This window comes from Undibacterium sp. Jales W-56 (assembly GCF_025548535.1).
Taxonomy (GTDB): domain Bacteria; phylum Pseudomonadota; class Gammaproteobacteria; order Burkholderiales; family Burkholderiaceae_D; genus Undibacterium.
The window spans coordinates 1-56,865 of the sequence record NZ_JAJLQW010000002.1 but is presented as its reverse complement, the minus strand read 5'-3'; the positions used below and the strand labels follow the sequence as shown (position 1 = coordinate 56,865).

General features: G+C 55.0%; 55 protein-coding genes and 1 pseudogene (1 of these 56 only partly in view). 26 read left to right on the top strand and 30 right to left on the bottom strand.

The features are described 5' to 3' along the window. Positions 1-1,811: the 5' portion of a ferrous iron transporter B gene (gene feoB / locus LPB67_RS06210; protein ID WP_262836207.1), read on the bottom strand. 76 nt of this gene lie to the left of the window's left edge; 1,811 of the gene's 1,887 nt are visible here — the first part of the coding sequence; it begins with the start codon at positions 1,809-1,811; its stop codon lies off the left edge, out of view. Then, positions 1,811-2,101, bottom strand: a complete 291-nt coding sequence (locus LPB67_RS06205) for a ferrous iron transport protein A (RefSeq protein ID WP_262836206.1) — start codon at positions 2,099-2,101, stop codon at positions 1,811-1,813. The genes feoB and LPB67_RS06205 overlap by 1 nt, the downstream gene beginning before the upstream one ends. A 770-nt stretch (positions 2,102-2,871) precedes the next feature. Between LPB67_RS06205 and LPB67_RS06200 the strand changes: the two genes are divergently transcribed. Continuing rightward, positions 2,872-4,629, top strand: a complete 1,758-nt coding sequence (locus tag LPB67_RS06200; RefSeq protein ID WP_262836205.1) for an ABC transporter permease — start codon at positions 2,872-2,874, stop codon at positions 4,627-4,629. Between the two features lie 43 nt (positions 4,630-4,672). Then, entirely contained in the window at positions 4,673-5,974 is a 1,302-nt protein-coding gene (locus LPB67_RS06195) for an AAA-associated domain-containing protein (protein ID WP_262836204.1), read from the top strand. Between the two features lie 94 nt (positions 5,975-6,068). Here LPB67_RS06195 and LPB67_RS06190 read toward each other — a convergent pair whose 3' ends face one another. Continuing rightward, positions 6,069-6,413, bottom strand: a complete 345-nt coding sequence (locus LPB67_RS06190) for a hypothetical protein (protein WP_262836203.1) — start codon at positions 6,411-6,413, stop codon at positions 6,069-6,071. A 307-nt stretch (positions 6,414-6,720) separates the two neighbouring features. Here LPB67_RS06190 and LPB67_RS06185 point away from each other — a divergent pair, with 307 nt between their 5' ends. Both LPB67_RS06185 and dmeF read left to right on the top strand, forming a co-directional pair. Continuing rightward, positions 6,721-6,993, top strand: a complete 273-nt coding sequence (locus LPB67_RS06185) for a metal/formaldehyde-sensitive transcriptional repressor (RefSeq protein WP_262836202.1) — start codon at positions 6,721-6,723, stop codon at positions 6,991-6,993. A 7-nt stretch (positions 6,994-7,000) separates the two neighbouring features. Beyond that, a complete protein-coding gene (gene dmeF, locus LPB67_RS06180) occupies positions 7,001-8,290 on the top strand; it encodes a CDF family Co(II)/Ni(II) efflux transporter DmeF (protein WP_262836201.1) in 1,290 nt (429 codons plus the stop codon). Between the two features lie 51 nt (positions 8,291-8,341). Here the strand turns inward: dmeF and LPB67_RS06175 are convergent, their stop codons facing one another. The 7 genes from LPB67_RS06175 to LPB67_RS06145 all read right to left on the bottom strand — a co-directional run bounded on the left by LPB67_RS06175 (position 8,342) and on the right by LPB67_RS06145 (position 18,753). Continuing rightward, positions 8,342-10,414 (bottom strand): EAL domain-containing protein, encoded by a 2,073-nt coding sequence (locus LPB67_RS06175; protein ID WP_262836200.1) that lies wholly within the window; start codon positions 10,412-10,414, stop codon positions 8,342-8,344. Positions 10,415-10,421: 7 nt separating this feature from the next. Next, complete coding sequence (locus LPB67_RS06170) at positions 10,422-10,862, bottom strand: response regulator (RefSeq protein ID WP_262836199.1); 441 nt, start codon at positions 10,860-10,862, stop codon at positions 10,422-10,424. Continuing rightward, positions 10,859-12,382: a sensor histidine kinase gene (locus tag LPB67_RS06165; RefSeq protein ID WP_262836198.1), complete on the bottom strand. Its 1,524-nt coding sequence runs from the start codon at positions 12,380-12,382 to the stop codon at positions 10,859-10,861. Before LPB67_RS06165 ends, LPB67_RS06170 begins: the two co-directional genes overlap by 4 nt. A gap of 6 nt (positions 12,383-12,388) precedes the next feature. Beyond that, positions 12,389-13,411: an ABC transporter substrate-binding protein gene (locus LPB67_RS06160; protein ID WP_262836197.1), complete on the bottom strand. Its 1,023-nt coding sequence runs from the start codon at positions 13,409-13,411 to the stop codon at positions 12,389-12,391. A 583-nt stretch (positions 13,412-13,994) separates the two neighbouring features. Then, a complete protein-coding gene (gene cydB / locus LPB67_RS06155; RefSeq protein WP_262836196.1) occupies positions 13,995-14,975 on the bottom strand; it encodes a cytochrome d ubiquinol oxidase subunit II in 981 nt (326 codons plus the stop codon). Between the two features lie 52 nt (positions 14,976-15,027). Continuing rightward, a complete protein-coding gene (locus LPB67_RS06150) occupies positions 15,028-16,428 on the bottom strand; it encodes a cytochrome ubiquinol oxidase subunit I (RefSeq protein ID WP_262836195.1) in 1,401 nt (466 codons plus the stop codon). Positions 16,429-16,440: 12 nt separating this feature from the next. Further along, positions 16,441-18,753 carry an FdhF/YdeP family oxidoreductase gene (locus tag LPB67_RS06145; protein ID WP_262836194.1) on the bottom strand — a complete coding sequence of 771 codons (2,313 nt, stop codon included), beginning with the start codon at positions 18,751-18,753 and terminating at the stop codon, positions 16,441-16,443. Between the two features lie 484 nt (positions 18,754-19,237). On the opposite strand from LPB67_RS06145, the gene LPB67_RS06140 reads away from it, so the two are divergent. Further along, a complete protein-coding gene (locus tag LPB67_RS06140) occupies positions 19,238-19,552 on the top strand; it encodes an ArsR family transcriptional regulator (RefSeq protein WP_262836193.1) in 315 nt (104 codons plus the stop codon). 139 nt (positions 19,553-19,691) lie between these two features. On the opposite strand, the gene fdhD is transcribed toward LPB67_RS06140, so the two are convergent. From fdhD to LPB67_RS06120, 4 genes are all read right to left on the bottom strand, one after another. Continuing rightward, positions 19,692-20,597, bottom strand: coding sequence for a formate dehydrogenase accessory sulfurtransferase FdhD (fdhD, locus tag LPB67_RS06135; protein WP_262836192.1), 906 nt, complete (start codon positions 20,595-20,597; stop codon positions 19,692-19,694). Between the two features lie 121 nt (positions 20,598-20,718). Next, positions 20,719-20,976: a MoaD/ThiS family protein gene (locus LPB67_RS06130; protein ID WP_262836191.1), complete on the bottom strand. Its 258-nt coding sequence runs from the start codon at positions 20,974-20,976 to the stop codon at positions 20,719-20,721. Positions 20,977-21,048: 72 nt separating this feature from the next. Further along, the gene (gene moaA / locus LPB67_RS06125) at positions 21,049-22,164 is read right to left on the bottom strand and encodes a GTP 3',8-cyclase MoaA (RefSeq protein ID WP_262836190.1); all 1,116 of its coding nucleotides are present in this window, start codon (positions 22,162-22,164) and stop codon (positions 21,049-21,051) included. Positions 22,165-22,348: 184 nt separating this feature from the next. After that, complete coding sequence (locus LPB67_RS06120) at positions 22,349-23,269, bottom strand: bestrophin family protein (protein ID WP_262836189.1); 921 nt, start codon at positions 23,267-23,269, stop codon at positions 22,349-22,351. A 267-nt stretch (positions 23,270-23,536) separates the two neighbouring features. On the opposite strand from LPB67_RS06120, the gene LPB67_RS06115 reads away from it, so the two are divergent. Both LPB67_RS06115 and LPB67_RS06110 read left to right on the top strand, forming a co-directional pair. Next, positions 23,537-24,952: a PLP-dependent aminotransferase family protein gene (locus LPB67_RS06115; RefSeq protein ID WP_262836188.1), complete on the top strand. Its 1,416-nt coding sequence runs from the start codon at positions 23,537-23,539 to the stop codon at positions 24,950-24,952. 180 nt (positions 24,953-25,132) lie between these two features. Beyond that, positions 25,133-25,708: a hypothetical protein gene (locus LPB67_RS06110; protein ID WP_262836187.1), complete on the top strand. Its 576-nt coding sequence runs from the start codon at positions 25,133-25,135 to the stop codon at positions 25,706-25,708. A 377-nt stretch (positions 25,709-26,085) separates the two neighbouring features. On the opposite strand, the gene LPB67_RS06105 is transcribed toward LPB67_RS06110, so the two are convergent. From LPB67_RS06105 to LPB67_RS06095, 4 genes are all read right to left on the bottom strand, one after another. Beyond that, entirely contained in the window at positions 26,086-26,679 is a 594-nt protein-coding gene (locus LPB67_RS06105; protein ID WP_262836186.1) for a hypothetical protein, read from the bottom strand. After that, the gene (locus tag LPB67_RS06100; RefSeq protein ID WP_262836185.1) at positions 26,676-26,924 is read right to left on the bottom strand and encodes a hypothetical protein; all 249 of its coding nucleotides are present in this window, start codon (positions 26,922-26,924) and stop codon (positions 26,676-26,678) included. The genes LPB67_RS06105 and LPB67_RS06100 overlap by 4 nt, the downstream gene beginning before the upstream one ends. A 377-nt stretch (positions 26,925-27,301) precedes the next feature. Further along, on the bottom strand, positions 27,302-27,478 hold the full coding sequence (locus LPB67_RS19170; RefSeq protein ID WP_373419990.1) for a Tn3 family transposase: 177 nt from the start codon (positions 27,476-27,478) through the stop codon (positions 27,302-27,304). A 158-nt stretch (positions 27,479-27,636) separates the two neighbouring features. Beyond that, positions 27,637-28,653: a YeiH family protein gene (locus LPB67_RS06095; RefSeq protein WP_034303916.1), complete on the bottom strand. Its 1,017-nt coding sequence runs from the start codon at positions 28,651-28,653 to the stop codon at positions 27,637-27,639. Positions 28,654-28,741: 88 nt separating this feature from the next. Between LPB67_RS06095 and LPB67_RS06090 the strand changes: the two genes are divergently transcribed. Next, positions 28,742-28,921: a LysR family transcriptional regulator gene (locus LPB67_RS06090; protein ID WP_262836184.1), complete on the top strand. Its 180-nt coding sequence runs from the start codon at positions 28,742-28,744 to the stop codon at positions 28,919-28,921. A gap of 135 nt (positions 28,922-29,056) precedes the next feature. Here LPB67_RS06090 and LPB67_RS06085 read toward each other — a convergent pair whose 3' ends face one another. Genes LPB67_RS06085 through LPB67_RS06070 form a run of 4 tightly spaced genes read right to left on the bottom strand, consistent with a single transcriptional unit; the run spans position 29,057 to position 32,945 of the window. After that, positions 29,057-29,761, bottom strand: a complete 705-nt coding sequence (locus tag LPB67_RS06085; protein ID WP_134222395.1) for a hypothetical protein — start codon at positions 29,759-29,761, stop codon at positions 29,057-29,059. Positions 29,762-29,769: 8 nt separating this feature from the next. After that, positions 29,770-30,741, bottom strand: a complete 972-nt coding sequence (locus LPB67_RS06080) for an ExeA family protein (RefSeq protein ID WP_134222394.1) — start codon at positions 30,739-30,741, stop codon at positions 29,770-29,772. Then, positions 30,731-32,365, bottom strand: a complete 1,635-nt coding sequence (locus LPB67_RS06075; protein WP_134224091.1) for a DDE-type integrase/transposase/recombinase — start codon at positions 32,363-32,365, stop codon at positions 30,731-30,733. Before LPB67_RS06075 ends, LPB67_RS06080 begins: the two co-directional genes overlap by 11 nt. Before the next feature lie 4 nt (positions 32,366-32,369). Continuing rightward, positions 32,370-32,945, bottom strand: a complete 576-nt coding sequence (locus tag LPB67_RS06070) for a recombinase family protein (RefSeq protein WP_134222393.1) — start codon at positions 32,943-32,945, stop codon at positions 32,370-32,372. A gap of 246 nt (positions 32,946-33,191) precedes the next feature. On the opposite strand from LPB67_RS06070, the gene LPB67_RS06065 reads away from it, so the two are divergent. The 8 genes from LPB67_RS06065 to LPB67_RS06030 all read left to right on the top strand — a co-directional run bounded on the left by LPB67_RS06065 (position 33,192) and on the right by LPB67_RS06030 (position 38,756). After that, the gene (locus tag LPB67_RS06065; protein ID WP_005797945.1) at positions 33,192-33,527 is read left to right on the top strand and encodes a PepSY domain-containing protein; all 336 of its coding nucleotides are present in this window, start codon (positions 33,192-33,194) and stop codon (positions 33,525-33,527) included. 56 nt (positions 33,528-33,583) lie between these two features. Further along, positions 33,584-34,180, top strand: coding sequence for an undecaprenyl-diphosphatase (locus tag LPB67_RS06060; RefSeq protein WP_040329257.1), 597 nt, complete (start codon positions 33,584-33,586; stop codon positions 34,178-34,180). Positions 34,181-34,250: 70 nt separating this feature from the next. After that, positions 34,251-35,033 (top strand): membrane protein, encoded by a 783-nt coding sequence (locus LPB67_RS06055; protein WP_005797951.1) that lies wholly within the window; start codon positions 34,251-34,253, stop codon positions 35,031-35,033. A 29-nt stretch (positions 35,034-35,062) separates the two neighbouring features. After that, positions 35,063-35,512, top strand: coding sequence for a hypothetical protein (locus LPB67_RS06050; protein WP_005797953.1), 450 nt, complete (start codon positions 35,063-35,065; stop codon positions 35,510-35,512). Positions 35,513-35,521: 9 nt separating this feature from the next. Then, the gene (locus tag LPB67_RS06045; protein ID WP_005797954.1) at positions 35,522-36,280 is read left to right on the top strand and encodes a membrane protein; all 759 of its coding nucleotides are present in this window, start codon (positions 35,522-35,524) and stop codon (positions 36,278-36,280) included. 22 nt (positions 36,281-36,302) lie between these two features. Continuing rightward, on the top strand, positions 36,303-36,968 hold the full coding sequence (locus LPB67_RS06040) for a response regulator transcription factor (RefSeq protein WP_005797956.1): 666 nt from the start codon (positions 36,303-36,305) through the stop codon (positions 36,966-36,968). After that, a complete protein-coding gene (locus LPB67_RS06035) occupies positions 36,944-38,296 on the top strand; it encodes an ATP-binding protein (protein WP_062739164.1) in 1,353 nt (450 codons plus the stop codon). Before LPB67_RS06040 ends, LPB67_RS06035 begins: the two co-directional genes overlap by 25 nt. 28 nt (positions 38,297-38,324) lie before the next feature. Then, the gene (locus LPB67_RS06030) at positions 38,325-38,756 is read left to right on the top strand and encodes an EamA family transporter (protein WP_005797960.1); all 432 of its coding nucleotides are present in this window, start codon (positions 38,325-38,327) and stop codon (positions 38,754-38,756) included. Between the two features lie 66 nt (positions 38,757-38,822). Here the strand turns inward: LPB67_RS06030 and LPB67_RS06025 are convergent, their stop codons facing one another. From LPB67_RS06025 to LPB67_RS06010, 4 genes are read right to left on the bottom strand one after another with little or no spacing between them, the layout of a single operon-like run. Beyond that, positions 38,823-39,437, bottom strand: coding sequence for a recombinase family protein (locus LPB67_RS06025; protein WP_062739166.1), 615 nt, complete (start codon positions 39,435-39,437; stop codon positions 38,823-38,825). Positions 39,438-39,497: 60 nt separating this feature from the next. Then, positions 39,498-40,715, bottom strand: a complete 1,218-nt coding sequence (locus LPB67_RS06020) for a TniQ family protein (RefSeq protein ID WP_070221479.1) — start codon at positions 40,713-40,715, stop codon at positions 39,498-39,500. Beyond that, positions 40,712-41,620 carry a TniB family NTP-binding protein gene (locus LPB67_RS06015; protein ID WP_009687862.1) on the bottom strand — a complete coding sequence of 303 codons (909 nt, stop codon included), beginning with the start codon at positions 41,618-41,620 and terminating at the stop codon, positions 40,712-40,714. The genes LPB67_RS06020 and LPB67_RS06015 overlap by 4 nt, the downstream gene beginning before the upstream one ends. Before the next feature lie 2 nt (positions 41,621-41,622). Continuing rightward, positions 41,623-43,305 carry a Mu transposase C-terminal domain-containing protein gene (locus LPB67_RS06010; RefSeq protein WP_011875634.1) on the bottom strand — a complete coding sequence of 561 codons (1,683 nt, stop codon included), beginning with the start codon at positions 43,303-43,305 and terminating at the stop codon, positions 41,623-41,625. Positions 43,306-43,763: 458 nt separating this feature from the next. Between LPB67_RS06010 and LPB67_RS06005 the strand changes: the two genes are divergently transcribed. After that, entirely contained in the window at positions 43,764-44,069 is a 306-nt protein-coding gene (locus LPB67_RS06005; protein ID WP_195875757.1) for a hypothetical protein, read from the top strand. A 185-nt stretch (positions 44,070-44,254) separates the two neighbouring features. On the opposite strand, the gene LPB67_RS06000 is transcribed toward LPB67_RS06005, so the two are convergent. Together LPB67_RS06000 and LPB67_RS05995 are read right to left on the bottom strand one after the other, a co-directional pair. Further along, complete coding sequence (locus tag LPB67_RS06000; protein WP_262836826.1) at positions 44,255-44,860, bottom strand: copper resistance protein B; 606 nt, start codon at positions 44,858-44,860, stop codon at positions 44,255-44,257. 296 nt (positions 44,861-45,156) lie between these two features. Continuing rightward, complete coding sequence (locus LPB67_RS05995) at positions 45,157-47,094, bottom strand: copper resistance system multicopper oxidase (protein ID WP_195875817.1); 1,938 nt, start codon at positions 47,092-47,094, stop codon at positions 45,157-45,159. 359 nt (positions 47,095-47,453) lie between these two features. On the opposite strand from LPB67_RS05995, the gene LPB67_RS05990 reads away from it, so the two are divergent. Further along, a complete protein-coding gene (locus tag LPB67_RS05990) occupies positions 47,454-48,005 on the top strand; it encodes a cytochrome b (protein ID WP_195875759.1) in 552 nt (183 codons plus the stop codon). Between the two features lie 5 nt (positions 48,006-48,010). Here the strand turns inward: LPB67_RS05990 and LPB67_RS05985 are convergent, their stop codons facing one another. Further along, on the bottom strand, positions 48,011-48,706 hold the full coding sequence (locus LPB67_RS05985) for a VIT family protein (protein ID WP_195875760.1): 696 nt from the start codon (positions 48,704-48,706) through the stop codon (positions 48,011-48,013). Positions 48,707-49,054: 348 nt separating this feature from the next. Next, positions 49,055-49,804, bottom strand: a pseudogene (locus LPB67_RS05980) (IS5 family transposase); the annotation flags it as partial. A 331-nt stretch (positions 49,805-50,135) separates the two neighbouring features. Here LPB67_RS05980 and LPB67_RS05975 point away from each other — a divergent pair. From LPB67_RS05975 to LPB67_RS05940, 8 genes are all read left to right on the top strand, one after another. Then, positions 50,136-50,960 carry a LysR family transcriptional regulator gene (locus LPB67_RS05975; protein ID WP_262836183.1) on the top strand — a complete coding sequence of 275 codons (825 nt, stop codon included), beginning with the start codon at positions 50,136-50,138 and terminating at the stop codon, positions 50,958-50,960. A gap of 80 nt (positions 50,961-51,040) precedes the next feature. After that, positions 51,041-51,469, top strand: a complete 429-nt coding sequence (locus tag LPB67_RS05970; RefSeq protein WP_034303915.1) for a nuclear transport factor 2 family protein — start codon at positions 51,041-51,043, stop codon at positions 51,467-51,469. Positions 51,470-51,497: 28 nt separating this feature from the next. Next, complete coding sequence (locus LPB67_RS05965) at positions 51,498-52,004, top strand: RNA polymerase sigma factor (protein WP_034303913.1); 507 nt, start codon at positions 51,498-51,500, stop codon at positions 52,002-52,004. Further along, positions 52,001-52,798 carry an anti-sigma factor family protein gene (locus LPB67_RS05960; protein WP_034303912.1) on the top strand — a complete coding sequence of 266 codons (798 nt, stop codon included), beginning with the start codon at positions 52,001-52,003 and terminating at the stop codon, positions 52,796-52,798. The genes LPB67_RS05965 and LPB67_RS05960 overlap by 4 nt, the downstream gene beginning before the upstream one ends. Continuing rightward, positions 52,795-53,247: a DUF305 domain-containing protein gene (locus LPB67_RS05955; protein WP_136223449.1), complete on the top strand. Its 453-nt coding sequence runs from the start codon at positions 52,795-52,797 to the stop codon at positions 53,245-53,247. Before LPB67_RS05960 ends, LPB67_RS05955 begins: the two co-directional genes overlap by 4 nt. A 2-nt stretch (positions 53,248-53,249) precedes the next feature. Continuing rightward, on the top strand, positions 53,250-54,644 hold the full coding sequence (locus LPB67_RS05950) for a hypothetical protein (protein ID WP_262836182.1): 1,395 nt from the start codon (positions 53,250-53,252) through the stop codon (positions 54,642-54,644). Positions 54,645-54,709: 65 nt separating this feature from the next. Next, the gene (locus LPB67_RS05945) at positions 54,710-55,963 is read left to right on the top strand and encodes a molybdopterin-dependent oxidoreductase (protein WP_262836181.1); all 1,254 of its coding nucleotides are present in this window, start codon (positions 54,710-54,712) and stop codon (positions 55,961-55,963) included. 11 nt (positions 55,964-55,974) lie between these two features. Continuing rightward, positions 55,975-56,613: a c-type cytochrome gene (locus LPB67_RS05940; RefSeq protein WP_262836180.1), complete on the top strand. Its 639-nt coding sequence runs from the start codon at positions 55,975-55,977 to the stop codon at positions 56,611-56,613. Positions 56,614-56,865: the final 252 nt, after the last annotated feature.

The window sequence follows — 56,865 nt, the reverse complement described above, 5'->3', positions numbered from 1 at the left end:
GCCATCAGCAGAGGATAGTGTAGCGTATTCGTTTCACGCCTGACGACGCTAAGAGTCGCAATACATTGCGGGGCAAAAACATACCAGGCTAGTAGCGATAGGGCAGTGGGTAGCGACCAGGAGTGGGCGATCAGCGGTTCAAGGCTACTCGCTAATTCTTCACCTGATTGAGACAGGGCGTATACCGTACCCAAAGCGGCAACGGCAACTTCTCTGGCGGCCAGACCTGGTACCAGTGCGATGCAGATCTGCCAGTTAAACCCAATCGGAGCAAATATAACTTCCAGGCCCCGGCCCAGTATGCCGGCGATGCTGTAATAAATGGCCGGATGACTGGCATGCTCCGGCGCACCGGGAAAGCTGCTTAAGAACCACAGCAATATCATTAAAGCGAGAATAATCGTACCGACCCTGGCGGTGAAAATTTTGATGCGCTCCCACAAACCGAGTAACAGGTTTCGTGAGTTTGGAAAACGATAGTCTGGCAATTCCAGCATTAAGGCTTGTTGCTCGCTGGAGCCCCATTTTTTCTTGAGTACAAACGCAACTGCCATAGCAGAAACAATGCCGGCAAGGTAAAGCGAGAACAAGACTAAGCCCTGTAAATTCAACCAGCCACCGATCATCTTGGGGGGAATAAATGCGGCAATAATCAAGGCATACACTGGCAATCTGGCTGAACATGTCATCAACGGCGCAATCATGATCGTAACCAGGCGATCGCGTTGATTTTGTATGGTACGGGTTGCCATAATGCCCGGTATGGCACAGGCGAAACTCGATAGCAAAGGAATGAAAGCACGGCCAGACAAGCCCACTTTGCCCATCACTCTATCCAGTAAAAATGCGGCTCTGGGCAAATAGCCCGAATCTTCCATTACTAAAATAAAGAAGAACAAAATCACGATCTGAGGCAAAAATACCAACACACTGCCAGCCCCGCCAATCACGCCCTTGACCAGCAAACCTTGCAGCATTCCCTCCTGCATATGGGTTTCAACAAAAGCCCCCGTCGCATCCACTGCAGATTTGATGAAGTCCATAGGCAACTGCGCCCAGGCGAAGACTGCCTGAAAAACCAGAAACATCAATACGGCAAAAATGACCGGCCCGACTACCGGATGCAATATGAAACTATCTATTTTGTAGCTGAAATGATGATCGGTACTGGCCGCATATGAGACGCAACGCTCCAAAATAGCGTTTGCCTCACTTTGGATAGTTTCGGGAGAAATTGGAGTGAAGTCGTGCTGCGCATTTGAACTTGCTGCAGATTGCTGAAGATGCTGAGCAAATATCTCCAGTTTATCGAGCAACAGATCGATACCCTTATGATCCACCGCGATAGTCTCAACGACAGGGATACCCAAAGAGTGTTGCAATAATCCGATATCGATAGCGATATGCCGTTTCTTCGCAACGTCCATCATATTGACCGCCAAAATCATCGGGATGCCAATATTTTTTAATTCCAGGGCAACTCTCAGTCCGCGTTTTAAATTGGTCGCATCAACCACGCAGACGACAACATCAGGAACAAACTCGTCAGCGTGTTGCCCCGTGATGACGTCCTGGGTGATTTTTTCATCAGGAGTGATGGCATTAAGGCTATATGTGCCAGGCAGATCCAGGACATTCCAGAATCGGCCGGCAGGGGAGCGAAATTTACCTTCTTTACGCTCAATCGTGACACCGGCGTAATTCGCAACTTTTTGTCGAGCGCCCGTCAAGCGATTAAATAAAGCGGTTTTCCCACAGTTTGGATTACCAACTAAAGCAATACGGGGCGCTACCAGTTCAGCATGACTCATTAAGTAATTCCAGCCTTGGCAACACCGATAAAGGCCGCTTCAAATCGACGCAAGGCAAAAGTAGATTCACCAATCCGTACTGCTAGCGGCTCGCCGCCAAAATAGCCTCTATGCAGGATTTTGACTGATTCGCCTTTAACGAAACCAAGTTCCTTCAAACGACGGATGACATCAAAGCTATTTTTAGACTGATCAGTTTCGGATTTGGCAACTTCAGTAACAACGGCGAAATCTCCGACTTTGAGACTATCTAAGGTAAGAGAACCGGTTTTCGCTGAAAAACTGCTCATGATGTGTTTCCTTGCTACATAAAGCTAAATGATAATGAGAATATATATCAATATGAATTAGCATTCAAGCGCTAACGCCAAGAACCGGGTGGAGGACTTCCCCAAAACCAAAACCACTCACCACGAGACACGGAGAAAAGTAAGAGGAACTGGTTTCATGGGATGTGGATATCAAACGAATCCGCAAGCTGGGTGCGGCTATTGACGCGAAATGTCCCTGAAAGCCGCATGTAGCCTGCGGGTTCAATCTGAATGGTAGTAACCAGCTTACTGTTTTGCGCAAGTCCTAATTACTGACGATTTGATTGAGAGTAAGATTTATTGGCATGGGGAAACTAGGAATTGACGCTTAATTTCGCTTATTGTTTTTAGCAGTTCAAACAAATTCCTTTGCAAATTTACCTGCAGTCTCAATGAAAACAAGGTTGCCAATGTCATCTTTGCTATGTTAAAGTTCGCGCTTCGTCTTTATGGAGTTTTACCTGTGGATAGTTATAGTAGTCGATCTTATATCGACCACACCTTGGCACTGTAACTGCAGAACTCCTGTCGCTACTTTGCCAAACACATGGCAAGTAGTGATGTTAAGAGTCTCGAATTTATTCCAAATTCAGGCTGATCCTCTCTACTTATCCCCTAAATTGTTGCGTGTCATCACGCTGAAATTTCAGTTCTGTAATACAGAATATTGAAGTTCCGTCTGCTTACTTAAAATTTAGTCCGATTTAAGTGAGTCAGATTCGATGATACGTGTTTATTCTTGATGACTGATGTTGATCGGTCCGGGAGGTAGTTTGTTCGAATTGTTTAATCCTCAAAAGCGGCCGTCGCTGGTCCAGGGTAAGGGGCCAAATCGCTGGGATTGGGCTTTGTTGCCGCTAGTGCTGGCGCTGCTGATGGCATTTGGCTTTGCCGCAATGCAGATGAGTCGTCCCTTCGTCGTAGGTGAGGTGCTGCAGGTATCTCTCGACCCAAGTTATTTACCCTACTATCTGTTGCGTACGATTTTGCGTATGTTCACTGCGCTGGCTTTTTCGCTGTTGTTCAGTTTTGCGTTTGCCGCGATCGCGGTGAAATACGCTGCGGCAGAAAAATTGATGATCCCCATGCTGGATATATTGCAGTCGTTGCCTATCCTTGGGTTTCAGGCGATTGCAATTGCGCCGTTTATTGCCTTGTTTTCGGGTGATTTGTTGGGCGTTGAATGCGCGGCTATTTTCGCGATTTTTACGTCGCAAGCCTGGAATATGGCATTCAGTCTGTATCAATCCATGCGCACTGTTCCACCCGAATTAAGCGAGGCTGCAAGGATTTTCAGGTTGTCTGGCTGGCAGCGATTCTGGCGGCTGGAATTGCCCTTCGCGATGCCGGGTTTGTTATGGAACATGATGATGTCAATGTCCGGCGGCTGGTTTTTACTGGTAGCAGCGGAGGCGATTTCCGTTGCCGGACAAGATATTAAGTTACCCGGTATTGGATCTTACATTGCGGTTGCGATTGAGTCTAAAAACGGCATGGCGATTGCATGGGCAATTGCTGCCATGTTGATCGGCATCCTGCTGTATGACCAATTATTCTTCAGACCCTTGTTGGCCTGGGCTGACAAATTCCGTTTTGAAGAAAGTCAGGGAGAATCTGCGCAGCAATCATGGTTGTTGGATTGGATGCGCAATAGCCACTGGTTCCGAGCCTGGACCGATAGTTTGTGGCATTGGTTAAGCCATGCTCTGAGCTGGTTTAGCGTGCGCTACGATGGCACCTCGGCACAGTCACGGGTGCGCGTTGCTAACCCGTTCTGGTCGCGAGCGTGGGATATTGCATTGATATTGGCGTCATTGAGCGCCGCGATTAGTTTGCTGGTATACATTCACACGGAAGTCGGCTGGGGCGAAGTGGTGCATGTCGTCTTTCTTGGTTTGATCACTTTATTACGCGTCATGTTGTTGATCGCTCTGGCCTCGCTGGTCTGGGTGCCGATTGCGGTCTGGATAGGCTTGCGTCCGCAATACTCCCAGCGAGTCCAGGCGCTGGCGCAGTTTTTGGCGGCCTTTCCGGTTAATCTTCTGTATCCGATTATCGTTTTTACGATCGTATATTTTCATCTGACCCCGAATATCTGGCTCAGTCCGTTGATGGTCTTTGGTACCCAGTGGTACATCTTGTTTAATGTCGTCGCAGGGGCATCTGCGATTCCCAATGAGCTGCGTTTGGCCGCCGATAATCTTGGCTTAAAAGGCTGGTTGAAATGGCGGCGCGTTTATCTGCCTGCGATATTTCCAAGTTATATTACCGGCGCGATCACCGCCAGTGGCGGCTCCTGGAATGCGAGTATCGTGGCCGAATATGTCACCTGGGGTAAAACCACCTTGATTGCCGATGGTCTCGGCAGTTACATCAAACAGATGACGGAAGCCGGCGATTTTCATAGGAATGCACTAGCAATTGGCGTGATGTGTATATTTGTCATGTTATTAAATCGATTTTTTTGGCGCAAACTATATTTGCTAGCCGAAGATCGTAGCCATTAATTGAGTATTTGTAGCCGGCTACAAATACTAATAAGGAAGACTAATGTCCCCCAAATTATTGATTGATTTAAACGCCGTTGCCAAATCCTTCCGTGCTGCGGACGGGACGGCACGCCTGATCCTAGATAAAGTCGATTTTCAACTGAAAGAGGGCGAGATTGTCGCCTTGCTCGGTAAATCCGGCTCCGGTAAATCGACCTTGCTGCGTATCATTGCAGGCCTGATACCTGCCGACAAAGGTAAGGTTGCCTATCGCGACAAACCGATTTACGGTCCCGTCGCCGGCGTCGCCATGGTGTTCCAGTCTTTTGCATTATTCCCCTGGTTGACGGTACAACAAAACGTAGAGTTGGGGCTGGAGGCGCAAGGGGTGCCCGCCGATGAGCGCGAGGCCAGAGCGGATGCGGTATTAGAAATGATCGGTCTGGCCGGTTTCGGCGGGGCGTTGCCACGCGAATTATCCGGCGGGATGAAGCAGCGTGTCGGTATTGCGCGTGCGCTGGTAACCAATCCCGATATCTTGCTGATGGATGAAGCGTTCTCGGCCCTGGATGTATTGACCGGCGAGACCTTGCGCAATGACATGCTGGAATTATGGGAAGAAAGTCGCATTCCGACCAAAGGCATCCTGATTGTGTCGCACAATATTGAAGAAGCCGTCATGATGGCGGATCGCATCATTATCTTGTCCAGCGATCCGGGCAGCATACGCTGTGAAGTCAAGATCGATCTGCCGCGTCCGCGCAATGTCGAGTCAGCCGAGGTAAGGGCATTGATTGATGAAGTGTATGGCCTGATGACCATGCGTCATGCACAAGAAATTGTCACCGGAGTACCGCTCTCCGAACATCTCGGCTACCGCTTGCCAGAGACCGACGTCAGTCGTATCGAAGGTGTACTCGACCTGCTGGCCGATGCCCCATTCAACGGTCGCGCCGACTTGCCGCAACTTGCAGAAGAGGCAGAAATCTCCGACGAAGAATTATTCCCGACCTATGAAGCTCTTGGTTTGCTAGGTCTGGCCGTAATCGAGAAGGGCGACATCAGCCTGACACCGTTAGGCCATCGTTATGTCGAAGCCGATCAGGCTCAGAAACAAGAACTGTTCGGTCAACAATTGCTGACGCACGTACCGCTGGCAGCGCACATACGGCGTAATCTTGAACAGGAAACGAACGGCAGTTTGCCGGAAGAACCTTTCCTCGAACTGCTGGCAGAATTTTTAAAAGCCGACGAAGCCAAACGCGTATTAGAAATCGCCATCGAGTGGGGACGCTATGGCGAAGTGTATGAGTACAACTACCATACAGGACGCTTGACCTTACCTGAATTGGAAGAAAGTTGATCTGGTGCTGGTCTGGAATAAATCGATCGCCGCACGATCTACTCTTGGGTAGATAAAGAGTCAATCGTGCGGCGGTGAAAATTTAGTGTCGCTCTTACGAGCCAATTTTTTTACTGATGGCATTCTCTTGCTGGTTCAAGGTTTTTTGTTCCTGCTTGGTGATGTGCCCGCCATTTTGCGCTGCCATGTCGCGTTCTTCTTGTCGAATCTGTCTGTCGGCTTTGCGTAATTTGGCTGCCTTCGCTTTACTCATATCGCCTTCCTTGACTTCATTTTTGATGCGGTCATTTTGGTTTTCCAGGCGATTATTCACTTGCTCACGGCGCGGATGATTCTTCTGCCAGGTGGTGTCAGCGTAGCTGCTTGAAGCGGTCGTAGCGAACGCGCCAAGAATAGCGATCAAGGCAGCGGCTTTTGTCAGAGTCTTCTTATTCAACATGATGGTTCCCCTAGAGTGTAATTGAGATGGTTGTCGTTTCATGACCCGGTTGCTCCGTATCATAGTGCTATAAGCGCTTGAGTCATGCGAACGGTTTACCCAATAGATGTATCTGCTGTATCTAATTGTTGCAAAGTTCATTCTGAGCAAAGTTCAACTATCGGTAATTGCGCGTCACAAGTATCGCAATTCAGATAAGTTCATTTTTCATTCCTTAAAATTTTTATTGGTATGCTTAAGTGAAGTGCGGCCCACGGCGATTGGACAAATTATGGTATAGTCCCCCTCCCTATATTTGAGGTCAAGCATGGGTCACACTATCCGCGATAAACAAAAACTGCTGAACCGGGTTCGTCGCATCCGCGGACAAGTTGATGCTATTGAGCGCGTTCTTAGCGAAGAGGGAGACTGTATCCAGGTACTCCAGCAAATCACTAGCTGTCGAGGCGCGATGACGGGTTTGTTGGCCGTTGTGTTGGAAGATCATATCCGAACACATCTGGTCGATGCTGACGCCCATGATGGGCAAGGGGATGCCAAAGAACAACTGATCGACGTTATCCATAGTTATTTCAAGTGAGTCTGCGATGAATGAATCTTATGAAGCTCCGTTTGAGCTCGACCATGATCACGTTTTTCTGGGTGAGGGTCACGATAAGAACGAGCGTAAAACCTGGGCCGTAATTGCCCTCTGTAGCGCAATGATGATTGCCGAGATTATCGGCGGCAGCCTGTTCGGTTCACTGGCGTTGGTAGCCGATGGCCTGCACATGTCGACTCACGCCGGTGCGATGCTGATTGCTGCACTGGCCTATACCTATGCGCGCAAGCATGCCAACGACCCGCGCTTTGTTTTCGGCACGGGTAAGCTGGGTGATCTGGCCGGATTTACCAGCGCCATTATTCTGGCGATGATCGCTTTGTTGATTGGCTATGAAGCAGTGGCGCGCCTTCTCGCCCCCGTGCCTATCCATTTCACCGAAGCGATTCCGATCGCCGTGATTGGTCTGCTGGTCAATATTGCCAGCGTATGGCTATTGAGCGGTGATCATCATGGGCATAGCCACGGACATGATCACCGCCATGGAAGGCATCACGATGAGGAGGCAGGGCATGATCATGACGAAGAAGTACAACACATCGCAACAAAGTTCGGCGTGTTGGCTCTGTCTATATTCGAAGAGAGATCTCCACCAGTGTTTCGCCTCCGTTCTGAGGCGAAAGGGGACGATTTATCAGCACAAAACCTGACCGTAACGACCACTCGTCCAGACGGCGCAAAGCAGGTTTTTGAATTCGCGCAAAAATCCGGTTTTCTGGAGTCGACAACGGACATCCCCGAACCGCATACCTTTAAGGTAGCGCTTCTACTTGATCATGTTATTTACACTGCGGATTTCGCAGAACATGGGCATGGACACGGCGACCACGGCGTCGATAGCCGCGATCATAATATGCGTGCCGCTTACATCCACGTGATTGCCGATGCGGCCGTCTCTGTATTGGCGATTATTGGCCTACTCTTGGCAAAGACGTTCGGCTGGCTGTGGATGGATCCGCTGGCGGGTATTGTGGGAGCGCTGGTGATCGCTAACTGGTCATACGGTCTGATGAGAGATACCGGCAAGATTCTGATGGATATTAGTCCCGATGACGCGATTGCTGACAAAGTGCGAACCGTGGTCGATAAAGCAGGCGACAAATTAGTCGATTTACATGTTTGGCGTCTAGGCCCTGGTCATTTCGGTGCGGTGATCTCGGTCGTAACACCTGAGCCACAGCGTGGCCCCGCTTATTACCACTCGATATTGCAACGATTTAAAGGGCTTTCCCACATCACTGTAGAAGTCCATGCCCAGCGCCGCCTTGACCTTTGAACACTCGGTTCCCTTACATCCAAAGGGGTAAATAGGCGCAATTTGAAATTGTTATTTCAACGATCTTGTCAGCAGCATCGACAGTTCATCCGGGCCAACCGGCCGACTAAAAAGATAGCCTTGAATTTCTTGGCAACCAATTTTGTGTAGATAATCAAGCTGATCGTTAGTCTCGACGCCTTCAACAATAACTTTGATCCCCAAACTTTGAGCTAGCGCAATGGATGCATTGACGATTGCTGCGCTTCTGGAATCTGTCGTAATGTTACGTACGAAGCTTTGATCTATTTTTAATTTATCTATCGTGAAGCGGCTGAGATAACCTAGCGAAGAATAGCCCGTTCCAAAATCATCAAGAGAAACTGATACGCCAATCTCTCGCAGTTGAGTGATTTGGCGGAGCGAGGATTCCGTATCCCGCATCATTACGCTCTCTGTTAACTCTACCTCAAGATATTGCGGTTCCAATCCTGTTTCTATCAGTATGTCGCGAACCAATGTTGCTAGCGTTCCTGTTGCGAATTGATGGGCAGAAACATTGACTGCGATACGCACCTTTGGAAATCCTGCGTCTTGCCAGGCTTTATTCTGTTGGCAAGCGGTGCGCATGACCCATTCGCCGATGGCTAAAATGAGGCCGGCTTCTTCCGCCAATGGAATGAAAACAGCCGGAGAAATGATTCCTAACTCAGGATTATGCCAGCGAGCTAATGCTTCCACGCCCAAAATAGAGCCATCCACTAGCGTTACCTGCGGTTGGTAATGCAATAGCAATTCTTTGCGCTCAAGTGCATGTCTCAGGTGATTTTCCAAGATCATCTGGCGCAGGGCCCGGGCATTCATTTCTGCCGTGAGAAAGCGTATCCCATTACGCCCTTCGCTTTTCACCAGAGAGAGCGCCATATCGGCCCCCTTTAGCAGGTCACTTACTAAGTTGCCATCGACCGGATAGATGCTGATACCAATGCTGGCAGTAACGGATACATCTTCGTTTTGGATCTGAATTGGCTCGGCAATGGTTTGAGCCAAGCGTTGTGCAATCAGTGTAATTTCATCTGTGTCCGTAAAATGCGTTACGACCATCACGAACTCATCGCTACCTAAGTGCGCCAGGGTATCGCCGGATGCGAGCGTTGCTTGCAGTCGGCTGGCTAATTCCTTGAGAAACCCGTCGCCGGCATCGTGGCCAAAACGGTCATTTACATGTTGCAACCGGTCGATATTGAGTAGTAATAAAGCGACTTGACGGCCATCTAATTTGGCACTATCGATTGCTTGTTGCAGTCGGTCGCGCAGTAGAACGCGATTCGGCAAACCAGTCAAAATATCATGCTGCCAAAGAAAATCGGCGCGTTCCCTTTCTGCAAAAATGGCGCTGCGATCACTGAAAACACCTACGTAATGCGTCGGTTTGTCCGCAGTATCTTTGACAGCGCTCATTGTCAGCCATGCGGGATAAACCTCACCGTTTTTACGTTTGTCCCATATTTCGCCAGACCAATGGCCAGCAGATTGCAGCGTGTTCCACAATTGCCGGTAGAAGGCGGCATCTTGCCTGTCTGCTTTGAGTATGCTCGGATTTTTACCCAATACCTCGGCTTCGCTATAGCCGGTAATAAGTCGGAAAGCCGGATTAATCGCAACAATATTCCATTCGGCATCGGTGACCATGATACTTTCATCGGCACTCTCAAAAACACAAGCCGACAAGCGCAGACGCTGTTCTGCCATACGGTGTGCGGCACGTTGGCTAGCCTCGCGTAATTCTCGCTCAACTGCCGGAGCCAGCCGCTCCATATTGTCTTTCATTAAATAATCTTGCGCACCAGTTCTGACTAGCTCGATTGCCACTTCATCTCCGATCGATCCAGACACGATAATGAATGGAATATCCAGACCCGTATCCTGTAAGGTTCTCAGTGCCAGTCTGGCGTCAAAGCCGGGTAAGGCAAAATCGCACAGGATGATGTCCCAGGATTGAGAAAGCAGGGCGCTACGCATCTGTTCTGCGGTTTCAACACGTGCATGGGTAAGTTTGAACCCTGCTTTTTGCAAGTACCTGAGCATCAAGGCAGCGTCGCTAGTGGAATCCTCTACAATCAAGACTGAAAGTAATGCATCCATACTTACCTCAGCATTGTGGGGGCGCTTCGTTAATGACCAGCCAATACATTCCCAGTTGCTTAATTACCTCGGCAAATTGATGAAAATCAACTGGTTTCCGAATGTAGCTATTGGTACCCAGATCGTAGCCAGTGGCAAGGTCTTGCTCTTCGTTTGAGGAGGTCAGTATCACTACAGGAATACGTCGGGTGAGGTTACTCGCACGAATCTGGCGTAGGACCTGCAATCCATCAACGCGTGGTAATTTAAGATCCAATAAAATTAACATGGGCAAATCACTCGTGTCACGAGCGCTATACGCACCCGTGCCGAACAGATAATCCAATGCGTCTTGCCCATCCTCGGCTACGACCAGTTCATTGCGGATAGCCGCTTTCTGAAAGGCGCGTTTGGTTAGTCCGATGTCGCTAGGATTATCTTCCACCAGTAATATCACTTTTGTTGTCATGATGATTCCTTTGTCTCTATGTCGAGAGATGTTGGTCTTACTGATAAAGGTATATTTGTTTGAGATAGCGTGAAATAAAATGTTGCGCCCTGATCTAGTTGAGCGTCGGCCCAAACCTTACCGCCGTGACGATGGACTATGCGTTGTACTGTCGCAAGGCCGATCCCGGTGCCCGGGAAGGAGCTGGCCCGATGCATTCGCTGGAATGCACCAAATAGCCTTTTTGCATGTGCCATATCGAAGCCAACGCCATTGTCACGTACGAAGTAGGTGCTAATGTCTAACTTAGATTCCGGATCTTCTACTCTTGTTGATCCAAACTCGATGCAGGCTAAGGGGCGCGGGCTGGTGAATTTGCAGGCATTGTCGAGCAGATTGGTCATGAGAATTTCTAGCAACCGGATGTCACCCTGCATTGTCATGCCCGGTTGAATGATAAATTTAATTTGTCGCTGGTTGTGGGTTTGTTTCAGTTCTTCGCTAAGCTTGTTGGCAAGCCCGCTAAGATCAACTACCTCACGCTTGATTTCGCTACGTGTTACACGTGCCAATTGCAGTAAGTCATCGATCAGTTGCCCCATATGCTGGGTTTCTTTACGAATTCGATCCACATATTCGTGCGCCGTTTCATCCAGTGTATTGCCATAATCCTCGATCAGTGCCAAACCCCAGCCGTCAATACCTCGCAGGGGCGAGCGCAGGTCATGCGATACTGAATAGCTAAAACTTTCAAGCTCTTTATTCGTTTCTTGCAGCAATGCCGACTTATCTTCCAGTGCCTTCCTGCTCTCGAGCAAACGTGCGGCCATCTGGTCGAATGCCCGAGATAAATCTCCGAGCTCATTATTAACTGAAAGCCTGGTACGAAAATTGAAATCGCCCTTGGCAAAAGCATCGGTGCCCAGTTTAAGTTTATTAATTGGTCCAAGTATCTGAGTCAAAGCAGTGACATAATTGACTAAGATAACCAGACCTATCAAGATGAGTAACAGTACTATCAGCCAGGTTGTACGACGCTGCGCTTCGATCGTCCTGGCGTTGGTAATTTGGGCTAAATGCGTTGCATCGGAGATGGAATCCTGAGAAATAATCATAAGACGCGTAACAAGTCTTTTTCTGACTTCATCAGACAGCATCCGTTCTCGTTCATTGCCAGCAGTTTGACTATCTAACTCCACCAACTCCTTAAATGTCTGCTGCATATACTGATGTTGCAGCCGAAGTTCTTGCATAATTAACTGCTCATTTTGCTGGTCGAAAATATTTTGAGTCAGATATTTAGTTAGCGAAGTATGTTTTTGCTGCCATTGCAGTTTGGCACGCTCAGGCTTGGAAATGATGTATTCGACCGCAACAAAGCGGAGTTCGTTGATACCTTTGGCTACAACATCCGTCGCATAATTACTGCGCGCATTAGCTTCATTCGCTTGCTGAATAGAATTGAATAAAGTTAACGCGATAATACTAAGCGCAATAGAGGAGACCAGAGTGCCGAGAGTGTGCTGGGTTCTAATTTGCATGGCGGGCTAATGAATTATTTTGACTGCATCGGGTTGAATCGCGTTGAGCGCCCGTATGTCGATAGCAGTTAAAAAATTGGGCATCGACGTTTGATTGCTAAACTTATTCTGGACCGCCCATCGGGCCTGATCCTCCAGCATGATCAACAGGTTCTGGTCGAGTTGAACGACAAACCTATAGTTGGGGCCAACCGAGTTTAAAACAGCAGGATCGATTTTTATTGCCTTTGCTATTACTGCATGCGCTTCCAATGGATTGTCGTCGACAAATCGCTTGGCTTGAAGCAGTGCTTTTAAAACGCGCTGTATTTTCTCTTGATTGGCAGATACCCAGTCTGATCGACCTGCCAAATTATATTCAAGTACGAAACCGCCATCAGTACGGAATTCAATGCCGTTGGCGCCCATTGCTTGAGTGGCAGCGCTCAACCATGGTTCCCAGGTAGCAATGGCGTCAACTTTTCCACTTTGCAGCGCCGTTGCCATTTCTTCAGGTGAAATATCCTGGATATGTACCTGATCCAATAAAAGTCGATGTCGAGCCAACATCGTACTGAAAACATAATGACCGTCAGTCCGAGATGTTACTCCGACGATTTTTCCCTTGATGTCGGCCAAAGTCTCAATGCCGCGATCCCTGCGAGCAACAACGCCATAAGATTTTCCTGCTGTAAAAATGGTGGTTACGATAGAAATAAGCTGCCCATTCATCGTTGCGTACACGACAGGCATATTGGCAACAGTTCCAAGATCTGCATTTTTTTCGATTGTCGCTGCCAGCGCATCGCGACCGCTTGTATACGTTTGCAGAGTTACATCAAGACCTTCTTCGAGAAAATATCCTTTAGCTGCGGCTAAATAGACTAATCCTGAACCCGGATAAGTCGCGACAGCAAGAATAATTTTTTGTTTTGGAATTGGGGTGGGTATTAGCCAGGTAATAATTGGTTGCCAATAAAGAACTACGAATAAACCCGCAATCAGAGCGATCGCCGGAAGTAAGACTCTACTATTTTTTGCGGAATCCATACCCATGCCCCAAGATGATTGCTAATTGAGAATCATATTTTTGTCTGCATATTCACGCTAACGAATCCAAAAACATGAATAAATAAATTTATTCATAGAAACAGACTGCACTTAAGTAACTTAAATATAGAACAAAATATTTTTTTAACAATAGTTCTTATGCGTAAAACTTCATGATGTTCGTCCAGGGAAACAAAACTGCCCGACCATGGGAGTCGTAAGTCTTTTATCTAGGACTTACGCAAAAACCAAAACCTCGCACCATAGAGACACAGAAATACAGAGGTACAAGAAAAGACAAGAAAGAGAATTGGCTTCATGGTGTTTTGATATTCGAATGAACCCGCAAGCCGGGTGCGCCTGTTGGCACGAAATGTGTCTGAAAGCCGCATCCAGCATGCGGTTTTAATTTGAATTGTGGTAAGCAGTTGGTCGTTTTGCGTGAGTCCTATTATTTGCAAGTGTTGTGTTTTTGTTTATTATGATTATGGATCTTATTGCGCCCTGGTTATCATCGATATGCTCAAAACTGGATATCAGCGCAAGTCGCTTGTCCAAAACGAGTTCCGGATTTTCTCGGCGCCTAGTGCGGAACAACCGCGACTTTGCCGCGAAAGACGTAATATTGATGTAAGTTGTATCCGATCATCACCGGCAAGATGGTGCCTATGCCTAGCAGCATGAAGATCAATGTGGAACTGTCGGACGCCGCCTCTGCGATACTCAGCTTGCCCGGCACGAAATCGGGGAACAAGCTGACGGCCAGGCCGGCAAACGATGACAGGAACAGCAGGATGGTGGCGCGAAACGGACCGCGCACGCTGTTCACGCGGATGGCATATAGCACGTAAAGGAAGGCAAGGGCGGCGACGGCTGCCAAGGACAGCAGGATATTGAACACGCCCGGCTGCGCCCAGCGGTCATGCCCTATCGAACTGAATATCATGGTGCCGGCCGACAGCACGATAGCCGAGGCGACCGTCGTGAGCACGCTGGCAACCGAGTAACGGCGCGCGGCCTGTTCCAGCTGGCCGGTGGTTTTCTTGACCAGGTAGGTGGCGCCCAGCAAGGCATAGCCGGAGACAACGCCCAGCGCCGTGACGGCGGTGAAGACTGCGGGCAGCATGCCCGGCGCCAGGCCGGTAATGATCTTGCCTAGCACGATGCCTTGTGCCAGCGCGGCCAGCAGGCTGCCGAGGCCGAAGATGATATCCCAGATGCGCTTGTTGCCGGCGGCATGGCGAAACTCAATCGAGGCACCGCGCAGGATCAGGCTGGCGATCAGCAGCATGATGGGAATGTACAGATCCTGCAGCAGCATGGCATAGGCCGCAGGGAAGGCACCGAACAGCGCGCCGCCGACCACGACCAGCCAGGTTTCGTTAGCGTCCCATACGTGGCTGATGGATTGGAACATCTGGTCGCGATCCGATTCCTTGCGGGTGATCAGGCTGAGGATGCCGACACCCAGGTCGAAGCCGTCAGTGACGACGTAAAACACCAGCATCAGGCCTGTCAGGCAGAACCAGGCGGTTGTGAGCATGTCGTGTGGTGAAGCGTTCATGATGATATCTTTCTCAGTGTGTGGCTTGTTAGTATGTTTATTGGCTCATTGCTCAGTGACTTGCTTGCGGTACAGGCATGCTCAGGTACGGCGATTGCGCCGGCGGCATGATGCTCAGATCCGGACCCTGCTTCAGCCATTTGCGGGCAAAGATGAAAAATGAGATGAACAGTGCGACATAAAACAAGGCGAACATTGCCATACTGCCGGCCACGGCATGCGCCGGTATGTTTGAAACGGCATCCTTGGTGCGCAGCAAACCGTACACGATCCAGGGCTGACGTCCCACTTCACGCACGATCCATCCGGCTTCGACTGCGATATACGGCAGCGGTATAGTCAGCACCCAGGCCAGCAGCAATTTGCGATTCGCCAGAAAGCCGTCCAGCCGTGCGCCGGTCTTGCGCCATGCATAGGCGGTCCAGAACGACAGCAGCACGAACCACATGCCTATCCCGGCCATCACGCGGAAAGCGTAATACAGCAGCGGCACCATCGGCGGCTGATCGGCGCGAGGGATGTCGGCCAGACCGGTGATTTTGCCGGTGGCGCTGTGCGTGGCGATCACGCTAAGCATGCCTGGCACTTCAATCGACCAGTCGTTTTCCTGCTTGTCCTGATTCGGCCATGCGAGCAGAGACCAGGCCGCACCTTTGCCAGGTGCATTGGTGTGCCAGTGTCCTTCGATTGCAGCGCCTTTCGCGGGCTGGGTCTCAAATACATCGACGCCGCTGGAATCGCCCAGCCAGACCTGCAGGGGCGCGACAAAAACCAGCGTGAGCAGCGCCAGCTTGAATGAGCGCATGAAAAATTCGGTATTGCGACGCTTGAGCAAATGATAGGCCGAGATACCGGCGATCACAAACAAGCCGGTTTCTACCGCGGCTACCCACATATGCCCGACCGCCCAAACCATGTCCGGATTGAAGATGGCAGCGAAATAGTCCGTGACGACGATCTTGCCATCCACCACGGCAACCCCGGCGGGGGTCTGCATCCACGAGTTGGCCACCATGATCCAGAACGAGGAAATGGTCGAGCCCAGCGCCACCATGCCGGTTGCGAACAGATGAGTACCTTTCGATACGCGCCCCCAGCCGAACATCATCACGCCGATGAAGCCTGCCTCTAGCATGAAGGCCATCGCGCCCTCAAACCCCAGGATATTGCCGATGAACTGACCGGCGCTGTGCGAAAAAGGCGCCCAGTTGGTGCCGAACTGGAACTCCATCGGAATTCCGCTGACCACGCCGACCGCAAAATTGAGCACCAGTAATTTTCCCCAGTAACGCGCCTGGCGGTAGTACATGGGATCGCTGGTGCGTACCCAGAGCCCCTCAACGATCAGTAGGAACAGCGACATGCTGATCGTCAGGATGGGCCATAGAATATGAAAGATAGCTGTCATCGCGAACTGGGCGCGCGACAGGTCGAGGACATCGAAACCGGACATGTTGTTCTCCCTTTAATTGGTAACGACAGATTTTTGCAGCAATACCGGGACCGACTTGAAGGTCGGCGTGCGCGATCCGTGCCCGACGCTGTCCAGCGGCACCAGCGGATTGGTTTCCGGATAATAGGCGCCCAGGCAGCCGCGCGGAATGTCATACTCAACCAGCAGGAAGCGGTCTGCGCGGCGCTCCACGCCATCATCCCAGACGCTGACCAGGTCAACCCATTCGCCGGCCGCGAAACCGAGCATCGCCAGATCTTCCTTGTTGATGAATACCACGCGGCGCTGCCCAAATACGCCGCGGTAGCGGTCGTCCATTGCATAGATCGTGGTGTTGTACTGGTCATGGGACCGGGTGGTCATCAGCACCATCAAACGTTCGCCGTATTTTTCACGGGCGCGATGGATAGGCGTATCGAGTTCCACCCCATTGATCAGGAACTGCGCCTTGCCGGATTCGGTTTTCCAGACCCGCTCGCGCGATGCAATCTCGAGGTGGAATCCGCCGGGCTTGGCGACCCGCGCATTGAAGTCGTAGAAATCGTCGAATACCATTTCGATGGCGTCGCGGATCTTGGAATAATCGCGCGCATAGCCCAGCCAATCGATGTACTTGCTTCCGAGCGTCCAGTGCGCCATGTTCGCAACGATAGCGGTCTCCGACATCAGGTTGGGCGAGGCAGGCTGGTTCATGCCGTAGGAGATGTGCACCATGCTCATGGAATCTTCCACGGTGACGCCTTGCGCCACGCCGTCCTGCGCGTCGATTTCGGTACGGCCCAATGTCGGCAGGATCAGCGCGTCACGGCCGTGCACCAGGTGGCTCCGGTTCAATTTGGTGGAAATGTTGACCGTCAGGTTACAGGAGCGCAGTGCATCCCAGGTGCGCGGAGTGTCCGGCGTAGCCATTGAGAAGTTGCCTCCCAGGCCGACAAATACCTTCACGCGCTTGTCCAGCATGGCTTCTATCGTCGCTACTGCATCGTAGCCGTGATGGCGCGGAGGTTCAAAGCCGAACACCTGTTTCATGCGGTCGAGGAAGGCTTCGGTCGGCTGTTCTTCAATGCCCATGGTCCGATCGCCCTGTACATTGGAATGGCCGCGCACGGGGCACAAACCGGCGCCGCGCCGACCTATGTTCCCGCGCATCATCATCAAATTCGACAGCATTTGAATCGTCGGCACCGAATTCTTGTGTTGGGTCAGGCCCATGCCCCAGGTGGCAATGACGGCTTTGCCGTTGACGTAGACCTTGGTAAGCGCTTCGATCTGTTCGCGCGGAACACCTGACTCTGCTATCAACAAGTCCCAGCTTTCATTGCGCAGATCTTCCGCAAAGGCGGAAAATCCTGAAGTATGCTCGTTGATGAAGTCGATATCGAGCACACGCTCGCTGTTGCCCGCCAGCGCCAGGTCATCCAGTTCTACTACTCTTTTCGCCATGGCTTTCAACAGCGCAAAGTCGCCACTCAATGTCGGGCAAACAAACATCGAGCTGATTTTGGTGCTGGAGCCGGTCAGCATTTCAATCGGATGCTGCGGGCTGGTGAAGCGTTCCAGGCCGCGCTCGCGCAACGGGTTGATGGAGACGATGGTAGCGCCCCGTTTTGCCGCCTCACGCAGTTCGCCCAGCATGCGAGGATGGTTCGTGGCCGGATTCTGGCCAAAAATCAGCAAAGTATCGGCGTGCTCAAAGTCGTCCAGCGTCACGGTGCCCTTGCCGATACCGACGGTGTGCGGCAATCCGCGGCTGGTCGCCTCGTGGCACAAATTCGAACAGTCAGGGAAATTGTTGGTGCCGAAGGCGCGCACAAACAACTGGTACATGAAGGCCGCTTCATTGCTGGCGCGGCCGGAAGTATAGAACGTCGCTTCGTTGGGGCTATCGAGTGCATTCAGGTGCCGCGCGATCAGCTCAAAGGCGCCGTCCCATGTAATGGGGCGATATTTATCGGTTTTTGCGTCGTATACCAGCGGGTCGGTCAGGCGGCCGTGCTGCTCAAGCTCATAGTCGGACTGCGTCATCAATTCGGCCACGGTATACTTGTCGAATAAATCAGGACGGGCGCGTTTACTGGTGGATTCGGCTGCTACGGCCTTGACCCCGTTCTCGCAGAACTCGAAGGTCGATGAATGTACGCGGTCAGGCCACGCGCAACCGGGGCAGTCGAAACCGTCAGGCTGGTTTTGCTCGAATAAGATGCGGTAGTTGCCTGCGCTGACTTTCTCTTTGAACAAATTAATCGCGACGTATTTCAACGCCCCCCAACCCGCCGCTGCATGGTGGTACGGTTCTATGCGCCCTTCGGATTTGGCTTTACTCATGATCTTCGCTCCTGTTCAGGTGGTGAATTCGTGAGACAAATGATAAGCGCCCGAAAGCAAGAGCAAGACACACAATCCCGGCGATAAAAAAGGAGCACAGTGCGCCGGCTGTCACTTCGCTTGATGTCACAATCTTTTCCTTGCTTCCAATAAAACTCAAAGGCGAACATGTTGCAAATATGTCCAGAGTGTCGAAGATGGATTGAAGGGCTCCGTAGCAGCCGAAGATGTATCTGTAACCCTGTACTGCGTGCTGGACTGTATCTCTTGCGCCCCTGTCAGCTTGTTACTATCGATTCAACCGAAAACTGATCCGAGGAGGCACCATATGCTTTGCGACGCGACTATTCAACACGCCGGCTTTCTAGAACATTCCATATTGCGCCACAGGGGAGAGCGGATCACGTCCGACTAAAGCAACAGCCCAATTGGAAAGAAGCACACGCCGGCTCGGTGTGCGGCATGCCCGGCATTTGGAGAAATCATGAAATTGCACGAAGATCAATCGGGGCAACAATCCCAGGTAGACCAGATCCTGGCAACAGTGCTGACTTTATTGTGGGAGGCGGCGTCTACTGCGCCGGACAAACCGTGGTCCCTGGCCAAGCTCAGTAAACGCTCAGGCTTGCTGATGAGCACATTGCTACGCTACCTGAACGCATTGACCAGCGCTGGCTTAGTCGCGGTGACAACGCAGGAAGACGGCACCGGCAACGTGGCGCTGACTTCTACCGGACGCGATCTTTGCGCTGCTTCGTTTTCTGTCGCTTTAGCCGACGGCACTCGTGCCGGGAAGTGAGCCTGGCGAAGCCGGTTTCGACCTGGTAAACGGTCCTTCCTTTAATAATCCGCAAGAAACTGAGTGGCGAAATGATTACGCAAGTAAGGGAGATATATTTTCTGTTTTCATGGCATTTTCCTCTCGGGAGTTCATTTCATTATTGGCCGCCAGTACGAACAGCCTCAACATTCGGGAGGGCACAGCTGTCCTTACCACGATGGGAGCAGGCAACACCGGGAGAGCCCGGCTCTGCTTGGCTTGTATATTGGACGAAGGTGTCTCTCCTGCAGAAGCTCATCAGCCTCATGCCTGCCTGTTGAGCAATCTCGATCGCGAGGGAAGTCGGCGCGGAAATGGTGGCGAGCATCGGGATATTCATCCGTGCCGCTTTTCGGACCAGCTCATAACTGGCCCTGCTGGACAGAAAAACAAAGCCCTGCCGCATGTCGATATCCTGCATGGCGAGGTAGCCGATCAGTTTGTCGAGCCCGTTATGCCGTCCGACATCTTCGAATACCTTAAGGATTGTTCCTTCCTTGTCACACCACGCGGCAGCATGAACGCCGCCTGTGGATTTCATGAGCACCTGATGACTGGGAAGTTCTTGCGTTACCCGTTCGATGACGGCAGCCCCGACGTGAAACAACGAGGGCGACGGGACGATCTTTTCCGGCACCAGATCCAGGAGTTCTATGCTTTCTATGCCGCATACACCGCAGCCGGTTCTCCCCGCAAGGGCGCGGCGTTTTCCTTTGAGCTTCAGGAACTCCGGCTGCGCAATGCTCAAGCGTACTTCGGCGCTGGTCCTGTGCATGACAACATCGAGATCATGGATGTCTGCTGCGCTTGCAACGATACCTTCCGTCAGGGAAAACCCGACTGCGAATTCTTCAAGATCCCGCGGCGTAGTCATCATCACGGCATGGGAAATTCCATTGTAAACAAGGGCGACAGGGAATTCCTCTGCGACCTCGTCGGCCTCCGGTGTCTGCGCATTACCATAATGACGAATGACAGGAAGCTCCACGTATCCTGTGCGTGCCGTATCTTCACTGAATAACATATGCTCACCTTTGAAATAAGCGAAAACGACTTCAGGTTTCTGATCGGGAAGAGGGTGGGCGCTTTGCTAATTCCCATCACGCTCTTTACCAAAGACCGTATCTCGACGTCGGCTGGCAGGTTTAGCCGCCGGTCACCGGCGGAAAAAAAGCGACTTCACAACCGTCCCTCAATCGAAATTCACCATCCTGCATCAGAAAATCGACAGAACTCCGCACAAGCCTTCCCCCGCATAGCGCCTGAAAGTGGTCTGTACTGAGTGCAGCGAGTTTTTTCTTTAGCGTATTGACCGTGACCTCATCTTCATCCAGATCCAATGTTTCCTCCGTATGCCCGACGGTCTCGCGGATGCTGGCGAAATATTTGATATGGATTTTCATACTGACTCCTCAGCAGACATAAAACTCGAATAAGATTGGATTACTGATAGCGTCACGGACGCCGGTTCGTCGTCATCCGCCAACTAGCGACATGCGTACTGTGCGGTATATCTTTTTGCTGCCCGTCGTCCGTTTTTCAATATGCAGTTCGGAATACCGGTCATCCCGTAGTTGCCAATGCCCTCGTATGACGCTCGCTATTTGTTCATGCGAAGCGGACGATTGAAGCAGGGACCGCAGGTCAATCGATTTCGTCGCAAACAGGCACATGAACAATTTTCCATCGGCAGAAACACGGGCCCGGGTGCAGGAACTGCAAAACGGCTCCGTCATGCTTGAAATAAAACCGATTTCACCTGCACCGTCCGCATACTTGAAGTTGCGGGATGTGTCATTCGCTTTTCCGATGCTGGGCAGTAGCGGAAACTCCTGCTCCACCAGGCGTCTGGCGCTGCCGGAACTCAACATGCTCTCCTTGTTCCAGAACTCTGCGCCGCCGACATCCATGAATTCGATGAATCTGACAATGACGCCGGTGTTTCTGAAATACCTGGCAAGAGGCACAATCTGGTTGTCATTGATTCCTTTTTGGATCACGGTATTGACTTTGATCGGCTGGAGCCCCACGGCTTGCGCTGCCTCAATACCGCCCAGTACCTTCTGCACGGGAAATCCGACGTCATTCATTTTCATGAAAATATCGTTATCCAGGCTGTCGAGGCTTACCGTTACCCGTTGCAGTCCGGCGTCTCTCAGTGATTGTGCTTTTGCAGCGAGCAAGGCACCATTCGTGGTCAATGCGATTTCCACGTTCTTTCCAGTGTGGGTGGTCAGCTTTGCTATGGTCTCAATAAATTTTTCAAGGCCTTTTCTCAACAACGGTTCGCCGCCGGTTATCCGAATTTTTTCCACCCCAAGCTGGACAAAGGCTTTTGCCAGCGTCAGCATCTGGTCGAAAGAGAGCCTGGACTCCGAATGCAGGAAGGAATAATCCTTGGTGTAAATCTCCTTCGGCATGCAATAGGTGCAGCGGAAATTGCATTGGTCAATGACCGACAAACGCAGATCCCTGACAGGCCGCTGAAGGAGATCCAGGCAGTCGGCGCCTGAAACATGATTGACCGTTGCGATGCTTGCCAAACTCGCGTCCTTATATCGGTTGTGCGTGGCTAAGAGTTCAGTGTGCATGTTGTCTCCAATATTCGCCGAATACGATTTTGTGACGCCGTGAAAGGGAAAAGCTATTTACGCCTAGCTTAGACTTCAATGCCGGCTCCGGGCGCATACAGTGTGTCTCCCAGCAGGGGAGTACAGTTCTGGTAAATGACGTTAAACTGCACTCCCATTTGATGTGAATGAGCTGCATCCAGGCTTAGGTCAATTGATAGTCCGAATCGACTACCATTTCCTCAGGAATGGCTTGCTCGCACAATTCCAGCAAAGAGCGTTCGATATTTCGGGTTATCGCGTCGAGAGCCAGATTATTCGGCGCTTTCCCGAACGGTTCCGAGATATCGCTGGCAATCGCTTCAAGGGCAATTAAGGTATAGGATACGAAAACCGATATAAAAGGTGTCGCTATCCCTATCGAGTCCACAAGGCCGAACGGTAGCAACACGCAATACGCGTACACGGTGCGGTGTAGCAAGACCCCGTAAGCAAGCGGTATGGGTGTCGACGCTATGCGTTCGCACCCCGCCACCATTGCACCAAGCTCGTTAAGCTGGGCGTCCATCATCCAGAGGCGGGTGTCCGATATGTGCCCCGCTTTTTGCATTTCGGCCAAGGTACTGCGCATGCCGTGCAGGATCGCCACTGGCTGGAAGTGCTTGCCGCTCAAGGACTTGGCATCTTCGGGAGGCAGATAGGAGGACAAGGGCCCCGACGAATCTGTTTTCCTCAACTGATGATTCAATGCATGCGCAAACGCAATCAAGCGACGTATAAACTGTAGCCTGTCGAATTCCGACGCATCGGCCGGCAGGTAGCAAATTACCTGGGACGCAAGGGAGCGCAAGGACACCACGATGTTTCCCCACATTTTGCGGGATTCCCAATAGCGGTCATAACTTGCGTTGTTCCTGAATGCGAGGAAGATGGTCAGCGCCACTCCGACCAGCGTGAACGGTATCGTATTGAGCGGTACCTTTTCCCCGAATACTTTTCCGTCCGTGCGCAAGGCCAGCAAGCCAACCAGGAACATGAATACGAGTTGAGGAACGATGGTTTGCAGCACCGAGCCCTTCCATACGAATAGCAATCGAAACCAGTTTTGTTGAGGGCGAACGATCATTTTGGGGCGCTTATATTAAATTGAATGAAATTGCCTAAATGTTGTTACTAATTGCATCGTGATGCATGCCTCTAGCATAGTTTGATGAATATGGAGTTCGCATATACAATGCGGCTAAAATAAAAAGAGTACAGTCGAGCCTGCCAGTTGAGCAATAAAACCTAAATCGCTGTGCCGCCATAAAATCTCAATCATCAATAAAATTGATATTGGCTGCGTGCGTACCTGTATCAATTCTGGTCGCGTGACTATCGGCAGGAACTGGCAATGAAGCTTTTCGAAAAACTTGTTAGCGAGATAGAAAGCCAGATACTAAGAGGGGTACTTCTGGAGGGGGAGAAAATTCCTTCCGTCCGGCAAATGAGCCAGCATCACCAACTCAGCATTACCACGGTCTTGCGCGCCTACCTGCTGCTGGAGAGTAAAGGGATCATTGAGAGCCGTCCGCAATCTGGCTACTTCGTCCGTACTAAGCCGGCGGGACTATTAACGAGAGAGTTACAGGTATCGCAGCCTATAGCGGTTTCATCCGAAGTTGATGTCAGCAGGCTGGTGCTGTCGACTTTGCGCTCCATACGGATTCACGACGCCGTTCCGCTGGGTTCTCCTTACCCGGATCCCTCTCTTTTTCCGCTGCAAAGGATCAACCAATATGCGACTGCGATTACGCGACGCTACCCTAATTGGACCATCATGGATGACCTTCCTCCCGGGCATCCCCAACTGATCAGGCAGATTGCACGCCGGTACATGGAAACCGGGCTGTCAGTCGATCCAAATGAAATTCTCATTACAGTGGGTGCCACCGAAGCGATCAATCTCTGTCTGCAGGCCGTTGCCAAGCCCGGAGATACGATCGCAGTCGAGTCGCCGACTTTTTATGCGATGCTGCACGCTATCGAAAGAATGGGCATGCGCGCTATCGAAGTAGCGACACATCCCCGGGAAGGAATAGACATTGGCGCCTTGGCGCAGATTATCCGGCACCAGCCCATCGCCGCCTGCATGGTCATGCCGAACTTTCAGAATCCGCTGGGCTTTCAAATGCCGGACCAAAAGAAGCGCGAACTGGTGGAGTTACTGGCGAAGCACGAAATTCCGGTCATCGAAAATAATGTCTACGACGAGTTGCACTTTGGCGAAATACACCCTGGCTCCCTGAAGGCATACGATACAAAAGGCCTGGTACTGCATTGTTCATCATTCTCGAAAAGCCTGACGGCAGCATACCGGATAGGTTGGACAATGCCGGGAAAATACCGCGATCAGGTCGAAAAGCTTAAGTTCCTCAATACGCTGACTACTTCTTCCATTCCCCAGATGGCGATTGCAGAGTATCTCAAGTATGACGGCTACGATCACCATCTCAGAAAGGTCCGCAAGGCGTACGAACAGCAGGCCAGCATCATGATATCCATGGTGAAAAGGTTCTTTCCGGTTGGGACAAAGACATCAATCCCCATGGGCGGATATGTATTATGGGTCGAGCTGCCGGAAGGAGTTGATTCCATGCGCTTATATCGTGATGCACTGGAAAGCAAGATCACGGTAGGGCCGGGGTATATGTTTTCTGTCACCAACGGCTACAAGAATTTCATCAGGCTAAATTACAGCTATGCCTGGACCCCAGAGATCGAGGCAGCCGTCATCACACTGGGAAAATTGATTTCAAGTTATTTATAGTCGGTTTCAATAAGACCTAGCGAATTTTGCCTTGTTGCGAGAAATGCATAATTCATGATTTTCGAATTTGAAGACATCAGCAGCTATAGCTGAAAAAGAACGCATGGTAATACAAATTTAATATTTAACATAATATAAATTATGCGTAAAACTATCTGGCGAAACGAATCATAAAAGATTTTGTTGCTTGCAAGCTATTTAATAATATCTATTGTCATAGGATATTTGATAATGAGTAGCTATCAAGGCATGTCCCCCAAAATTCCCGCAGGCTTTCTTACCCCACGTCACGCACACGGTCACGCGACGTTTATGACGACCCTTGATGACCTGACCGCCATGAGTCCGGCCAAGATTAAGGCGCTTTGCCTTTGGCTTGGTATTTGCGCCAAAACTATGAGCCGCTATATCTCCGGCGCTTCGCCCGTGCCACATGCTATTTGCTACGCGATGTTTTTTGAATCCCAATGGGGTCGCGATGCGATCAACGCCAAAGCCGTGAATGATCATGATGTGGTCGTTTTGCAGTTGCGTACATTTCAGGCGCGCTGTCGCGCCTTGGAAGCTGAGAATGCGCGATTGTCAAAGCAGATTCTTGATACCTCGCCAGCCGCTAATGCACCGACGTATCAATCCGGTGAACGCGTTATTAGCACCGGAAAAGATATTCATATCCGTTCTGAGACGGTTCACGATGATTTGCCGTTGCATGCTTTTTCTTCATTCAAGATTGCGCATTCACGGCACCGCAGATAAATAAAAAGCCTTCGTTATGAAGGCTTTTTATTTACTATTTCTTTTTCTCAAACCACCGCCAATACCCAAATGAGATTATTAACGCCGGTATCATCAGTGTTATCTCGAACGCATACTTACCAGACAAACCTAACACCATAACCAAACAAAACTCCAAAGCAAACATTGCGATATAGAGGACAACTATCATCATCAAATGATTCCACAGCCTATTCGTGATATAAAAAAATGCTTCTACACTATTCATATCCGACCTAGGCTTACCTTCTATTTTCTTATCCAGCCAATCATTCACACTTTGAATGCTGCGTTTAACGTCCATCGTATAAGCCCTCCGTTGATAGTCACATAGCGTTTTTATTTATCATTGGTTGACATCATACCCAAACTTTTTCATGCGTCCTCTCAAATCGCTTTTGATAAATCCGCTGCATTAATTTTCTATGGGCTTTTTTCAGTGTGGTTTTTTGTTGCTTTTCGAATTTCTCTCTGTAGATAATCCCGCCCGTGGTTACTTTTGCTTTTGCCCTGGACAGTACCGATACCGCTCCCGATTCTATTTGCTGCACCGCCATGCTGACGATCTGTTCTTGCATTTGTTCTTTGTCCACCAGCGTTGTAAAGGTCGTGCCTGCGGCAACGTTTACCAGCTTGCATATGTGTTTATCTACGTCCGATAAAATTGCATCTTTGCTTGTGATGTCGGTCAATGTAATGCCTGCCTTGCGCCCGAGTTCCCTTGACAGCACTTCTTTATTCAATTGTTCGCCGTCTGCAATTTGAATGTCATGTCTGCGCAGTGCTGCATAAATGTGTTTTTCAAAATTCAAGCTGATCACATCTTTTATCAAATCGAACAATTCGCTATAAGATACCTCCCGCTTGGAGCGTAAATTTTCACCGATATTTTCGGATACTTTGGCGGCTGACTGTGCAACGGCATCTTTTACATTTACTTTGATCATTGTCATGGTTTTAGTCTCCACTCTCTTTTGTGTTTGTCACGATATTTTTTTTGCCGTTGTCGGTTGCTGATGTCGTAATCACTGGTTCCCAGCGGCGGTTTTTCTTGCGGTATGTATTGCTCATACTTGCCGACTTTGGCGATCGCCGCTGCCTTTATTTTTGCGATGCCTGCGGCATTGATGGTGAATGGCATTTGATTTCCCTTTCTGATTTGTGTCGCAATTAGTCTTGCGATGACATCGACTTCCACGTCCCTAACCGTGACGCTATTCTGAATCAATCGCCTTTTCTATTTGCAGGGCGACGAACGCACGTAAATCACCGCGCAATTTTTCTTTGTCGCGCAGGCTACTAATCACGGGCGAGCCGAAGTTGTCATTGATGCGATCTAAGCCTAATTTTTCTAAATCTGATTTGATGGCGTCCTTGTCAAAGATGTTGGTAAAGCTCGTCCCGAATTTGAGATTGACGCCTCTTGTAATGGACTCTTCGCTGATGTTGCCGTCCTCATCTATCTCTATTTGGGGAGAATAGGGAAAACGGAAAAAATCGGGCGCTAAGCCCTGTTACCGATTCTTGAAGTCCGCAGCGGCCGATATTTTTCTCATCAACCTTCTTGCTCTTCCTTCAAATGTAATATCCGGTCCCGTAGATGTGCTCCCAGACCAACGAGGACACGAAACTGCAGCATACTGGCGTCGGGGAGCTGCCAGGACCGCGCGCAACCTGTGTCGCCCGCTCCAGAAACACCGCATGCCAAAGAACGATGGCGCCCGTCACCAGGTTTAAGCCGCGGTCGCACATATCACCTAAGCGATGAATCAAGACCGCTCTGGCAAGCGCATTGCGCGACTGCTTGCCAAGCGTATCAGACTGTAACTTTCTGCAATACCACCAAGTTTCTCGTATTAAAAAAATACAGATCCTCGATTTCTAACGGTAGCCGCTAATCGGGCAGTGCTTCAAACGATGCCGAGCATTTTTATCAGGAAAAAACTGATGACTGCCAACGCCAGCAGCGACAACACGACAACTGCGGCGACCCGGCAACCGGCCCGCATGACTGAGCGCGCATCGACGCCGAGTCCGAGTGCGGCCATCGACATAATGGTGAGGAAATTCGCCGTCACGTGCATCGGCGCAATTGCCGCCTCTGGAATGGCGCCGAACGAGCGCAAGGTCAGCAGTAGCAAAAAGCCGACGATGAACCACGGGACCATATGCGACAGCGCAGGACGACGACCACCTTCGCGCCGACCAATCAGCGACAGTACCAGCACGACTGGGCCCAGCATCAGCACCCGCACCAGTTTCACCAAGGTGCCGATGTGGACGCTGCTAAGCGATATCGATGAGGTCGCGGCCAGCACCTGGGGCACCGCGTAGACGGTCAGCCCGGCAAAGACACCGAACTGCGTTGGTGAAAACGACAACAGTGACACCATTAGCGGCAGCACCAGCACCACGACAACGCCAAGCACGGCAGTGAAGGCGATCGCCGCAGCGACGTCCTTTCCATCCGCATCGATAACCGGGGCCACCGCGGCAATGGCAGAGTTACCGCAAATCGAATTGCCGCAGGCAATCAAGATGGCCATCTTGCGCGGCAGACCAAAAGCACGGCCAAGGGCAAAGCTGAGCGCAATCGCGATGGCGACCACTGCCGCGATGCCGCTCATCAGACCGATGCCGTTTTCGAGCAGTGCACCGGCGCTGACCGAAGCGCCCAGCAGCACGACCGCGATTTCCAGCAATAATTTCGCACCGACTTGGATGCCGTCTTCGAAGCGAGTATCGAGCCGATGCACCGTCCGCACGGCGGTGCCTAGAAGAATGGCCAGCACCAGGCTTTCGAGCCATGCGTGGCCAAATAAAGCGCTTTCGATGCTTTCCATTGTGTAAGCTGCCGCAGTCACCACAGCGCAAAGTGCCAAGCCTGGCAGCGCGTTGCGAACGAGTTTTAGTGGTTGCTTGATCATTTGCCGCTCCTGATTCTCGAATTCAATAAAACGATTATCAAGTCGACAGATTGTTATGTCTATCTTATAATATCTGACAGATCGTTAAATGGAATCGAACAATCAGATGACGCTAGAACAATTGCGGATTTTTGTTGAAGTCGCGGAGCGACAACATTTGACCCAGGCCGCAGCGGTGTTGGCCCTTACCCCTTCAGCAGTAAGTGCTTCGATTAAAGTCCTGGAAGAACGCTTTGGCACGGCCCTATTTGTAGCGACCTGCATTTGAAACAGGCCCGACCAGCATTCCAGCCGATTCTCGGCCAGGAATAACTGCAGCTGATGCCCCCTTCAAACCAGCATTAGCTGTAAATGAACCTGCATTTATCCGCGCCAACCAGCATTCCATCGCCGCGAACCAGAATTATCTGCAACTGACCAGGATGTTCAACACGGCCTTGGTATCGGCCTCGATTTCAGCCAGCACGCCCAGCCAATGACCTATGACCCGCTTGACGCTCGATGCCGGCTGGGTGTCGCGCCAAACCGTCAGGATGCGCTGGTAGCCGACCAGATCGGCCCGCTGGACGCAATACGCGATCGTCATTTGGGTTGCCTCGATGTCGGTAAATGCTCCGGGGGTACTGCGGGCCTGCTCCTGTAGGCCAACCTGGGCGGCCGTGTCGCTCTGGATGCGCCGCAGATGCTCGATGATGAGCGGCAATCCGGTTGGATTCGGCCAGGCAAGGATTTCGATTTCCTCGGTCGTGCCGGTGCCGGTGGCGATCCTCAATACATCGTGGACGCCCGCTCCGATCAAGTCTGCCGTCGGGATGTTCGTATGCGTCCACGGAAACAGCTCCTGTTTCTGTGCCACCAGCATGCGCAGGTCCTGCTTGAATCCCTGTTCCAATCCCGGAGGTGGTGCGTCCCGATTGTCGGCCTCGACCATTTTCCAAATTCGCTCGATGTGGTCCTCCTGCTCAGCTTCAGGAAACAGACTGATATTCCAGGCAAGACAGCAGCTCATGGCAGCCTTCTTTCGCGCCTCCTGTTCTTCAACGAAGAGGACGTGCGGCAGCATGAAGGACGAAAAGCAGGATGCGACTGTAAATTGTTTGAATTTCATGAGCAGAATTAGATGGGCAGGCCAGCGGCAAGCATCCGGTCGCGCAGCTCCGCTGTGCGCGCCGGTTCCAGTTTGTTGTTGAACAGCGCGCGGATTTCCGCTGGCTTGGCGTCGAACTGTTCGACCATATCCTTCAGTCTGTACCCGTGGCGGGTCAGGGTCGGCTCCAGATCGTCAAGCTGGCGCGACAGCACAGTTTCCACCAGCGCGGCCGTGACAGGCTTCTCGCCGGTCTGGTAGCCCGCTTCCAGCGACAAGGTCAGGTGCAGTTGGACTTGCAGCGGCGTGCGCAGCTTGGTGGACAGGATATCGATTGCCTCGCTGTTCAGGATCGATTCTGGATCAGTGTTCGGAGCCGCGCTGGCGCCAAGCAGCCACAGGATGTACTCGCGCTGGCTGCCGGCGACGCCATCGAGCGTGAAGATATCGGTCCGGTAGCCGATTTCTTCCATGGTCGGGCGGCGCAGGTCGTTGCGCAGCTTCGGATGGCCGGCCAGGATCACCGACAACCGGCCGCCTGCGTCCTCGACCACTTCCATCAGACGTTTGAGGCCGATGAGGGTGTGTCCGTTCAAGTCGTGCGCCTCGTCGACGAACAGTGCCACCGGCCGCTTCCCCTTTTTGACGATTTCCTGCAATTCGCGCTCGCGCTTTTCGCTCTGCTTGGGAATTTGCACCTGTTTGTCCTGCGTAAGGTCGTAGAAGAGCGTGGAGATCAAGGTGGCCAACTTGATGCTGTGCTTTTCCACGGACAGCGACTTAGCGACGGCAACGCGGTTCTCGTCTTTCAAAATCTGCTGAAGGCGGCGCAACGTGACTGTTTTGCCGCTGCCGACAACACCGCACAAGGCGATCAGCCGCCCCTCAAGGGTGGCCCCTTTGATGTCCTTGATCAGCTGCTTGTGGTGGTCAGTTTCGTAGTAGCCGGCCTGGCTCAGTGGTTGCGTCAGCCCGTAGTACTGCATCACTTCAACTCGCATGGTCCTCTCCAGTCTTCTTGTTTCGGAAATAATCTCGTATGCGCGCAAGCACGACGCTGCGCGTCAGCGTCTCGCTCAGTACCTGGTCGATGACGGCGCGATCTGCTGGCGACAGCTTGGCCAGCGGCTTGGCCAGCTCGCCCGCTATCGCCAGCTTGGCGGCGATGACGTTTGCAAAATGGAATTCGTGCGCCTCGGCGTCGAAGGGCTGGATTGGTAATTCGCCTGGTAGATTCAGCGGGGCCAAGTGCAGGTCCTTGCCGGCCAGCGCCTCGATGGGCAGCTTGAGCTGGTCGGCCAGGGTGCGTATACGGTCGGCGCGCGCGTCGGCCGCGCCGCGCTTGAAGGCGCGATAGCGGTTCAATGGAATCGGCCCGGCGACCGGGTAGTACGGGCCGGTGCGCACGCTTTCGTACTCCACGTACAGTTCGTTGTCGAACAGCCCCCACAGCAGCAACACATATTCACCGGCCATGTCCAGCTCGACTTCGTAGCTGGTACCCTCCACCGACACGCGCGCGTCCACGCCAACGCGGCGCCGCTCCGGCTCGCGGGCAAAGCGACAGTACTGCTCCCAGGCGCACATCTGCCGGATGCCGCCGCTCGGGAAATTGGCAAGCCAGTCCTCGATGCGCGAATGCTGCTCGGAGCGATGATCCTGGCGAATGTAACGCATCAGATAGCGCAACAGCCATTCGTTGGCCTGTTGCTCGGTCTCCGGCTTGTGGAAGTGGTACAGCGTCTCGTGGGCTTCCTTCACTGTGCGAAACGGCCGCTCGACCTTTCCCTTGGAGCGCGCTGTAACCCGCTCGCCGTCTTTGCCGGCCGGGATGTGTGTCATCCACTCGATACCAAGCGCGTGCATCACATTCTGGAATACGCGACTCTTGGCGACAGGGCCGTTGTCCAGGTAGATCATCAACGGCCGCCCCTGGAACGGATATTCGGGGTCCGCCTTCGCTGCCATCGCGTTGAACAGGAAGCGCAGCGCCGATTCGGCATCTTCGCCATAGACGCAGCGGTACTCCTGATAGGCCACACCGCTACGATCGTCCACGACGCTGTACAGCATCAGCGTCGGCTCGCCCTTTCCCGGTTCGATCCAGTCCGGCTTGTCGATCCGTTTGAGGTCGGACGGCGACATGTCGAACTGCCAGCAGTCGTTGCTGTGCTCGGCCTGGAAGCGCACGGCTGGCGGCTGCCGGCGCAGGCGCGGCTGGTCGAGGTGCCAAAGTGTGAGGTACTGGTTGACCGTGCTGCGCGTCAGCACCCCTTGCGGTGCGCGCACAAGTCCCTGTACCGTCTCGACGCCATATTCCTCCAGCAGCTCGATGGAGCGCTTCGTGGACAGGTGGCGGCCCTGCTTGTTGGTCGTGCGTAGCTTGAGGGCAGCGACCAGCTCGCAGTAGCGCTCCAGTTCCGATTTCGGCAGGACGCGCGGCTTGCCGTGATCGGTGCGGTGGACTACGCGCGGCTTCAGAAAGTCCTTCAGGGCGCGATACACCGACGTGGTGGACATGCCGTACAGCTCGGACATGGCGCGCACTTGGGCGGCACGCTCCGGACTTTTGTGAGGCAGACGGTCGAGCCGCTGCCGCAATTGCAGCAGCGATTCGGCCGGGATCTGCTTACGCCACCCGGCAGCCATCGCTCTCAGCCTTGTCTAGGTAGTTGTAGAGCGTGGATTTGGAAATCCCCATCATCTTGCAGATTTCCTCAACAGTGTGGTTGCGCTCCCGGTGCAATTTCACGGCGAGCGCGAGCTTGACAGGATCAAGGCGCCTCGGCCGACCGCCCATGCGGCCGCGCGCGCGCGCCGCGACCAGTCCGGCCTGCGTCCGTTCGCGGATCAGGTTGCGCTCGAACTCGGCCAGTGCGCCGAACAGGTGAAAGACCAGCTTGCCGCCGCTCGACGTGGTGTCGATGTTTTCTTGCAGGCTGCGCAGCCCGACCTTGGCTGATTCGAGCCGCTCGACCAGCTCGATCAGGTTCTTGAGCGACCGGCCCAGCCGATCCAACCGCCAGATGACTACGGTGTCGCCGGCGCGTAGCATGCTCATTAAGGTAACCAGCCCGGTGCGGTCCGCTCTGGCTCCGCTCACCATGTCCTCGAAGACACGCTCGCAACCGACCGCCTGCAACGCATCGCGCTGCAAGTCCAAGTTCTGGTCGTCGGTCGATACACGGGCGTAGCCGATCAGCATGGCGACTTGTCCAATAAATCACGAAAATTCAGTATAGCTGGACTTTGAATATTGGAAAGGGATTGTGGATTGTCGCTGTGCTTGAGCAAGCTGCCGCTTGTCATTTTCAGAAGACGACTGCACCAATTGTCAGGAGTCGATAACACTACATCGGCGAGAGCGAAAACTTCCCGGCTCAGTGCGAGCTAAGTCTGCCTGCGTACCTTCTCCACTGTGCAAATCCCTGCACTCTTCTGGAGAAGCATCATGTACCGCTATACCAAACTTTCCCTTCTGGCCGTCGCCATCGCTGCAACCGGCGCGGTCGCCTACGCCGCCAATGGCGGTATGGAAAACGACGCACTGGCAATCAGCAAGGCCAAGATTCCCCTCACACAGGCGGTCACCGTCGCCGAGCAGCACGCCAATGGCAAGGCGTCACGCGCCGAGTACGAGAACTCGAAGCAAGGCTGGGTCTACGACGTGGAAGTCGTCAGCGGGGCCAAGGTCTTCGATGTCCGGGTCGATGCCGACAAGGGCACGGTCATCTCGTCTGCCGAGGACAAGGCGGATCACGATGATGACCACGACAAGCGGGACTGACTCCCGACAGTATGGCCGGATCGTTTCCCTCGGAGGCGATCCGGCCCGGAGACCTCATGGAATCACTCAACCATACATTTTTTCTCTGGCTCAACGCACCGGAGCATCCCAGTGCTTTGGCTCTGACGTTGGCCACCTTCTTGGCCGAACAGCTCATCTGGGCGGTTCCACTCCTGATCGGCATCGGCTGGCTTCGCGGCGGCGAGCCTACCCGCAAGACGATGCTCGTTGCTAGCGCATCGGGATTGCTGGGCCTGCTCATCAACCAGATCATCGGCCTGGCTTGGTTGCATCCCCGACCTTTCATGATCGGCCTGGGTCACACCCTCATCCCTCATGTTGCCGATTCGTCTTTCCCAAGCGATCACCTGACGCTGTGGTGGGCGGTTGCCTTCAGCCTCGCGCTGCAACGAGGCCCACGAATTGCAGGCGTGACTTTGGCTTTGCTGGGCGTTCCCATTGCCTGGGCGCGCATCTACCTTGGAGTGCACTTCCCATTCGACATGCTCGGGGCCATCGCCGTTGCTGCAATCTGTGCCTGGCTGACGTTACGTGAAGCACACTGGTATCTATTGCCAAGTTATCAACTTGCCACCGGAATCCATCGGCGGCTTTTCAGCGGGTTGATCGCGCTTGGATGGGTGCGCGAGTGAGCCTATGGGCGGGCTAAGTCAGCATGTTCAAACTGCTGGCAAACCATTTCACCCCCGGCAGGAGAACACCATGAACAAATTGCCCACGAGCAGCACCACTGGCTGGCTCAATAAAGTCCCGGAAGTCGCGCTGTCGTTCTGGATCATCAAGATCATGTCCACCACGGTGGGCGAGACGGGAGCCGATTTCCTGGCGGTCAACGCAGGGTGGGGGCAAGGCGTGACTCGAACCGTCATGGCTGCCCTGTTGGCGGCCGCCTTGTTCATGCAGTTGCGCACCCGACGCTATACCCCTTGGATTTACTGGCTGACGGTGGTACTGGTCAGCGTGGTCGGCACCCAGATCACCGATCTGCTGACCGATGGCCTTGGCGTCAGCCTGTACATCAGCACCTCGGCGTTCGCCGTTGCGCTCGCCGCGATCTTCTTCGTCTGGTATCGGATCGAGCGCACCCTGTCCATTCACGACATTGTGACGCGCAGCCGGGAGCTGTTCTATTGGGCTGCCATCCTCTGCACGTTCGCGCTGGGCACGGCTGCTGGCGATTTGGCGACCGAGGCATTGGGCTTGGGCTTTACCTGGGGCGCGGTGGCGTTCGGTGTGCTGATTGGCATCACCTATACCGCCTGGCGCATGGGCGGCAACGCCGTTCTGACCTTCTGGATCGCCTACATATTGACCCGCCCCTTCGGGGCCGCACTCGGCGACTTGCTGACTCAGGCCAAGACCTATGGCGGCCTTGGCATGGGTGCCATGTGGACAAGCGCCTTGTTCCTCACGGTGATCGTCATGCTGGTGGCCGTCGCGCAGATCGGCATGAATGGACGCCGCTCGGCCCAGCTCGTCGAATAACCATCTTCGCTCTACACAAGGAGAAAAACATGCTCATAAAGCACTCAATCGCTCGCCCTGTTGCCGCCATTTCGGCCGCCGTGCTCGTGGTCCTCGCGGCTGGTTGTTCCAAATCTGCCGATCAGAACAACGCAAGCTCGGCATCAACTACACCGGCCCAGACTGTCTCGGCCTTGCAAGTCAAAACTGCATCCAAGCTGGGCGACCTGTCGGCCTTCCGCAGCATCGCCACCGATGTCGCCGCCATCGTTGACAAGGGCGATCTGCCTGCTGCCAAGTCACGCATCAAGGACTTGGAAGTCGCATGGGATTCGGCCGAAGCCGGACTCAAACCGCGCGCGGCAGATGACTGGCATCTGCTCGACAAGGCCATCGACAAGTCGCTTGCGACGCTTCGCGCAGACACGCCAAGCCAGGCTGACTGCAAGGCTGCGATGGATGCCCTGCTGAAAACCTTTAACACGCTCGAAGGAAAGTGAGCGCGCCCCATGAAAACATCCACTGAACACGCGCTGGCCAAGGTGCCCGAAGTCACGCTGGGCTTCTGGCTCATCAAGATTGCCGCCACGACGCTCGGTGAAACTGGCGGTGATGCGGTTTCGATGTCCATGAACCTGGGCTACCTGGTCGGTACAGCCATCTTCGCGGCGATCTTCCTGGCTGCCGTCGTCGCGCAGGTCAAGGCCAAAGGCTTCCATCCCTTCCTGTACTGGACAACCATCATCGCCACGACCACGGTCGGCACGACATTGGCCGATTTTGCGGATCGATCGCTGGGAATCGGGTACGCTGGAGGTTCGAGCTTGCTGCTGGCCTTGCTGCTCGGCTCGCTCTTCGTCTGGCATCGCACCCTCGGCTCCGTGTCGGTGAGCACGGTCAGCTCGCCCAAGGCAGAAGCCTTCTACTGGCTGACGATCATGTTCTCCCAAACGCTGGGCACCGCGTTAGGCGACTGGACAGCCGACACGGCGGGCTTGGGCTACACGGGTGCGGCCGTCGTGTTCGGCGGGCTGCTCGCGCTGGTCGTGGCAGCCTACTACTGGACGAGCGTGTCCCGCACGCTGCTGTTCTGGGCGGCGTTCATCCTGACTCGCCCGCTGGGTGCCGTGGTCGGGGATTTTCTGGACAAGCCACTGAGCGCGGGTGGTCTGGCGTTGAGCCGCTATTCGGCATCGGCCGCACTGTTGGCCTTCATGCTGACTGCGATCCTGCTGTTCAGGCAGAGAGCAGCCAGGACGGCACATTGAACAACGATTGAACGGAGGGGGAATGCGGGTATTGCTTGTCGAAGACGATCCCATGATCGGTGACGCGATCCAGGGCGCATTGAAGGATGCGTCCTACGCCGCCGACTGGGTGAAGGACGGGCAGACGGCGCTCACCACGCTGGGCTGCCAGCATTACGACCTGGTGCTACTCGACCTCGGTCTGCCCGGAAAGGATGGGCTGGAGGTGCTGGCCAGCATCCGAGCCAAGGACAACCCGGTTCCCCTGCTCATCATCACGGCTCGCGATGGTCTGGATGATCGCCTGCGCGGCCTGGATGGCGGGGCCGACGACTATGTGTCCAAGCCCTTTCAGATGGCGGAACTGCTGGCTCGGATGCGCGCCGTCCTGAGGCGCAAAGGTGGCACGGCAGCTCCCGTGCTCAGCAACGGCGTGGTGACGCTCGACCCGGCCACCAAAGAGGCTTGTGCCAATGATGGCCCCCAAGTGCAACTGTCCAACCGCGAGTTCTCGTTACTGCAAGCCTTGCTGGTTCGGCCTGGTGCCATCCTTTCGCGCAGCGAACTGGAGGATCGCATCTATGGCTGGGGGGAAGAAGTCGAAAGCAATGCCGTCGAATATCTGATCCACGCACTGCGGCGCAAGCTCGGTGGCGAGGTCATCAAGAACGTCAGGGGGGTCGGATGGATGGTCTCAAAAGGCGCTTGAACGAATCAGTTCAGCTCAAGCTGTCCTTCACCTTGTCGCTGGCCATCCTCGTGGTGGCCGTTGTGGCGGGCGTATTCTCGTTCCTGTCCGCCTTCGATGAAGCGCACGAACTACAGGACGATGTACTGCGCCAGGTGGCGCAGCTCATGGATCGCCAGCGCTTGTTGCCTGCCGTGCCAACCACCGATATCCGTCTCAAGGATGTCGATGAAGAGTCGCGCGTGATCGTCCAGCGCTTGGGTGAGGTCAGTCCCTCTACGGTAGGCGTGGATGCAGGAGGCGTGCTCCCGCTCCCGGCGACCTTGGCGGATGGATTGCACACGCTGGAAGTTGGTGGCGAGACGTTTCGCGTGCTGGTCAAGACCACGGCGAGCGGCGAACGCATTGCTGTGGCTCAGGAGTCCGGTTTCCGCAATGAAATTGCCCGCGACGGGGCACTGCGCACGGTGATGCCTTTCTTGATTCTCGTGCCGGTGCTGCTGTTGATCGTTGCTGACCTGGTGCGCAAGATGTTCCAGCCCATCGCGGCGCTGTCCAAGGAAATAGACCAGCGGGCAGAGCAGGAACTGCATCCCGTCGAAGACCGCCACCTTCCGGTCGAGGTACGTCCGTTTGCCGTGGCGATCAATCGCCTGCTCGCTCGTGTCAGCCAGTCGATGGAATCTCAGCGCCGCTTTGTGGCGGATGCCGCGCACGAGCTACGTTCGCCGCTGACAGCCATGTCGCTGCAAGCAGAACGGCTCGCGGAAGCGGAAATGTCCAGCGTGGCGCGCGAACGGCTGACGGTTTTGCGCCAAGGGATCGAGCGCGGCCGCAGCCTGCTCGATCAACTCTTGACCTTGGCCAAGGCACAGTCGGCCACCGACCTGCCGAAGTCGCCTGTATCTGTCCAGAGCATCTACCGCCGCGTGCTGGAAGACCTCATGCCGCTGGCCGAGGCCAAGCACATCGACATCGGTGTCGAAGGCGCGCTGGACGCCGAAGTGTGGGCAAGCGAGCTGGACATGATCGCTGTGGTCAAGAACCTAGTCGATAACGCCATCCGCTACACGCCAGAGGGAGGGCGTGTTGATCTTTCTGTGGGTGTTTCGGAAGGGAAGGTCGTACTACGTATTCAGGACAGTGGGCCTGGCATTCCGTTGGCTGAACGGGATCGAGTGTTTGATCCCTTCTACCGCACGCTGGGGAGCGAGCAGATCGGCTCGGGTCTGGGACTATCCATTGTCCAGACGATTGCCAATCGCATCGGTGCTGAAATCCGCCTCGACTTCTCAGATCAAGAGAAGCAAACTGGCTTAAATGTTGCCGTTATCGCTCCCATGCGGTAGCGGTTTGAGAAACGCGGAGGCAGGCTAAATGGTTAATTCGGCGGGGTGGTTTTATTGGGCTTTGCTGTCCGCTATCCTTGCGGCACTGACGGCTATTTTTGCCAAGGTTGGCATTCAGGGAGTTGATTCCGATCTGGCCACCTTGATCCGCACGGCCATCATCATCGTCGTCCTGTCGGCGTTTGTTGCCTACACGGGGAAATGGACCAACCCCTTGGAGTTATCACCCAAGACATGGCTTTTTCTCGGGCTGTCCGGCTTGGCGACAGGGGCATCGTGGGTCTGCTACTTCCGCGCACTCAAGATTGGCGATGCATCCAAGGTTGCGCCAGTGGATAAACTCAGTCTTGTCCTGGTGGCGGTATTTGCTTTCGCCTTTTTGGGCGAACGCCCGTCACTGAGGGAGTGGTCCGGCATTTCGATGGTCGCCGGAGGCGTTCTGTTATTGGCGTTCAAGTGATAACAGGTAGGACATACTGACTCAACCAGTCGTCACGATTCGTCTACAGTAACCGCTGTCCTGCCATCAAACTTGACTGAGCAGTTTCTCGCCATCAAGGCGCAACTCGCCCTTCGGCGAAATGTGCCGATACAAGGTCTGTCTTGTGATGCCCAGTTCCTGACATAGATCGCCGACCTTGGTTTCGGGCTGCCCCATAGCGGCCATCGCCAGCCGCAACTTGGCGGCAGTCATCTTGAAGGGCCGGCCGCCCTTCCTACCGCGCGCCCTCGCCGAAGCCAATCCTGCAATCGTGCGCTCGGTAATCAGTTCGCGCTCGAACTCGGCCAGCGCGGCGAAGATGCCGAAGACCAACTTGCCGGCGGCCGTCGTGGTGTCAATGGCTGCACCGTGCCCAGTCAACACTTTCAGACCGATGCCTCGCCCGGTCAGGTCATGCACGGTGTTGATGAGATGCCGCAGATCGCGCCCGAGCCGGTCAAGTTTCCACACCATCAACGTATCCCCCGGTCGTAGCGCCTTCAGGCAGCTCAACAGGCCGGGACGATCCTCGCGTTTGCCCGACGCTTGATCCTCGTAGAGATGGGCCGGATCGACGCCGGCAGCGATCAGTGCATCACGCTGCAAGTCGGTGGCCTGTGAGCCGTCTGCTTTCGATACCCGCATGTAGCCAATCAGCATCTTGCACCTGTCACATATACGTTCGATTATGTGACAGTGTGCACCGGAAAGTTCTGGTCGTCAAAATTTGTCACTTAACCCGTCATTCTGTCTAAGACATGCAAAGGGTCCATCAGCCTCGTAATGTGACAGAAATTCCGGGGGAATGCCTTCCTTTGCAAAGGTGGCGCGCAACTGTTCCAGGGAAGCGGGATCGCGCCGACCATAGGAAGCCAACGCGAACAGCGAGCGTGCCGTCTCGGGGTCGTGCCGGGCTTCAATGATCGCCTCACTGATAGCTTGGACCGCCCGTTGCCAGTGATTGACGGGTTCGGGCTTCGGCGGTTTCGCCGGCAGACCACTGGTGAACCCGGTTTGGGGCTCGGACCAGAACAGCTTTGCATGCTCGCCTGGCGGGCTGATATCCCTCACCTCGATCAAGCTGATTGCCGTTGCCGCCGCCTCCAGCATCTGCAACCGTATTGCCGGGTTCAGGGTTTCATACGGTCGCCACAGACTTTGCCCAGCACGCAGCGGATGCCCGCAGCCTTGCCAGACTTGGCGGAGATACCCCGCGTAGGTTCCGCACGCCGAAAGCGGGGTGTTCAGCTCATCGAGCAGCGTGCGTAGCAGTCGAAACCACAATCCAGCGTGGATGCGTCGGCACGGCAGTTCCACATGGCCGGTCGTCAGTGCCTGCCAGGTACGCCGGTCCATCACTGCAATCGCGTCGCTGGCGGTGCGCGACGCAGTGTCGGCGTTCTCCCAGCCGAGAAACCGCCCAGGCACGCCCCAATAGGATTCCAGCCAGCAGCCATGCAGCGGGCAGCTCAGCATCAGGGGCAGCTTCCATGCAAGCAGTACGGCTTGGTTTGCCGGGTCGTTCAGACAGAGAGGACAGGCGCGATGTATCGGCTGGCTGGGCAGCCAGGCACGCCAGCTCGTGATGGATCGCGTCCTACGGCGGAGTTTCGGCAGCAGCACCGAGAGCTGGAACGCATAGGTTTCCAATGCGTCTGGAATCTGATCATCAAGGCTGTCCAGTAGCCAAGGCACCCAGCCGGCGAAACTCATGCAACGCAGCCGGTCCGGCTCGATGCCGCTCCGCTGGGAGAGCATCGCCAACAGCGCCAGTGGTGGCGCGGTATCCAGGTCTTCAACCTGAGCGTGACCAAGATCGTGCTCCAGCAGCTCGGACACCTCCATGTGATAGCAAAGGGCCACGCGGTTGAGCCACGAAGACAAGGCTTCGCCTTCTCTGGGGGCCGGATGCAGTGGCCAGCGTGGCGCTGGCTTCACATCAGTTCCCGCTCGAATTGCCGCCGCCGCTCGCTGGGACCGGTGTAATCGGCCATGCTCAGCGTGCGATGGTTGATCGCTTCCTCGCCGCTCTCCACGGCGACGATGGCCGCCGCCATCAGCAAGTGCGCCAGTTCGCCGATGGTGCCCTCGCTGCGTGTGAGCAGGTAGCGGGCCATGTCCAGCGTGGCAATCGACGAGGGGCGCCGCAGTGGAAGCGAAGCGGCGAAACTGGCCAGCAGTGAGCAGCAATCGTGATTGGCCTCCCATACCGGCAGCATCATCGGCTCGAAGCGATTTTCCAACTGGTCATCGGAGCGGATGGCCAGGTAGGCGTCGCGCGTGCCGACCCCGACCAGTGGGATGCGCAGTTCATTGCCGAGGAAGCGCAGGAGATTGAGGAATTCCCGGCGATTGACGCTGTTACCGGCCAGGACGTTGTGCAACTCGTCGATCACCAGCATGCGCACGCCGACCTTGCGCAGCAGTGCCAGCGCCAGTTGTTCCATTTCTGGCAGCCGTGGGCGCGGTCGCAATGGCGCACCCATCGCCGCGAGCAGCGCGACGTAGAAGCGGATTACCGACGGTTCGGATGGCATCTGCACGACCAGTACCGGAATGTGCTCCTGGTCGGCGTCGGCTCTGGCCGGATGCGTGCGCCGGAACTTCTCGACGATCATCGACTTGCCGTTGTTGGTCGGGCCGACCAGCAGCAGGTTGGGCATGCGTTGCTTGTTTGGCCACGTATACAGGATTTCCAGCCGGTTCAGCGCCTCGACTGCTCGCGGATAGCCGATCCAGCGGTCGGCGCGAAGGCGATGGATGCGTTCGTCCGCCGGGAGACGGGCCAAGCCCTGGGCCGCCGGCAGCAGGTGGGACAAGTCGATGATGGGATATTCTTCCACGGCTACCACTCCTCAATCTGGTCGAACGGTTTGGCCGGCGGCTGGTTGTCTGCCTGCTGCCCATCCATGTCAGCGCCCGGTGGTGGCGTGGTTTTGACAGGCGTTGCCGTTGCCTTGAGATGCTGGCGTCGATCCGCGTCGCGCCGCGCCTTGCGCGTAGCCTTCTGCGCGGTGGTAACGATTTCGCGCATCTGGCCGATCATGCGGAACAACGCCGACTCATCCACCTGTTCGCGCCCTTGCTGCCGCAATTTCGCCAGCGCCTGTCGTTGTTCCCAGAGGGTGACAGCCGGGTGCGACAAGGTACGGTAGGGAATTTCCAGGTAGTGCTGCCCCTCTGGTTCCAGCACCCATATGCGGCTGATGTCGCGCGGGTCGCGCCGGATCAGGAACGCAGGCAAGCGGTCCCGCCGAGCTATCCACGGCTTGAGCGCATCGGCGTAGTAGTGGATGTGGTCGATGACGAAGCCGGTGCGGGTCAGCGTGCGGCGGATGATGGGCAGAAAATCGACCAGAAAAGCCGTAGCGCGAGTGATGACGGTTGGCACGCCGGTCCGCGTGATAGCTTCGGCCCAGCGCGCGGCCGGCGGTTGGAGCAGGCCGTTGTGCACGGAGCCGTGATAGGTGCCGACCGCCAATGTGAGCCAGCGCTCCAGCTCGCGCAGTGTCAGGGCGGCCATCTTCTCGGAGGCGTATTCCCCGCGCTGGTCAGGATTGGAGAAGGTCGTCCCCGGCAATTCGTCGTGGATCATCTGCATCGCCGTGCCGATGATCCGTTCCACGATACCGCCGTAGTGCGGCTGCCCGAGCGGGCGATAGTCCAACCGGATGCCATGCTGCTCGCAGCCACGGCGCAGCGCCTCGCTCTTGAACTCAGCCGCGTTGTCCAAGTAGAGCAGTCTGGGCTTGCCGCTCATCGGCCAATCCATCTCTACGTTCAACCCTTCCAACCAAGGGCGCTTGTCGCAGGCGGCATGCACCAAGCACAAGCCGACCGAGACGGCGGACGGGGCTTCCAGCGTAACGACCATGCCAACCACGCAGCGGGTGAATACGTCGATGGCGAGGGTCAGGTATGGACGGCCAATCGGTTGCCGGTCGCGCTCGTCCACCACGATCAGGTCGATGACTGTGTGGTCGATCTGCACCTGCTCCAGCGGCGCGGAGACGGGTGGCGGAACACCACCAACACCTTGCAGGTCGCGGGCGGCATCTTGTCCTTCCCGGCGGTGAGTGACCTCGCGCGGATCGAGGCCGGCGATCCGCAGAGCCACCGTGTTGCGCGCCGGCACCCGCAGCTTTTGCAGCTTGCACGCCCGCACAACTTCGCGGTGGAACGCCGCCAAGCTACGCTTCTGCTTGGTCAGGAAGCGCTTTTGCAGTAACTCGCGGATGATTCGTTCGACCGACTCCGGCAAGCGGCCTTTACCTTTGCCACCGCTCGACTGCCCAAGAGCCAAGTCAGTGACCAGCCCCGATCCTAGCCGGGCACGGCGGATCAGGACGTAGACCTGCCGCCGGGACAGCCCCAATGCCTGGGCTGCCGCGTCGGCCGCTTCATGCCCAACCGTCTCCGACTGCGCCAACGGCCCAATGATCTCCGCGCGACGACGCGCACGCTCCCATGCCTGTTCTGGCAGGGTGGCCACGCCGTGCTCGGTAATCGGTGCGGTATCGGTCGCCATGCTCATCTCGCTTTGGTGCACACGAGTATTGAGCATAGACGAGTTTCGTGCAGAGGAGTCCTGATATCTGGCTGTCAGGAGCCGTATGCACAAGAGGCTTCAAACCGCGCTGAATGGTGCAGTCGTCTTCTGAAAATGACACCGCTTGTCGGCCGCGCGCGGGAGTGCAACAAACCCTCGTTTATTGGAGGATACTGCCCCCTAGTGACCGTCTTGCATCAGCTTCTGAATGAAAAGCCACCAAGCCACTAATCATCGATCGGAGGATATGTGTTGGAATTTACCAAACTTCCAACCTTGTTCGCCGTAACGGGCCGAGATAGTCGCTCAGCGTCAACACTCAGCGTTCCTGAGCGCCTGCCGATTGATAATTGGCATACACTCTAGAGTGTGGTTGCGGACGCTCTTAGAAAACACCAGTCGAGTTCGCGAATTTTTGATACTAAAGAGGAAATGACATGAACAAATTTTTGACAATTTTGGCCGTCGCGCTTATTGGCGCGAGTGCCTCGGCTGTGGCCATGGACGACATGAAAATGGGAATGAAAATGGACATGAAAATGCTCGACGCCAATGGCGACGGCGCGATTTCGAAAGATGAGTTTATGAAGCACCACGAAATGATGTACGACAAGATGAAAAAAAATAAAAACGGGACAGTCGACTTAAAAGACATGTCGATGATGCCGTCTCACGATATGAACATGACGGGCAAGGGAAAATCGAAGGATGGCGCTAAGGCCATGGAAGGTATGGCCAAGTAACGGCTCTATTAGCTCAAGAGTGACAGAACTGTGGCCGGGTAAGCGTTCCTTGAGATTGCTTATCCGGCCATTTGTTTTTCGACTGCGATTCTGGCCATTTGATTTTCGACTATGATCGTTCTAAATTTCGACCTCGAAGATTAATAACCGCAGAGATGTAGCACGGCTAGCTTGTTCGAACCTGCTTAGAACCAGAGTCGCACGCCCGCGACGATCTGACGCTCGCTGCGTGCCGCGTTTTGCTGTCGCGCAAGGGTAGCGGTCTGCCCCAGTTTGCGTGCCCAGGTAATACCGATGTAAGGGGCGAACTCACGGCGGATTTCATATCGTAAACGTAGTCCCAAGCGTGCATCCGAAAAACCGGTGCCAATACCGCGCGCTAAGTCTGACTTGCCGTATGCATTGACTTCCACTTCCGGCGTGAGGATGGCGCGTTGGGTGATTCGCACCGTATATTCACCGCGGGCGCGGGCAGCCGTGCGTCCGGCAGCACCGACATAAACAGCTGCTTCAACGTTGAACCAATAGGGTGTAATCCCCTGCACACCCAGCACGGCCCACTGCCGACTGGGACCGCCGCCGAAATCATGCCGCACGCCCGTCTGCAGATCCCAGAACGCTGCAACTGCATGCGACCACAATACCTCTGCCCTGCCGCTAGACTGTCCCGCGGACCGTTCAGCCTCCGCCTTGAGCCACAGTTTGTTAAAGTCCGTCCCGATCCAGACTGATCCGTCCATATTCAAGCCACTGCTATCGAGCCCGTCGAACCCTTCCAAACGGTCCAACATAACCATCGAAAAGACCGCATTGTCGGACATCTCCATACCGTCCCCTGGAATTGCATATGTGCCATCCGGATTTCGCGGATATGGCCCGGTCTTTGCTGCATTCACCGGGTCCGCAATCGCAGCCGGAGGCATTCGCATTTTTCCGTGATCCATTGGCGGCATGGGCGGCATTGACTGCGCGAAGACCGCAAACGACGCCGATGCTGCGCACGCAAAAGTTAGGCGCCGAAGAGCACGTGCGGCCAGACCGCGCTCCGGAAGCATCGCCGCGTACGAACGAAATGAGTCGACTGTCTTCATGAAACCACCACCATGCGGAACATGCCCGCTTCCATGTGATAAAGAAGGTGGCAATGGAAGGCCCATTGCCCCGGTGCGTCGGCCGTAACCAGGAAACTAATTTTCTTGCTCGGCTGCACATTAACTGTATGTTTGCGTACTAGGAACTTGCCTTGCTCGTCCTCAATGTCGCTGAACATACCGTGCAAATGAATTGGATGGTTCATCATCGAATCGTTGATCAGGGTGATCCGCACGCGTTCCCCGTACCGAAAATGTACAGGGCCCACTTCGGAAAATTTTTTGCCATCAAACCCCCAGACGAAACGTTTCATGTTGCCGGTCAGGCGCATGACAATCTCGCGGCTTGGGGCTCGCTTGTCGAGCGGCCCGCCTACCGAGTGCAAATCAGAATACGTAAGTACCCTGCGTCCATTACCGCGCAGACGCGGACCAGGATCATTTAGCGCACTGGAGGGCGACATTGCACGGGAGTCCACGCTGGGTCCAGTGTCCATGACGGCCATACTCTTATCTCCTGCCATGTCCATACCCGGGCCGTTCTTCTTAGGCGCCATGTCCATGCCTCGTTTATCACTCTCCTTGGACATATTCATCTCGCCGGCATTTTTCCCAGATGACATATCCATTCCAGGCATTGAAGAGTGGCCGCTGTCAGGCATCGCCGCTTTGTTCGTCATTGAAGACATGTCGTGCGCTGCGTTCGGAGGCGAACCACTTTGCATCGGTTTCGTCGATGACATGTCCATACCTTGCATCGCACTGTGGTCTGGTGCGGGGAGCTGAGTTTTCGGTGGCGTGCCGCCCATGTCCATGTCGCCCATTCCCATGTCGACCATGGCGAGCCATGTCTTAGGATCCATCTCCGGGACCGGAGCAGCCATTCCTTTTCTTGGCGCCAGCGTGGCGCGCGTGTAACCTGTGCGGTCAATCGACTGCGCGAAAATTGTATAAGCATTCTCATCTGGAATATGGACGACCACGTCGTACGTTTCGGCGACTGAGATGCGGAACTCGTCGACTTCGACCGGCTCGACTTGTTGTCCATCTGCGGAAACGACGGTCATTTTCAAGCCGGGAATACGCACGTCAAAGATCGTCGTCGAAGAACCGTTAATTATGCGGAGACGCACCTTTTCTCCCGACTTTACAAGTGCGGTCCAGTTTGCGGCGGGTGGCGCACCGTTAGCGAGATAGGTGAACGTCGAACCCGATACATCGCCGAGGTCGGTCGGGTTCATCCGCATCTGGTTCCACATTTTTCGTTTCTCCAGCGCCTTGCCAAGACCCATCTGCGACACGTCGCGGAAGAACATCCCTGCAGTTGGCATCTGAAAATTAAAAAAGTCCGATTCCTGTTTCAGGCGGCGATACAAGAACTCCGGTTCGCTGTCAGTCCAGTCGCTTAAAAGCAATACATGATCGCGATCCGAACTGATCGGATCGGCATTGGCTGGATCGATTACGATCGCGCCGTACAGCCCAGTTTGCTCTTGGAATTTCGTATGGCTGTGATACCAGTAGGTACCATTTTGCTGCACCTTAAATCGATAAGTGAACGTTTCTCCGGGCGCAATTCCGGGAAAGCTAATGCCAGGCACCCCATCCATCTCAAATGGTAGTAAGAGGCCATGCCAGTGAATGGAGGTCGAAGTCTGTAACCGGTTAGTGACGCGAATTGTCACGACATCGCCTTCTCGCATCCGCAGGGTCGGCCCGGGGATCGTGCCATTGACCGATGTGGTTCGTCGCGTCGTCCCGGTAAAATTCATCGGCGTGTCCGAAATGACAAGATCAAATTCAGTCCCTCGCAGTACTTCAGATTGCATCGGGTGCGTCGCTGCCGATGCTGGCCCAGTACCGATAGCAAATGCCGTCGCCACACCTCCTACAGCAAGTCCTTGCACAAATCGGCGACGTGACCTCAGCAACATCCTCTGCTCTTCGACCTCAATGAATTTTCCCACATAACCTCCTTCAATTCGCTCAACAGCCTTCGCAAGCGCTAGGTTCCGAACTACACACTGCCGCGTACCCGTCTCACCTACAAGCCGAAACAGTCACTACAACACGTACTAGCCGCAAACTTGGCATCCTTGCCAAGCATACATCAGACAGCAATATTCCGTCGCGAAAAGGAACAATTCCGAACTTGATCGCCGCTCTCCAATTTAGCTGGCTAGCCCAAATCTTCCATAAGCGGGTGCCAACCAGGCGCGTATCATTCAGAAAGTAATGTATTCTTGACAGCGGAATACTTGCGCTTTATGGTTAGCATTTACAAGAGGTTCACATGACAGGTAGAAAGACAGAGATTCAACGACTGGAACGCTATGGCAACCCGGCAATTTTCTTTCATTGGGTTCTTGCGCTTCTAATCACCATTATGATCGCCTTAGGCTGGTACATGATGTCCGTCGAGGAAGAACCCGGGAGCGACTGGCTTTTCAAACTGCACATTTCGATTGGTATTACGGCAGCGGCATTGATCGCCATGCGGGTAATTTGGCGGCTCAAACATGCACCGACTGCATTACCGTCCTCGCTGCCAGTTTGGCAAGCGAGGGCTTCCCGCTACACACACAAACTGCTGTATTTGCTACTGATACTCATGCCTACGACCGGGTATCTCGGAGCCTCGTTCAGTGGTGATGCTGTGGAGTATTTTGGGGTGCCGACTCCCACGTGGGTGGCGAAAAGCGACTCGCTCAAGGAACAGTTTTTTACTATTCATTCTTGGATCGCCTGGGTTTTGGTCGCGGCAGTGGCGCTCCATGTCCTAGCAGCGCTTAAGCATTTGTGGGTCGACGAAGATGGCGTATTCCAACGCATGTGGCCCTACTAATGATACTAAGCCACTGCGCCGAATAGTGCGCCTACCCCTGCTGTTACCGCCATCGCCAAAGCGCTCCAGAACGTGACGCGAATGACGCCAGGCATGATCTGGGCACCTCCAGTACGCGCTGCCAATCCGCCAAGAATTGCCAGCGATAGCAGTGCGGTCAACGCGACAATCGGAATCAATAGCGCGGTAGGTGCGAGTACCGCAACCCCTAGTGGTAACGCGGCACCTACTGCGAAGCTGGCTGCCGAATAGATCGCTGCTTGCAGCGGCCTAGCAGTGGTAATTTCCGAAATGCCCAGTTCGTCCCTGGCATGGGCACCAATTGCGTCGTGCGCCATCAGTTGCTCAGCGACTCGCGCAGCAAGCGATTGCTCAAGTCCGCGTCGCACATAGATCGCCGTTAGTTCACGGTGTTCGCTATCGATGTCCGCCTCGAGCTCGGCATGCTCTTCAGCTAGAGCGGCCTTTTCAGTGTCGGCTTGCGAATACACCGACACGTATTCGCCCGTCGCCATTGACATCGCGCCGGCGACTAGACCGGCCACGCCGGTCAGCAGAATGCTTCCGTGCCCGGCGCTTGCCGAGGCGACTCCTAAAATAAGGCTCGCGGTAGACACGATTCCATCGTTTGCACCAAGCACTGCTGCGCGAAGCCAACCGATGGCTTCAATACGGTGCCGCTCATCATGTTGTCTTGGCATAGTTGCAGTATCGTCGAAATTAAGAAGATGTTTCTAGCTCGATGGCCCCAGGGTCTTTAATCTTATGCTATCTGGGCACTAAAAGCGACTAATCCCCAATGCCACCTCTAGCAGGGCGTTGAAAAAGGACTGCACTCCTTCGGATTTTGTCGCCCGAAATGCGTTTTTTTCGGGCTGGAAGCCGCATTCTGCCTAAAAACCGGTTTCTCGGCGCTTTCTAGACTGTTTTTTAGTACTTATCAGCACTTTCCGCCCACTCTGGACGGAGTTATCCCACCACCGCCGACAAGCGCCAGCCAAAGATGGTCGCCATGCGGGTCAGGTTGTAAGCTGCGAAGGTGAACGTGGTCTGCGCGCGCACCTTTGCCAGGCCGACGAAGCGCGCCTTGTGCCGGTCGCCAGTGTGGTGGTGGCGTCGACCACGAGGCCGTTACGGTTCTCCATCAGCGCGTGGCCCAGGTAGCACAGCCTGGACTTGTCGCCGTCGCCTTTTTTGTACAGCCGCGCGTCTGGATCGGTCGTCGATTGGTGTGTTTCATTGGAGCGTTTCTCTCCCTTGAAGTCGACTGTGGCGTTGCGCCCGTTGTCGCTCGGCGGCGGCCCGCTGCCATCCTTCTTGGTGAAGCTCTTGACCGAGGCCCCCGCTTCGATCATGGTGCCGTCGACGGTGAAATGTTCGTCCGAAATCAGGCTTTGCCATTCGGCTATGCGCAGCACCTGGGCAAAGAAGCGCTGCGTCATCGCCTCGCTGAACAAGCGCTCGCAGTTGGCACTGAAGGTCGAGTGGTTCCACACGGGCTCGTCGAGGTTCATGCCGACGAACCAGTGGTACAGCAGGTTGTATTCAATGTGCTGCACCAGTTGACGCTCGGAGCGGATCGAGAACAGCGTCTGGATCAAGCTGGCGCGCAGCAGGCGCTCAGGTGCGATGGAAGGACGCCCGCGTCGCGAATACAGTGTCTGGAAATCGTAGTTCATGTTGACCAAGATGGCGTCGACCAGCACCCGTAGCTTGCGCAGTGGATGCGCATCGGGGATGCGTTCCTCCAAAGTGCGGTAACTGTACAGCGAGTGCTGGGTGACGTCGGTCTTGCGCATGATGGCGGTCGAAGGTGGGGTTGATTAGACAACGTTTACCGGCTCGGGTCGGTTGACGGGCGCGGCGATTAAATCAACACCCTGCTAGACCAGTACTTTTTTACGAGCGGAGTATCCTACCGCCTAAACTGGACAGTGGCGTTCGGTAGCTGGTCCTCGGCTTTAACCACGATCAAATGCGTGAGCGCTAGCGACTGCGGTTAGTTGCAGCTAATGCTAGTTCGCGCGAATGAAATGCCGGTCTGCGCGGCTAAATGCAGGTTCATTTGCAGCTAATGCTGGTTTGAAGGGGCTGTCAGTTGCAGTTATTCCTGGCCGAGAGTCGGCTTGAATGCTGGCCGGGCCCCGTTTCAAATGCAGGTCACTACACCTATTCAATCGCGTCGGCCGAGGCCTCGAGATCAGCGAAGCGGGCCGCATTTTCCTGATAGAAGCACGCCGCACGATCGCCAGCGCGCGGGCCGCCGAACTGACATTGGCCGAGCTGGGGGGAATGAAACGTGGCACGCTCACGATTCATGCGAGTCAGACGATCGCCAGCTATTGGCTACCCGAGTTCCTCGTGCAATTTCGCCAAGCGCATCCGGCGATCGCACTGAGCGTGACCATCGATAACACCCACAATGTCGCCCAAGCAGTGGTTCAGGGGGGCGCTGACCTGGGCTTTGTCGAGGGCGCCATCGACGAGCCGACTCTATCGGTCGATGCCATTGCCTCCGACCAGATCGTCGCTGTGGTCGCACCGCACCATCCATGGGCTTCAGGGAGGAGGCTGCTGCACGCGGATCTTCTCGCGGCACAATGGATCTTGCGCGAAAAGGGGTCCGGCACGCGCTCAGCGCTCGAGTGCGCACTTCAGGCGATGCATGTCGACTTCGATGCACTGGATATCGCACTCACATTGCCGTCCAACGAAGCGGTTCGCTCCGCTGTGATGGCCGGCGAGTTCGCCACCGCCATGTCGCAACTGGTCGTCGCCTCGCATCTGCGGGCAGGCTTGCTGGCGAAAGCAAACATCGACTTGCCGGCGCGCGCGTTCTACATGTTGCGCCATCCCGAACGGTACAAGACAAAGGCATCTCTGGCACTGGAAGCGATGATCCGCCTCTCCCAAATAGCGCGCGACGAAACGCCTGCGAAAATTAATTTGAAATAGATGGAATAAATTCGCCGCAGATCCGTTCACCTCGATAACACCCGTTTTTGCGTCCGACTGACCCAACCAGAGAGAATTTCATGAAACAAGCCACCTTCGCCGCCATCCTCGCTATCGCTTCGATCGGCAGCGCTGTCGCCAGCCCGTCGAGCGATGCTGCGCAGATTCACTTCAGCGCCATTGGCGCGGGCGACACATCCATCATCATGCGTGGCTATGCCGACAACGCCCAGCTGACATGGGTCGGCGGGCCGCTCGACGGCATGTACGCCGGCGCCGATGCCATTCGCGCCACCTGGGAAAAGTTCGGCAAGGCTGTCGGGCCGGCGCGCGTGACCGTGCTTGCTCTGGAGGAATCGGCGAACCCAAAGGGTGCGACGATCGTCGCCAAGGTGCAGTTCGAGGGCAAGGCACAGGTCAATGTGCGCTATGTACTGACCTACCGCGATGGCAAGCTGGTCAACGAAACCTGGCAGATTGATCCGAAACTGACCGCTGCAGCGTATTGATCAATCGACCACTACCCCAGTGACAGCCATGCCCAATTCTCGCGACCAGTTGCTGGCCTGCATTCCCCGTCTGCGCCGCTATGCGCGGGCATTGGTCGGCGATCGGTCAGGCGCCGACGACCTGGTGCAGGACACGGTCGAGCGCGGATGGGCGAGATTGACGTCATGGGAGGGTGGTAGCGATATGCGCGCATGGTTGTTCAGCATCATGCACAACCTGCGTATCGACCAGGTGCGGCGGCCATCCGTGCTAACTGAAACGCTCAACGAGGAGACATCGATGGCAACGGCACTCGGGAGTCCTTCAAGCGGACTCGAACTGCGCGACATGGAAACGGCCTTGCGTGCTCTGCCAGAGGAACAGCGTGAAATCCTGCTGTTGGTGGCCTTGGAAGAAATGAGTTACGACGACGTCGCGCAAACGCTCAAGATTCCCATCGGTACGGTCATGTCGCGCCTGTCGCGCGCGCGTGAAAAAATGCGCGCGAATATGGAAGGGAGAGCGTACATCGCCCCCTTGAAGGTGGTCAAATGAATACCCTACCCATCACGGAAGCCGACTTGCACGCCTTCGTCGACGGCAAGCTGCCTGCCGCGCGCCGACTCGAAGTCGACGCCTATCTGGCGCAGCGCCCGGAAGAGGCGGAGCGGCTGCGCGCCTATACAGCGCAAAACGAAGAACTGCGCGCGCTGTTCAATCCCGTGCTCGACGAAGCGGTGCCGGAGCGCTTAAGCGCAGCGCGACCGCGCCAGTGGCAATGGCAGCGGCTGGTAGCCGGTCTTGCCATCGCCCTGTTCAGCGGCACGACAGGGTGGTTACTGCATGGCCAGCAGGCAGGCGAGATTCAATACGCCCAAGGTGATTCCATGCAAGCCAGGCCGGCGCTGTACGTTGCCGGCCTGGCCCATCAGGCCGCAATCGCCCACGTTGTCTATAGCCCGGATGTCAAGCGGCCGGTGGAAATCGGGGCTGACCAGGAAGAGCAACTGGTGGCGTGGCTGTCCAAACGCCTCGGCACCGCAATTCGGCCACCCCGGCTGGGCAAACTCGGCTACGAGCTGATCGGTGGTCGCCTGCTGCCTGGCGCCCAGGGCGCGGTGGCGCAGTTCATGTACCACGACGCGACCGGACAGCGCCTCACCTTGTACGTGTCGACCGATCAGGCGCACAACAAGGACACGGGTTTTCGCTTCGCACAGGAGGGACCGGTGAATGTGTTTTATTGGATCGACGGCAAATTCGGCTATGCGCTGTCGGCTGGAACTAACAAGGCCGAACTGGCGCGCGTTGCCACCGCCGTGTACGACCAACTGGAGAAACCGTCATGACCCTGATCAACCGGCCTTTGTATTATCGACGCTTGGGCACGTTCGCCGTTGCCGCCCTCATTGGCGCTAGTGCGCTCGGACAGGCCATGCCCCACCATCATGGCCAGTCGGCAGCGGCAAAGCCCCCCGTATTTATCGCCAGCACGGCCAAGCCGTTTGCCGCGCTGATGGACGATGCCATGGCCGTCATGGATGACGGCATGAAGCGCGCGCCAATGAATGGCGTTGCGGAACATGATTTCGTGACGATGATGATTCCGCACCATCAGGGCGCAATCGATATGGCGAAGGCGCTGCTGCTCACCACCAAGGATCCTGAATTGCGCAACGTCGCCCAAGGCATCATCACGGAACAGCAAAACGAAATCAAGATTATGCAGGCCTGGCTGCAGCGCTACCAATCGGTTCAGGAAAAAGTTGCTCCCACTTCGATCACCAAGAAAGAATAATCATGCAAATCCGTCACTTCGTTTTCTCGTTGACCCTCAGCAGCCTGCTCACCGCCTCCGCGTTTGCCGCTCCAGGCGCGCAAGACCGCGTCTACACCGCTGACCAGAATACCAATACCGTTTCGGTGATCAACCCTGCGACCAACAGGCTGCTCGGCCAAATCAAACTGGGCAACCAGCGCCCGGATGTGCTCTCGCCGCTGTACAAGGGCGAGATCAATGTGCATGGCCTGGGCTTTTCGCCCGACCACAAGACCCTGATTGCCATTTCAAACGGTTCCAATTCGGTAGCATTCATCGATACGGCGACCAACAAGGTCAAAGGCATCACCTACATCGGTCGGTCGCCGCATGAAGGCTTTTTTACAGCGGATGGACGCGAGGTATGGGCCGTGGTACGCGGTGAGAACTACATCTCGGTGATCGACCCGCTCACCTTCAAAGAGAAAAAGCGGATCGAAACGACCGTGGGCCCCGGCATGGTGCAGTTCCTTCCAAGCGGCAAACTGGCATTTGTCGTCTCCAGTTTCAACCCCGTGGTCGACGTGATCGACATGAAGTCGCACAAGGTCATCAAGCACATCAAGGTTGTCAGCCCGTTCTCGCCATTTCTGCAATTCACCCCTGACTTCAAGGAAATGTGGATGACGCACAAGGATGCCGGCAAAGTGACGCGCATCGATACTGCCAGCCTGGAAGTAAAGGGCGTTATCGACACCGGTTTCATCACTAACCACCTGGCCTTCGCCAAGACTGCGGCCGGCACCCGTGCGTACGTGACGATCGGCGGCGAGAATGTCGTCAAGGTGTACACCACCGACGCCATGCCAACGCTCGTCGCAACGATCCCGACCGGAGCACTGCCTCACGGCATCTGGACCTCCGACGACGGCACCCGTCTGTATGTGGGACTGGAAAACGGCGACGCTGTCGATGTCATCGACAGCGCGAGCAACAAGGTGATTGCGCGCGTACCGGTCGGCCAGGCGCCGCAGGCACTGGTGTATGTCTCGAACGCTGTGCCGCACGGCGACGGCATTACCAACCTGGTCCCCAGCGCCAACAGTGAGCCGATCAACATCGCCCTCAAACCCGCTGCCGGCGAGGCCAAGGGTTTTGTTGTGGCGCGCAACCTGGGCGTGGTGGACTCGCTGGAAGTCTCGCTGTTCAAGCTCAGGCCACAAACCGTTTATAGCGTGTACGTCACTGGCCAAGCTACACCTGTAGCCAGTTTCAAGACCAATCCCATGGGCATGGCAAACGGCACTGCGATCGGGCCAATGCGCGATGTGAGCAACAGTCTGAACTCCAAGGCTGTCACCGCGAGCCGCGTCCTGGTGATGGAAGGCGACGTTGCAGCCGATCCACAGAAGACCGTACTGAGCAGCGCGCCGTAAGCAAAATGCGATAAAACTGTGTCAGTATAGCACTGACCAATTTCACAACAATAACGGAGACCCGTATGGCGAAGACCTCGTTGGTATTGACCGCAGAGGCGTTGCGGCGCCGTTCCTTTCTGAGACAGGCTAGCACGCTCGGTGCCGCCACCGCTTTCGGCAGCCCGGTCTTAAGTGCGCTAGCGGCGGAAGCCGGCCATGTCACGCTGCCGTTTGAAAACGGCGAGCGCGAACTGGTCGCCTATCCCCAAAAGCGGCCACTGATTCTGCTTACCGCCCGTCCGCCCCAGCTGGAAACGCCGTTCAGTGTGTTCAACGAATCAGTGATCACGCCCAACGATGCGTTCTTCGTACGCTATCACTGGAGTGGCATACCCACCGCAGTTGATGCGCAAACCTACCGTCTCAAAGTCGGCGGCAATGTCAATACGCCGCTGGAGCTCTCGCTCGCCGACCTTAAGCAAATGGCTGACGCCACCGAACTGGTTGCCGTGAACCAGTGTTCCGGTAACAGCCGCGGCCACCTGTCGCCGCGCGCCAACGGCGGCCAGCTATCGAATGGTGCTATGGGCAACGCGCGCTGGACTGGCGTCCCGCTACGCAAGGTGCTGGAAAAGGCGGGCGTCAAGGCCGGGTCGGTACAGGTCTCGTTCAATGGCCTTGACACGCCGCCCGTCGGCGACGGACCCGATTTCATGAAGGCGCTCAATATCGACCATGCGCTCGACGGCGAAGTCATGCTTGCCTGGCAAATGAACGGTGCCGATCTGCCCATGTTGAATGGCTACCCACTGCGCCTGGTGGTGCCCGGCTACTACGGCACCTACTGGGTCAAGCATTTGTCCGACATTACCGTGACCGACAAGGTATTCGATGGGTTTTGGATGAGCACGGCCTATCGCATCCCGGACAATCAGTGCGCGTGTACCGAACCGGGAAAAGCGCCGACCAAGACCGTCCCGATCAACCGCCTCAACGTGCGCTCGTTCGTGACCAGCCTGACGGACGGCATGCACGTCAAGGTCGGGCGCCAGACTGTGGTGCGCGGGATTGCGTTCGACGGCGGCTACGGCGTGAATGAAGTGGCGTTTTCATCTGACGGCGGCAAGAATTGGCAAGCTGCACAACTGGGCAAGGACCTGGGGCGCTACTCTTTCCGAGAGTGGAGCGCGGCGTTCACGCCGAAACAAAAAGGAAACCACGAACTGCTGGTTCGAGCGGTCAACCGGATCGGTCAAGGCCAACCGGCGAGCGCCCTGTGGAATCCTGCCGGCTACATGCGCAATGTGGTCGAATCGACGCGCGTCGTCGCGGTATAAGGGGAACTAAATTGAAACATCCACTGATTTGCTCTCTGTTCACCATCAGCCTGATGCCTGCGGCCCCAGCTTTCGCCCTCGACATTCAGCTTCCGCCTGAAACTGCTGTCTTCAAACCCAGCCAGTTGCCGGGATATGCGCTGGCCCAGCGCAATTGCATGACATGTCACTCGGTCCATTACATCCAGTCGCAGCCCACGACATCACCGCGCGGCTACTGGGATGCCACGGTGAGAAAGATGAAGAAACCGTTCGGTGCGCAATTCTCAGACGCGGATATCCCGGACATGGTCGATTACCTGGTCAAGACCTACGGTGCCGAACGCAGTAACGCAGTGCCGATTGCGAACGCGGCGATAAAGCCAGCTGCAGTTGCACCGAAGGCCGGCGCCACCGCAGCAATCGATACGAAAGCGTTGCTTGCCGCAAATGCTTGCATGGGATGTCATTCGATCGACAAAAAGGTCGTCGGGCCGGCATTCAAGGAAGTGGTGGCAAAGTACAAGGGCAAGGCAGACGCGGTATCACTGGTGGCGAGGAATATTCGAGCGGGCGGCGCTGGCAAATGGGGGCCTGTACCGATGCCAGCTTTCTCCCAACTGAGCGAGGGCGAAGCGATGGCCTTGGCGCATTATGTCCTGGCGCAATGAATTTGATGCCATCCCCTTCCTGTAGACGCCTTTACTGAGCATGCCCGCCGGGGACGTGCTTCGCGCCATGCCGTCGCTCGCCCCGGCACAGCCGGGGGCCGGCCGGTGCTGCTTTTCAACAACGGGCAAGCGGGCGCTGAGACAAATCAGGCCGGTTTGACCCGCTTACGCAACAGACTGCCGGCCGCGTTATCCTCGAACCGGCTGGCCTCCTCAATGTAGCCATGGACCGTGCCGTCGTGGCGCCAGCCT

Excerpts from the sequence above, each read along its gene's own strand:
- LPB67_RS06205 (WP_262836206.1), bottom strand. The coding sequence starts at position 2,101 with ATGAGCAGTTTTTCAGCGAAAACCGGTTCTCTTACCTTAGATAGTCTC.
- LPB67_RS06200 (WP_262836205.1), top strand. The coding sequence starts at position 2,872 with ATGTTGATCGGTCCGGGAGGTAGTTTGTTCGAATTGTTTAATCCTCAA.
- LPB67_RS06195 (WP_262836204.1), top strand. The coding sequence starts at position 4,673 with ATGTCCCCCAAATTATTGATTGATTTAAACGCCGTTGCCAAATCCTTC.
- LPB67_RS06190 (WP_262836203.1), bottom strand. The coding sequence starts at position 6,413 with ATGTTGAATAAGAAGACTCTGACAAAAGCCGCTGCCTTGATCGCTATT.
- LPB67_RS06185 (WP_262836202.1), top strand. The coding sequence starts at position 6,721 with ATGGGTCACACTATCCGCGATAAACAAAAACTGCTGAACCGGGTTCGT.
- dmeF (WP_262836201.1), top strand. The coding sequence starts at position 7,001 with ATGAATGAATCTTATGAAGCTCCGTTTGAGCTCGACCATGATCACGTT.
- LPB67_RS06175 (WP_262836200.1), bottom strand. The coding sequence starts at position 10,414 with ATGGATGCATTACTTTCAGTCTTGATTGTAGAGGATTCCACTAGCGAC.
- LPB67_RS06170 (WP_262836199.1), bottom strand. The coding sequence starts at position 10,862 with ATGACAACAAAAGTGATATTACTGGTGGAAGATAATCCTAGCGACATC.
- LPB67_RS06165 (WP_262836198.1), bottom strand. The coding sequence starts at position 12,382 with ATGCAAATTAGAACCCAGCACACTCTCGGCACTCTGGTCTCCTCTATT.
- LPB67_RS06160 (WP_262836197.1), bottom strand. The coding sequence starts at position 13,411 with ATGGATTCCGCAAAAAATAGTAGAGTCTTACTTCCGGCGATCGCTCTG.
- cydB (WP_262836196.1), bottom strand. The coding sequence starts at position 14,975 with ATGAACGCTTCACCACACGACATGCTCACAACCGCCTGGTTCTGCCTG.
- LPB67_RS06150 (WP_262836195.1), bottom strand. The coding sequence starts at position 16,428 with ATGTCCGGTTTCGATGTCCTCGACCTGTCGCGCGCCCAGTTCGCGATG.
- LPB67_RS06145 (WP_262836194.1), bottom strand. The coding sequence starts at position 18,753 with ATGAGTAAAGCCAAATCCGAAGGGCGCATAGAACCGTACCACCATGCA.
- LPB67_RS06140 (WP_262836193.1), top strand. The coding sequence starts at position 19,238 with ATGAAATTGCACGAAGATCAATCGGGGCAACAATCCCAGGTAGACCAG.
- fdhD (WP_262836192.1), bottom strand. The coding sequence starts at position 20,597 with ATGTTATTCAGTGAAGATACGGCACGCACAGGATACGTGGAGCTTCCT.
- LPB67_RS06130 (WP_262836191.1), bottom strand. The coding sequence starts at position 20,976 with ATGAAAATCCATATCAAATATTTCGCCAGCATCCGCGAGACCGTCGGG.
- moaA (WP_262836190.1), bottom strand. The coding sequence starts at position 22,164 with ATGCACACTGAACTCTTAGCCACGCACAACCGATATAAGGACGCGAGT.
- LPB67_RS06120 (WP_262836189.1), bottom strand. The coding sequence starts at position 23,269 with ATGATCGTTCGCCCTCAACAAAACTGGTTTCGATTGCTATTCGTATGG.
- LPB67_RS06115 (WP_262836188.1), top strand. The coding sequence starts at position 23,537 with ATGAAGCTTTTCGAAAAACTTGTTAGCGAGATAGAAAGCCAGATACTA.
- LPB67_RS06105 (WP_262836186.1), bottom strand. The coding sequence starts at position 26,679 with ATGACAATGATCAAAGTAAATGTAAAAGATGCCGTTGCACAGTCAGCC.
- LPB67_RS19170 (WP_373419990.1), bottom strand. The coding sequence starts at position 27,478 with ATGTGCGACCGCGGCTTAAACCTGGTGACGGGCGCCATCGTTCTTTGG.
- LPB67_RS06095 (WP_034303916.1), bottom strand. The coding sequence starts at position 28,653 with ATGATCAAGCAACCACTAAAACTCGTTCGCAACGCGCTGCCAGGCTTG.
- LPB67_RS06090 (WP_262836184.1), top strand. The coding sequence starts at position 28,742 with ATGGAATCGAACAATCAGATGACGCTAGAACAATTGCGGATTTTTGTT.
- LPB67_RS06085 (WP_134222395.1), bottom strand. The coding sequence starts at position 29,761 with ATGAAATTCAAACAATTTACAGTCGCATCCTGCTTTTCGTCCTTCATG.
- LPB67_RS06080 (WP_134222394.1), bottom strand. The coding sequence starts at position 30,741 with ATGCGAGTTGAAGTGATGCAGTACTACGGGCTGACGCAACCACTGAGC.
- LPB67_RS06070 (WP_134222393.1), bottom strand. The coding sequence starts at position 32,945 with ATGCTGATCGGCTACGCCCGTGTATCGACCGACGACCAGAACTTGGAC.
- LPB67_RS06065 (WP_005797945.1), top strand. The coding sequence starts at position 33,192 with ATGTACCGCTATACCAAACTTTCCCTTCTGGCCGTCGCCATCGCTGCA.
- LPB67_RS06060 (WP_040329257.1), top strand. The coding sequence starts at position 33,584 with ATGGAATCACTCAACCATACATTTTTTCTCTGGCTCAACGCACCGGAG.
- LPB67_RS06055 (WP_005797951.1), top strand. The coding sequence starts at position 34,251 with ATGAACAAATTGCCCACGAGCAGCACCACTGGCTGGCTCAATAAAGTC.
- LPB67_RS06050 (WP_005797953.1), top strand. The coding sequence starts at position 35,063 with ATGCTCATAAAGCACTCAATCGCTCGCCCTGTTGCCGCCATTTCGGCC.
- LPB67_RS06045 (WP_005797954.1), top strand. The coding sequence starts at position 35,522 with ATGAAAACATCCACTGAACACGCGCTGGCCAAGGTGCCCGAAGTCACG.
- LPB67_RS06040 (WP_005797956.1), top strand. The coding sequence starts at position 36,303 with ATGCGGGTATTGCTTGTCGAAGACGATCCCATGATCGGTGACGCGATC.
- LPB67_RS06035 (WP_062739164.1), top strand. The coding sequence starts at position 36,944 with ATGGATGGTCTCAAAAGGCGCTTGAACGAATCAGTTCAGCTCAAGCTG.
- LPB67_RS06030 (WP_005797960.1), top strand. The coding sequence starts at position 38,325 with ATGGTTAATTCGGCGGGGTGGTTTTATTGGGCTTTGCTGTCCGCTATC.
- LPB67_RS06025 (WP_062739166.1), bottom strand. The coding sequence starts at position 39,437 with ATGCTGATTGGCTACATGCGGGTATCGAAAGCAGACGGCTCACAGGCC.
- LPB67_RS06010 (WP_011875634.1), bottom strand. The coding sequence starts at position 43,305 with ATGGCGACCGATACCGCACCGATTACCGAGCACGGCGTGGCCACCCTG.
- LPB67_RS06005 (WP_195875757.1), top strand. The coding sequence starts at position 43,764 with ATGAACAAATTTTTGACAATTTTGGCCGTCGCGCTTATTGGCGCGAGT.
- LPB67_RS06000 (WP_262836826.1), bottom strand. The coding sequence starts at position 44,860 with ATGTTGGACCGTTTGGAAGGGTTCGACGGGCTCGATAGCAGTGGCTTG.
- LPB67_RS05995 (WP_195875817.1), bottom strand. The coding sequence starts at position 47,094 with ATGTTGCTGAGGTCACGTCGCCGATTTGTGCAAGGACTTGCTGTAGGA.
- LPB67_RS05990 (WP_195875759.1), top strand. The coding sequence starts at position 47,454 with ATGACAGGTAGAAAGACAGAGATTCAACGACTGGAACGCTATGGCAAC.
- LPB67_RS05985 (WP_195875760.1), bottom strand. The coding sequence starts at position 48,706 with ATGCCAAGACAACATGATGAGCGGCACCGTATTGAAGCCATCGGTTGG.
- LPB67_RS05975 (WP_262836183.1), top strand. The coding sequence starts at position 50,136 with ATGCTGGCCGGGCCCCGTTTCAAATGCAGGTCACTACACCTATTCAAT.
- LPB67_RS05970 (WP_034303915.1), top strand. The coding sequence starts at position 51,041 with ATGAAACAAGCCACCTTCGCCGCCATCCTCGCTATCGCTTCGATCGGC.
- LPB67_RS05965 (WP_034303913.1), top strand. The coding sequence starts at position 51,498 with ATGCCCAATTCTCGCGACCAGTTGCTGGCCTGCATTCCCCGTCTGCGC.
- LPB67_RS05960 (WP_034303912.1), top strand. The coding sequence starts at position 52,001 with ATGAATACCCTACCCATCACGGAAGCCGACTTGCACGCCTTCGTCGAC.
- LPB67_RS05955 (WP_136223449.1), top strand. The coding sequence starts at position 52,795 with ATGACCCTGATCAACCGGCCTTTGTATTATCGACGCTTGGGCACGTTC.
- LPB67_RS05950 (WP_262836182.1), top strand. The coding sequence starts at position 53,250 with ATGCAAATCCGTCACTTCGTTTTCTCGTTGACCCTCAGCAGCCTGCTC.
- LPB67_RS05945 (WP_262836181.1), top strand. The coding sequence starts at position 54,710 with ATGGCGAAGACCTCGTTGGTATTGACCGCAGAGGCGTTGCGGCGCCGT.